48 protein-coding genes and 1 pseudogene (2 of these 49 running past the window's edge) are annotated in these 57,671 nt (G+C 48.1%); 17 read left to right on the forward strand and 32 right to left on the reverse strand.

Translation table 11 applies throughout. The features are described from left to right. The 6 genes and pseudogenes from GZ78_RS12550 to GZ78_RS12575 form a co-directional block, all read right to left on the reverse strand. On the reverse strand, nt 1-1,432 hold the 5' portion of the coding sequence (locus GZ78_RS12550) for an efflux RND transporter periplasmic adaptor subunit (protein ID WP_051786113.1). Its footprint begins 164 nt before the window's first position; the window shows 1,432 of its 1,596 coding nt (coding positions 1-1,432); its start codon is at nt 1,430-1,432; its stop codon lies beyond the left edge, outside the window. Further along, nucleotides 1,429-2,682 (reverse strand): TolC family protein, encoded by a 1,254-nt coding sequence (locus GZ78_RS12555; RefSeq protein ID WP_161787369.1) that lies wholly within the window; start codon nt 2,680-2,682, stop codon nt 1,429-1,431. The genes GZ78_RS12550 and GZ78_RS12555 overlap by 4 nt, the downstream gene beginning before the upstream one ends. A 102-nt stretch (nt 2,683-2,784) precedes the next feature. Continuing rightward, entirely contained in the window at nt 2,785-3,225 is a 441-nt protein-coding gene (locus GZ78_RS12560) for a hypothetical protein (RefSeq protein ID WP_034835940.1), read from the reverse strand. Nucleotides 3,226-3,307: 82 nt separating this feature from the next. Continuing rightward, on the reverse strand, nt 3,308-3,943 hold the full coding sequence (locus GZ78_RS12565) for an acyltransferase (protein WP_051786114.1): 636 nt from the start codon (nt 3,941-3,943) through the stop codon (nt 3,308-3,310). A gap of 119 nt (nt 3,944-4,062) precedes the next feature. Beyond that, nucleotides 4,063-5,274 (reverse strand): annotated as a pseudogene (locus tag GZ78_RS12570) (glycosyl transferase). A 63-nt stretch (nt 5,275-5,337) separates the two neighbouring features. Next, nucleotides 5,338-6,090, reverse strand: a complete 753-nt coding sequence (locus tag GZ78_RS12575) for an HAD-IIB family hydrolase (protein ID WP_152558686.1) — start codon at nt 6,088-6,090, stop codon at nt 5,338-5,340. A gap of 1,124 nt (nt 6,091-7,214) precedes the next feature. On the opposite strand from GZ78_RS12575, the gene GZ78_RS12580 reads away from it, so the two are divergent. Both GZ78_RS12580 and GZ78_RS12585 read left to right on the forward strand, forming a co-directional pair. Further along, nucleotides 7,215-9,005, forward strand: a complete 1,791-nt coding sequence (locus tag GZ78_RS12580) for an autotransporter domain-containing protein (protein WP_456236228.1) — start codon at nt 7,215-7,217, stop codon at nt 9,003-9,005. A gap of 379 nt (nt 9,006-9,384) precedes the next feature. Then, entirely contained in the window at nt 9,385-13,077 is a 3,693-nt protein-coding gene (locus GZ78_RS12585) for an autotransporter domain-containing protein (protein ID WP_034835944.1), read from the forward strand. Between the two features lie 234 nt (nt 13,078-13,311). Here GZ78_RS12585 and ggt read toward each other — a convergent pair whose 3' ends face one another. Beyond that, the gene (gene ggt / locus GZ78_RS12590; protein ID WP_034835946.1) at nt 13,312-15,081 is read right to left on the reverse strand and encodes a gamma-glutamyltransferase; all 1,770 of its coding nucleotides are present in this window, start codon (nt 15,079-15,081) and stop codon (nt 13,312-13,314) included. Nucleotides 15,082-15,253: 172 nt separating this feature from the next. On the opposite strand from ggt, the gene GZ78_RS12595 reads away from it, so the two are divergent. Together GZ78_RS12595 and GZ78_RS27450 are read left to right on the forward strand one after the other, a co-directional pair. After that, on the forward strand, nt 15,254-15,511 hold the full coding sequence (locus GZ78_RS12595; RefSeq protein ID WP_034835948.1) for a type II toxin-antitoxin system Phd/YefM family antitoxin: 258 nt from the start codon (nt 15,254-15,256) through the stop codon (nt 15,509-15,511). After that, complete coding sequence (locus GZ78_RS27450) at nt 15,508-15,858, forward strand: type II toxin-antitoxin system RelE/ParE family toxin (RefSeq protein ID WP_051786116.1); 351 nt, start codon at nt 15,508-15,510, stop codon at nt 15,856-15,858. The genes GZ78_RS12595 and GZ78_RS27450 overlap by 4 nt, the downstream gene beginning before the upstream one ends. A gap of 15 nt (nt 15,859-15,873) precedes the next feature. Here the strand turns inward: GZ78_RS27450 and GZ78_RS12605 are convergent, their stop codons facing one another. From GZ78_RS12605 to glmU, 16 genes are all read right to left on the reverse strand, one after another. Next, complete coding sequence (locus GZ78_RS12605) at nt 15,874-16,560, reverse strand: class I SAM-dependent DNA methyltransferase (RefSeq protein ID WP_236631540.1); 687 nt, start codon at nt 16,558-16,560, stop codon at nt 15,874-15,876. 331 nt (nt 16,561-16,891) lie between these two features. Then, nucleotides 16,892-17,368: a sigma factor gene (locus GZ78_RS12610; protein WP_051786117.1), complete on the reverse strand. Its 477-nt coding sequence runs from the start codon at nt 17,366-17,368 to the stop codon at nt 16,892-16,894. Nucleotides 17,369-17,391: 23 nt separating this feature from the next. Then, nucleotides 17,392-17,805, reverse strand: coding sequence for a type II toxin-antitoxin system tRNA(fMet)-specific endonuclease VapC (gene vapC, locus GZ78_RS12615; RefSeq protein ID WP_034835951.1), 414 nt, complete (start codon nt 17,803-17,805; stop codon nt 17,392-17,394). Continuing rightward, the gene (vapB, locus tag GZ78_RS12620; RefSeq protein WP_034835953.1) at nt 17,805-18,044 is read right to left on the reverse strand and encodes a type II toxin-antitoxin system VapB family antitoxin; all 240 of its coding nucleotides are present in this window, start codon (nt 18,042-18,044) and stop codon (nt 17,805-17,807) included. The genes vapC and vapB overlap by 1 nt, the downstream gene beginning before the upstream one ends. 140 nt (nt 18,045-18,184) lie before the next feature. Continuing rightward, entirely contained in the window at nt 18,185-18,715 is a 531-nt protein-coding gene (locus GZ78_RS30285; RefSeq protein ID WP_236631541.1) for an FGGY-family carbohydrate kinase, read from the reverse strand. After that, entirely contained in the window at nt 18,712-19,521 is an 810-nt protein-coding gene (yegD, locus tag GZ78_RS30290; RefSeq protein WP_236631542.1) for a molecular chaperone, read from the reverse strand. Before yegD ends, GZ78_RS30285 begins: the two co-directional genes overlap by 4 nt. A gap of 240 nt (nt 19,522-19,761) precedes the next feature. Further along, nucleotides 19,762-19,941, reverse strand: coding sequence for a hypothetical protein (locus GZ78_RS12630; protein WP_034835955.1), 180 nt, complete (start codon nt 19,939-19,941; stop codon nt 19,762-19,764). Between the two features lie 12 nt (nt 19,942-19,953). Continuing rightward, entirely contained in the window at nt 19,954-20,583 is a 630-nt protein-coding gene (locus GZ78_RS12635; protein ID WP_034835956.1) for an HNH endonuclease, read from the reverse strand. Next, nucleotides 20,580-21,902 (reverse strand): AAA family ATPase, encoded by a 1,323-nt coding sequence (locus tag GZ78_RS12640; RefSeq protein WP_034835958.1) that lies wholly within the window; start codon nt 21,900-21,902, stop codon nt 20,580-20,582. Before GZ78_RS12640 ends, GZ78_RS12635 begins: the two co-directional genes overlap by 4 nt. After that, nucleotides 21,899-23,107 (reverse strand): restriction endonuclease subunit S, encoded by a 1,209-nt coding sequence (locus tag GZ78_RS12645; RefSeq protein ID WP_161787370.1) that lies wholly within the window; start codon nt 23,105-23,107, stop codon nt 21,899-21,901. Before GZ78_RS12645 ends, GZ78_RS12640 begins: the two co-directional genes overlap by 4 nt. 233 nt (nt 23,108-23,340) lie before the next feature. After that, nucleotides 23,341-24,987, reverse strand: coding sequence for a class I SAM-dependent DNA methyltransferase (locus GZ78_RS12650; RefSeq protein ID WP_034835961.1), 1,647 nt, complete (start codon nt 24,985-24,987; stop codon nt 23,341-23,343). Nucleotides 24,988-25,074: 87 nt separating this feature from the next. Further along, a complete protein-coding gene (locus tag GZ78_RS12655) occupies nt 25,075-25,539 on the reverse strand; it encodes a type II toxin-antitoxin system death-on-curing family toxin (RefSeq protein ID WP_034835964.1) in 465 nt (154 codons plus the stop codon). Between the two features lie 13 nt (nt 25,540-25,552). After that, nucleotides 25,553-26,563, reverse strand: coding sequence for a hypothetical protein (locus tag GZ78_RS12660; RefSeq protein WP_034835966.1), 1,011 nt, complete (start codon nt 26,561-26,563; stop codon nt 25,553-25,555). A 126-nt stretch (nt 26,564-26,689) separates the two neighbouring features. Then, complete coding sequence (gene hsdR / locus GZ78_RS12665; protein ID WP_034836682.1) at nt 26,690-30,226, reverse strand: type I restriction-modification system endonuclease; 3,537 nt, start codon at nt 30,224-30,226, stop codon at nt 26,690-26,692. A gap of 453 nt (nt 30,227-30,679) precedes the next feature. Next, entirely contained in the window at nt 30,680-32,512 is a 1,833-nt protein-coding gene (gene glmS / locus GZ78_RS12670) for a glutamine--fructose-6-phosphate transaminase (isomerizing) (protein WP_034835969.1), read from the reverse strand. Between the two features lie 72 nt (nt 32,513-32,584). After that, nucleotides 32,585-33,961 (reverse strand): bifunctional UDP-N-acetylglucosamine diphosphorylase/glucosamine-1-phosphate N-acetyltransferase GlmU, encoded by a 1,377-nt coding sequence (gene glmU, locus GZ78_RS12675; protein WP_034835972.1) that lies wholly within the window; start codon nt 33,959-33,961, stop codon nt 32,585-32,587. A gap of 316 nt (nt 33,962-34,277) precedes the next feature. On the opposite strand from glmU, the gene GZ78_RS12680 reads away from it, so the two are divergent. The 7 genes from GZ78_RS12680 (at nt 34,278) to ushA (ending at nt 42,117) form a co-directional block, all read left to right on the forward strand. Further along, nucleotides 34,278-35,018: a TrmB family transcriptional regulator gene (locus GZ78_RS12680; protein WP_034835974.1), complete on the forward strand. Its 741-nt coding sequence runs from the start codon at nt 34,278-34,280 to the stop codon at nt 35,016-35,018. A gap of 229 nt (nt 35,019-35,247) precedes the next feature. After that, nucleotides 35,248-35,994, forward strand: a complete 747-nt coding sequence (locus tag GZ78_RS12685; RefSeq protein ID WP_051786119.1) for an outer membrane protein OmpK — start codon at nt 35,248-35,250, stop codon at nt 35,992-35,994. Nucleotides 35,995-36,573: 579 nt separating this feature from the next. Continuing rightward, nucleotides 36,574-37,308, forward strand: coding sequence for a spondin domain-containing protein (locus GZ78_RS12690; RefSeq protein WP_201772707.1), 735 nt, complete (start codon nt 36,574-36,576; stop codon nt 37,306-37,308). 11 nt (nt 37,309-37,319) lie between these two features. Beyond that, on the forward strand, nt 37,320-38,057 hold the full coding sequence (locus GZ78_RS12695) for a spondin domain-containing protein (protein WP_051786120.1): 738 nt from the start codon (nt 37,320-37,322) through the stop codon (nt 38,055-38,057). An 84-nt stretch (nt 38,058-38,141) separates the two neighbouring features. Beyond that, nucleotides 38,142-38,441, forward strand: coding sequence for a hypothetical protein (locus tag GZ78_RS12700; protein WP_236631543.1), 300 nt, complete (start codon nt 38,142-38,144; stop codon nt 38,439-38,441). Between the two features lie 155 nt (nt 38,442-38,596). After that, complete coding sequence (locus GZ78_RS12705; protein WP_034835982.1) at nt 38,597-39,598, forward strand: DsbA family protein; 1,002 nt, start codon at nt 38,597-38,599, stop codon at nt 39,596-39,598. A gap of 860 nt (nt 39,599-40,458) precedes the next feature. Beyond that, the gene (gene ushA, locus GZ78_RS12715; protein WP_081869820.1) at nt 40,459-42,117 is read left to right on the forward strand and encodes a bifunctional UDP-sugar hydrolase/5'-nucleotidase UshA; all 1,659 of its coding nucleotides are present in this window, start codon (nt 40,459-40,461) and stop codon (nt 42,115-42,117) included. 10 nt (nt 42,118-42,127) lie between these two features. On the opposite strand, the gene deoD is transcribed toward ushA, so the two are convergent. Together deoD and GZ78_RS12725 are read right to left on the reverse strand one after the other, a co-directional pair. Further along, a complete protein-coding gene (gene deoD / locus GZ78_RS12720) occupies nt 42,128-42,835 on the reverse strand; it encodes a purine-nucleoside phosphorylase (protein WP_034835987.1) in 708 nt (235 codons plus the stop codon). Nucleotides 42,836-42,914: 79 nt separating this feature from the next. Beyond that, nucleotides 42,915-44,132 (reverse strand): phosphopentomutase, encoded by a 1,218-nt coding sequence (locus GZ78_RS12725; protein WP_034835989.1) that lies wholly within the window; start codon nt 44,130-44,132, stop codon nt 42,915-42,917. Between the two features lie 286 nt (nt 44,133-44,418). On the opposite strand from GZ78_RS12725, the gene GZ78_RS27455 reads away from it, so the two are divergent. Continuing rightward, complete coding sequence (locus GZ78_RS27455; protein WP_051786122.1) at nt 44,419-46,224, forward strand: hypothetical protein; 1,806 nt, start codon at nt 44,419-44,421, stop codon at nt 46,222-46,224. A 223-nt stretch (nt 46,225-46,447) separates the two neighbouring features. Here the strand turns inward: GZ78_RS27455 and deoC are convergent, their stop codons facing one another. Both deoC and GZ78_RS12750 read right to left on the reverse strand, forming a co-directional pair. Continuing rightward, the gene (gene deoC, locus GZ78_RS12740) at nt 46,448-47,224 is read right to left on the reverse strand and encodes a deoxyribose-phosphate aldolase (protein WP_034835993.1); all 777 of its coding nucleotides are present in this window, start codon (nt 47,222-47,224) and stop codon (nt 46,448-46,450) included. Between the two features lie 579 nt (nt 47,225-47,803). Further along, entirely contained in the window at nt 47,804-48,712 is a 909-nt protein-coding gene (locus tag GZ78_RS12750; RefSeq protein ID WP_034835995.1) for a LysR family transcriptional regulator, read from the reverse strand. A gap of 118 nt (nt 48,713-48,830) precedes the next feature. Between GZ78_RS12750 and GZ78_RS12755 the strand changes: the two genes are divergently transcribed. The 3 genes from GZ78_RS12755 (at nt 48,831) to GZ78_RS12765 (ending at nt 52,334) form a co-directional block, all read left to right on the forward strand. Next, entirely contained in the window at nt 48,831-50,039 is a 1,209-nt protein-coding gene (locus tag GZ78_RS12755; RefSeq protein WP_034836690.1) for a multidrug effflux MFS transporter, read from the forward strand. An 87-nt stretch (nt 50,040-50,126) separates the two neighbouring features. Beyond that, nucleotides 50,127-51,077 (forward strand): LysR substrate-binding domain-containing protein, encoded by a 951-nt coding sequence (locus tag GZ78_RS12760; RefSeq protein WP_051786124.1) that lies wholly within the window; start codon nt 50,127-50,129, stop codon nt 51,075-51,077. A gap of 93 nt (nt 51,078-51,170) precedes the next feature. Then, a complete protein-coding gene (locus GZ78_RS12765; RefSeq protein WP_152558688.1) occupies nt 51,171-52,334 on the forward strand; it encodes a hypothetical protein in 1,164 nt (387 codons plus the stop codon). A 70-nt stretch (nt 52,335-52,404) separates the two neighbouring features. On the opposite strand, the gene GZ78_RS12770 is transcribed toward GZ78_RS12765, so the two are convergent. The 5 genes from GZ78_RS12770 to GZ78_RS12790 all read right to left on the reverse strand — a co-directional run bounded on the left by GZ78_RS12770 (nt 52,405) and on the right by GZ78_RS12790 (nt 56,835). Further along, entirely contained in the window at nt 52,405-53,976 is a 1,572-nt protein-coding gene (locus GZ78_RS12770) for an AbgT family transporter (RefSeq protein ID WP_034836000.1), read from the reverse strand. Nucleotides 53,977-54,253: 277 nt separating this feature from the next. Then, a complete protein-coding gene (locus GZ78_RS12775) occupies nt 54,254-54,715 on the reverse strand; it encodes a nucleoside deaminase (RefSeq protein WP_034836003.1) in 462 nt (153 codons plus the stop codon). A gap of 212 nt (nt 54,716-54,927) precedes the next feature. Beyond that, nucleotides 54,928-55,104: a hypothetical protein gene (locus GZ78_RS29465; RefSeq protein ID WP_161787371.1), complete on the reverse strand. Its 177-nt coding sequence runs from the start codon at nt 55,102-55,104 to the stop codon at nt 54,928-54,930. A 237-nt stretch (nt 55,105-55,341) separates the two neighbouring features. Then, on the reverse strand, nt 55,342-56,259 hold the full coding sequence (locus GZ78_RS12785; protein WP_051786125.1) for a DMT family transporter: 918 nt from the start codon (nt 56,257-56,259) through the stop codon (nt 55,342-55,344). 99 nt (nt 56,260-56,358) lie between these two features. Beyond that, nucleotides 56,359-56,835, reverse strand: a complete 477-nt coding sequence (locus tag GZ78_RS12790; RefSeq protein WP_152558689.1) for a YbjN domain-containing protein — start codon at nt 56,833-56,835, stop codon at nt 56,359-56,361. A gap of 208 nt (nt 56,836-57,043) precedes the next feature. Between GZ78_RS12790 and GZ78_RS12795 the strand changes: the two genes are divergently transcribed. Both GZ78_RS12795 and GZ78_RS12800 read left to right on the forward strand, forming a co-directional pair. Continuing rightward, entirely contained in the window at nt 57,044-57,403 is a 360-nt protein-coding gene (locus GZ78_RS12795; protein ID WP_034836008.1) for a hypothetical protein, read from the forward strand. Between the two features lie 32 nt (nt 57,404-57,435). Further along, nucleotides 57,436-57,671, forward strand: the 5' end (the start) of a protein-coding gene (locus GZ78_RS12800; protein WP_034836010.1) for a hypothetical protein. The gene runs 523 nt beyond the window's last position; 236 of the gene's 759 nt are visible here — the first part of the coding sequence; its start codon is at nt 57,436-57,438; its stop codon lies off the right edge, out of view.

Genomic DNA, 57,671 nt, shown 5'->3' on the forward strand with positions numbered 1-57,671 from the left:
AATCGAGTAGCTCTATCTGATGAACCCGATATCCACCCTCTTTCAGTTTTTCTACTTCAAACCGGATGGCCTGCCCCTGGGACAATTCAGGCAGCTGAAGATCAGGACTAAGATTGAAGTCCATAATCATGTCAGGCCAACCCCACTCCTTGACTGGACCATGGGCAACATTAATAACCTCTGGACTTTTCTGAGCCTGGAATGTGCCTTCAAACCAGACACTGTCTGAAGGTGCACCTTCTATCCGGCTCAGGTCAGCATTAATGCTGGACTCAGAGTCCAGCAGGAACTGGGCAGAAGTCACGACACGATCGGCAGATGTCAGCCCTTTCAGAACTTCCACACGGTCTCCGATTTCACGCCCCAGCTCGACTCTGGCGGAGCGAAATCGCCCTTCTCCCAGGTCTTTCACCACTCGATCTTGAGATTCCAGTCTGATCACTGCGGTCAGAGGAATACTCAACGCTTTGAATCCTTTCGGGAAGATCGTTACTTTGGAGAACATGTTGGGCTTGAGTTCACCCCCGGGATTATCAAACCGAAGTCGTACACGTAGACTGCGGGTCTGGGGATCCAGTTCCGGATAGATATAGTCAACGGTTCCCTGCCACTCCCTGCCAGGCAGATAATCCACTGACATCACCGCCTTTTGACCCGCCTTTACCAACGGTGACTGTCTTTCAAAGACATCAGCCACGACCCAGACAGAGTCCAGAGAGGCCAGTTCAAGGATGACTTTGGATGGGTTGATGTAGCCACCTTCACGAGTATTCAGCTGTGAAATATAACCATTCTCAGGGGCATAAAAAGAGAGCGTTTGCTCAACTTTTCTGTTCCTGATGATGCGATCAATCACCTGCTCAGATACACCCAGTGACAGGAGACGATCTTTCGAAGCCCCGACAACCCCCTGATTACCAGAACGCACGGCAGATAACAGTTCTTCCTGGGCACTGACCAGTACCGGAGAATAGAGATCGAATAACTTACTGCCTTTGGCAACAGACTCACCCTGAGAAGAAACCTGTAGATTCTTGATCCAGCCTTCCACCCGACTGTTGACCTGACGAAGACTGTCCTCGTTATAGCCAACAAAACCTACGGTACTGACTCGTGTTTGAAGCGTTTGTTCAATGACCGGTTCAGAACGAACACCCAGACTGTTTACCACCGCCGAAGAGACTGAAATCGTACCGGGTTCGTCTTCTATTTGTTCTTCTTTATAAACGGGAACAAGATCCATCCCCATAGGTGACTTACCTGGCCTGTCTCGTTTGTAGTTCGAGTCCATGGGGGCAACCCAGTACAGTGGGCTTTTTTCGCTCGAGTCCACTCCTCCTTCATGACTACTGTCCATAAACAAGTTTTTCGCCCCAATCCCTGCAACGAACGCAATAGCGGAAACTGACGCCATCAAGATCCAGTTTTTCATTGTGCTCTCTCCTTTGGCATCAAGTAGTCGAGCTTTGCTTTGCTCTGCAGGGTGTCGGTCTGAAGTCTCAGGTAGTCAATCTGAAGGTCCAGCTCTTCGATGTAGGACTGCATGACAGAGTCAAAGTCACTGTCATCACTCTGATAGGCGTCAAGTGTGGACTCAGACTGGCGGCGAGCCTGTGGTAACAACCTTTGTTGATATTGGCTCAGTCTTCTTTGAGCCCCCTGAAAGCGCGCATACTCCTGCTGAGCTTCTCCCATCATGCCTCTCAACAACTCATCTTTTCTGTCGATGGCTGCTTCTCGCTGATAGTGGCTGGCTAACAACTGACGATCCTGGCGATTACCGGTAAACAGCGGAATATCTACCATCAGCATCAGAGAATATTGATCACGACTTTCAGACCCCATGTTGGTATTCATATCAGACATAGAGCGACCGTATTTGACCTCTGCTCCCCACTGGGGCTTATACGCCTCCTTAGCCAGATCTACATCCCTCTCAGATTGCTGTACCAACCACTCCTCAGCCTCTACCAGAGGGTGTACCTGCACAGACTTCAGGACAGGTGCAGGCACATCGACCTGATCGGGAAGTTGGCTAGCCAAGCCCATATCTGACGTCTCGCCTAACCAGCGATTCAACAATGACCGACTCTCATTCAGACTGCTTTCAGACGACAGTATTCGATCATCAAGCCTGGCCAATGCCAGCTCGGCACGGATCAGATCCTGCTGGCTGTTCTTGCCCTGTCGGTACATGGATTCAGTCACACTGCGAAGGCTCTCGAACAGGTAGCGACTCTCATTCAGCTTTGCCAGAGCCTGTTGCCAGTACCAGCCGTCCAGCCAGGCTAATCTGACTTCTCTAAGCACTACCAACTTGCGATTTTGTGCTGCTGAATCGGAACCTCGTGCCATCAACTCAGTCTTGTTTCTCTCGATCTGATTGCTGTTACCACGGGGGAGCATCTGCTCTATCTTCAGTTCCAGCATTCCCTGGCGGGTTGGATCAAGGTCATCACCAGGCAGATTCATAGTCCCAACGGATACTTTGGGATCAGCCCAGCTTTCATCCGCGATAGCCTGTTCCTGATAACCTCTGGATTGCTTTTCATAGGCTTGAATCATTGGATCAGCAGCCAGAGCTTTATGCTCAGCTTCTGCAAGGGTCAGACTGTCTGCACTGACCCCCGCCGATACCAATAAAAGCCATGCACCGGATTGCATAATCCGTTTTAATTGCATGTTTCTCTCCATAGCAGTGCGAATGCCATTTGCATGCAAGAACGCACTGCGAAATCAACGTTTCACTCGATTTTTTAAACGACGATGATTCTCTGGAAAGGGCTACTCCAGAAAGGAGACATTGGCCAGATAGATGTCAGGCTGAGAGTGGTGTATCGAAGGTGGAGGTTCCGAAACCCAGTTTCGGGATGGCTCAGAGTCGAGCGATATCAATTCAGAGATGATATAAAGCAGAGTAAAAGCCGGTTTGCTGTCGGACTGTGAATACTGGATATAGTGGTCATCAGTATCACAATCCGGGCAAGACTGATCTGCTTTCTGAAGGTGCTCTACCGGGGAAGGGGTGCAGCATTCATGATTCATGCCCATATCACCACTCATTTCAGAGGTATCCAGTGACACCTTCTGCATGTGTAGCTGGGCTGAATCCATAGCCTGAGTCTGCTCCATCAAGCAAACCTGCAACAGCATAAACATCAGCAGAGCAATCAGTGCTGTGCCGAGCTTTTGTCGATGTCGCAGATTCAAAAGAGTGATAGACATAGGGCAAAAAAATAAGGGTTCAGTAACTCAGCTTAAACCTTCCAGTTAGTGGAAGGTCAATCCGAAATCTACGAAGTACTGATTAACGCTCCCATCTAACATTCTCTTTTATTTTATTTGCTGGCACTCCAGCCAAAATTATATCTTTTTCTGAAAACTCTCTAGATACAACAGATTTTGCCCCAACAACACTCCCATCGCTTATCTTAGAGCCTTTAAGAACTAAAACATCCCTCGCTAACCAAACATGATTCCCTATCGTAATGCTTTGAGGAGGGTTCAAATGCCTGTCAGAAGTTTTTTCATATATAGGATGCTTGTCACCCGTTCTTATCATTATTCCCGTTGAAAACATACAATCACTTCCAATTTTGATTGAACAGCCGTTATCCACCAGTAGATAAGCATTTTCAACTGACAAGTCGTTACCAATATCTATGTTCATATTGTCCCCGTATGTCAGATATATTTTTCCACCTCCATACCTACAATTATCACCGAGAACTAATGTATTGTTTTTACCCTTGATCCGAATTTGAGTATTAGAGATTCTGACATTCTTCCCTATTACTAACTTACAATTGTCTCCACCAATCGTTATCTTGACTTTACTTAGCCTGCTATCGTAGTCATCTGGTGCAACTATCGAACAATTAGTTCCTTTTACGGTAATTTTATTTTTTTTGATGATATTGTGTAAGGAAATCCTGTACGCCATGATCAGTTACCTTAAGTCCGCAAAAATTCATCATTACTAAAACAAAGAACTATAGCGTGCTAACCACTTGTCAAATATAAGAATTTCCACATTTTTTGATGGCTACCTTTAAGTAAAAATCAGGCATTATCCTCTTCCACCGCATCATAAAGGCGCTCCAGAATATCGGGGATAGCGGACATCACCCGATTCCAGCTGGGAATAAAGGGCCTTTCCATCGGGTTTTCGAGGAAGTGCTGCCCTGCCTCCATAATGTTTCTGGCAAACAGCTATACAGCTCGCTCTTCGGTATCACGATCGACATGAAGGCCGTTCATCACTGCATCGTCGTAATAGGACTCAATAAAATCGAGTGCTACCCGGTAATAAGTAGCCTTAATTGTCCGGAAGGTTTCAGTATTGAACTGCACACCATTGGTGGCCAGCTTTCTGAAAATGGCCTTAATAATGTCATGGCTCATCTTGGACAAACCGGCATTCCGATCTTCTTCCGAAAGCGGTTGATGCTTGTGATCGTAGACGTCTGCAATATCAACCTGACACAGTCGTTTACTGGAATAATTTCGCTTAACTTCTGACAGTACGCCTATTTCCAGCCCCCAGTCACTGGGAATCCGGATATCATTGAAGACACTGGTACGCATGGAAAACTCGTCCGCCAGTGGGTAACGGAAACTGTCTAGATATTCCAGATACTCCATAGGGCCGTGTATTTTCTTCAGAGCGCGAAGCAGTAGTGTCACCAGAAGACGACTGACCCTGCCATTCAGCTTGTTGTCAGCCACTCTCGCGTAATACCCCTTGCAAAAGTCATAGCTGAAGGCAGGGTTGGCTACGGGATAGAGCAGTCTGGCCAGGAGATCCCGCTGATAAGTGACAATATCGCAATCGTGCAAGGCTACTGCTTCCGACTTTGCCGAAGCGAGCCCATAACCATAGCAGTACCAGACGTTTCTTCCTTTTCCGGCCTCTTTCGGAGCCAGTCCCTTGCTTTCAAGAAGTCGATCAATTTCACGTAACCGGGGGCCATCCTGCCATAAAGCCCGGTGATGCTGATTCAGCTGCCCGAAAAAATCTCTGGCATAGGCATACTCATCTTCACTGGCTCTATCCAGACCAATAACAATCTCGGAAAGATAACGAACCTGACTCAGTTCCTGCACAATATTCTTCAAGGCAGGTCCCTGTAACTCGGAAAACAGAGAAGGTAAGACAAGCGACATGGGGCGTTATCTGGAAAAGGCTTGCAGCTCCTGCTCCATATCTTCTGTTGAGCGAACTCTCAAGTTATGGAAATTGGTGATAATGCCATTCTGGTAAAAATCTCCCATAAAGACGGTCCCTTCTTCTATTTATAGTTTTATTACCTGTCAGCTTCGAAGTGCAGCCAGGCGTTATACCCCATACCGTTCGCACTGAGCCTGTCGAAGTGCATGAACCACTGATTGCGTGTATTTAATATCAGACAGATGTTTTGTAGCCGGCTGTTGGCTTTTTTCTGAGCGCGCCAGAACAGGAATATCCACAACTTCCAGCATGGGCAGATCATTGAAGCTGTCACTCAGGCCAACCGATAACCATTTCCGCCCAGGGAAGTTCTCCAGATAATGTTTGAAGAGCTTCTTCGCCGCCGAACCTTTACCCCCCTTGCCCGATACGTGATAGAAACGGCCTCCCCGAGTCAGGTGCAAACTTTCTTTAGCAAGCTGTTTTTCAAACTTTTCCAGCATTTTGTCACTGTCTTCCCATATCAAGGGTTCGCTGGCCTTTCGGTCTGCAGCCTGGCTTGCTTCTTCCTGACTGAGTCCGCAGAAGTCCGCTATTTCTCGATGGCTGCAGTCGCCAAACCCCTTGAACCGGAAGTCATATTGATCACGAAACTGTTGCAAGATTCTGCGAATAGCTTTGTAGGGATGACCATGAAAGTAGTGGGTATTGAACGGATGATCCAGCCCCATGTCCAGTTGCAGAGGCAGCACCTCACTGAGGGTTTTACTGGTATTAAAAACAACTGGAATGTTAAGCGCTTTCAACCGATCCAGTGCAGGTTTTGCTGCTGTCCAGCTGTAGCTATCATGATCCAGAAGCGTGCCATCCAGATCGGAGAAAATCACCAGCTGCTTCATCGCCTTTTTACAGTGGGGCACTGTCTCAACCCCTGAAAGTAGAACAGAATGCTATGTGTCAGTATGACTAACCCATTCGTTAGTTAAAAAAACACATTTAAATCAATTAGATAGAAGTACAGGACATCTAAGACAGAAAATAGTCAAAGCCAATTGAAACAGTAGGCCAACTTATGGGTCTTACTTCAAACCCCACTAAAAGGAGTAGGAGTAGGACCATGAAAGAAACCTATTACTCAAAGGCAATGCTCAGAAAAGCCTTTCAAATTTGTGCCATTGTTGGCTGTATGACTGCTGGCAACATGACTGTTTATGGATACGACGAAAACGATATTCCTTATCCCTGGACACTTCAGGAGGCCGAACGGTACTACCGACAAAGACTTGAACAGCTTATGGAGCTGGACTTAAAAGAAGACTTTCCTACGGATAAGCAAATCAGAGAAGCATTCCGACGCATTGCTGCTCCTACTCATCCTGATAAAAATCCAGACCCCCTGACACATAAACGAATGCAGAGGGCTGGCCACGCCAAGGACTTCTTGATCAACCCTGACCTGACATACTTTAACCAAAGATTTGACCTCGTTGGCAGACCCGACCTTCAGGAGCTCAGGAAAGAAAAGCTGAAGGAAGCGGTTCAGATCGCGAAAACCAATCCAAGAATATACAACAGCTATATGGAGCTTGGTTATTGGAAGCGTCGGTTTGGTCCAACCTATAACTACTATTGGTATACTTACTTTAAACCCGCAGATAAAACCAACGCGAAAGAAGAAAGTAATAGCCCAGAGACGCATTCTGAAACAGCTGGAGAAAGCAACCCGGGTTCTGAACTGACCAGGGTTGACACCAGCATTTTTGGCAAAACATCTACCCCCGAAAACAAAGACATTCAGGAAGATAAAGAAGCCCAGCGTGCTGAATACGAGCGTCTTTCCAAAAACAATCCTCAGGGTGGCAGCTATCACGTTGGTGTCGACCATGAGTTTACGGGACAGCCTCTGGAAAACTACGAGGTTTATGGCCCCGAGCTGAATCCAAAGCGTAAAGCCGCTCTGCAGTTACTGGGACTCACAGAGAANGAAAAGCTGAAGGAAGCGGTTCAGATCGCGAAAACCAATCCAAGAATATACAACAGCTATATGGAGCTTGGTTATTGGAAGCGTCGGTTTGGTCCAACCTATAACTACTATTGGTATACTTACTTTAAACCCGCAGATAAAACCAACGCGAAAGAAGAAAGTAATAGCCCAGAGACGCATTCTGAAACAGCTGGAGAAAGCAACCCGGGTTCTGAACTGACCAGGGTTGACACCAGCATTTTTGGCAAAACATCTACCCCCGAAAACAAAGACATTCAGGAAGATAAAGAAGCCCAGCGTGCTGAATACGAGCGTCTTTCCAAAAACAATCCTCAGGGTGGCAGCTATCACGTTGGTGTCGACCATGAGTTTACGGGACAGCCTCTGGAAAACTACGAGGTTTATGGCCCCGAACTGAATCCAAAGCGTAAAGCCGCTCTGCAGTTACTGGGACTCACAGAGAATGCCTCTCCCAGCGAAGCTGAGATTAAACATGCTTTCAGTGAGTATGCCAAAACGTATCACCCGGATAAGTGTGAAGACCCGCAGGCCTGCACCGAAGCCTTCTACCTGGGCAAAGCCGCGAGAAACTTTCTGCTGGGTATTGATCAGGAAGAAGACGACACGATCTATACCGGTGAGCCCACTTATCAGATTGCTGGAAAAGATACAGCCAAAGAAGACAAAGAAGCGGCTGCCCGAGCCAAGGCAGAAGCAGAAGCTGCCGAGGCTGAGCGCCAGCGTCAGGAACAGGAAAGACTCCGTCGTCAGCTGGAAGAAGCCAGTGCCATCAATGAAACCAGCCAGGTCGGCGCTCAGGTGAAAACGCTGTACGCAGCCGGTTTGGTGCAGTCATTATCGACTCAATCTACTGCCGCTATGTCTCATCACGGCACGGCCATGAACAGTTTCCACAACACTCGAATGCTGGCCAATGTCCAGCTGGAAGATCTGAACACCGGTGAGATGCTGGCTTCTGCCGGTGAGCACACCTTTAACAAGGAGCTGATTCAAGACGGTGGTCTCTACAGTTACGGCCAGATCTACGGCTTCAAGATGAACCAGGGCAAGGTGGATAACCTGGCCGGGTTTGATGCCAACGGTTACGGTCTGGAAGTGGGTGTGTTCAAACAACTGAACAGTGAGTGGTCTGCCGGTCTCATGATTGGCATTCAAAAGATGAGCTCCAGCTTCAAGGAAGCTCAGGGCAGCATCAAGGCCAGCAACCTTCGCATGGGACCTTTTGCTTCCTGGAACAAAGATCAGTGGCACTTCAACACCGCTCTGACCTACGGTATCACCGATATGGACAGTAAGCGTCGTGACCCTGTCTTTGGTCAGGAGTACAAGGCCAGCCCCAAGGCGAATGAATGGACGGCTTACGCCTCTCTGGGTTATGACATCAATATGGATCATGTCACTACCGGCCTGATTCTGACCCCAAACATTGAAGTGCTCTACATCAACAGTTCTATTGATGGCTTCAAGGAAAAAGGTCAGGGCGACAAGGCTCTGAAAGTCGACAGCCAGAACCGTACGCACATCATTACCCGTACCGGACTGCAGGCGTCTTACCTGATTCCGGATTCAGAACTGCCAAGAGAGTTCAGATTCGGAGTGGGTTATCAGAAGAGTATGCTGGATGAGTCGCCCATCAAGGTGGGCTATGTCGACCAGGGCAGTATGCAGCAGCTGAAAACCGGCAGTTATGGCAAAGATGCTATCTACTACAACGCCGGTTACTCAGTGGTGTTGAAAGACCACCAGAATCTGCACCTCGATTACTTCGGCTCTACAGGCAAGAGCAGCCAAAGCAATGCTCTGGCACTGACCTATGAAATGAAGTTCTAACCGATTTATCGGTTGCTCCCGGGGTCATACGGTTCGCCGTATGGCCCTTTTTTCTATCAAAATGCCACTATTTTCTAGGAGGCTGACCGAGAATAGCGTCCGAGCATAAAATTCAGTGGAAAAGATGGCCGTTCTTTCTGGATTTTAGGCCGGGCTGTCTATTCTCGGTCAGCCTCCTAGTGATCGCATTACCCTGCCATGACTGTTGAATGGCTATTTTGTCAGTACACCTGACCGACCTGTCAATACAAAAAAAACCTTAATAATCATAAAGATACAAAAATTTGAAAGAAGAATTGTTTCTACAGCAGTTTCCAAAGTGAAACTTCAGCTCTGAACATCAGTCTTACTTCTCAGTATCAAAAACGGGAGCAAGGCAATGAAAGGACTCAACTCAGCTGAACAGGCATTTAATAAAACTCTCTTAGCAATAGCCATTACAGGCTGTATTACTGTGAGTGTTATCAACGCCCAAGAAGACAGCAACGACTACGAACCAGAAGGATTTACACCTGAGGAAATTCAGGAATACCACGCAGAAAGGAAAGAGGCTCTCGATCTTTTAGGTATCAAAGAAGAGTTCCCTTCACAAAAAGCCATTAAAAAAGCATTTCGTGATTTCTCATTTAAAAACCACCCGGATAAACACCTGGGAGATAAGGAAAAGTATCAGGTATTAATGCAACAGGCAGGCGATGCCAAAGAGGGCTTGCTGGAGCCTCATATTAATGAGGAGAGAAGAAAGCAGATTGAAAAAGCTGTCCGTATCATGAAGAACAACCCTCAGGGTGGAAGCTACTGGGAAGGTGTTTCTGAAGTAGAACTGGACTTCTTTTACGAAGAAGATGACTGTGGTGTACCCAAACCGCATTACGATGATAACACCACTCCCGCTACAGCAGCTGTAGTTGTAAGCGCCCCGGTTACCCCTGCTTACGCTGCCCCCACTAAGCCTGCGCCTGAAAAGCTAGAGCAAGCCCCTCTGTCTTCTGATACATCTGTTGCAGCACAGCCAACGTCACCCAACAAAAGTGACAGCACCTCTTATGCTCGCAGATTCTACAACAGTGTGTTTATCAGAACTTCTACACCAGAAGATGTTCCCACAGAGAAGACAAAAAGTGCAGCCAGCAGTGAAGCCGTTTCTGTTCCAGGCAAGGTAACAGAAACAGAGTCTGTATATTCAACCACTTCGCCACAAACTACTCCTGTCAGCACCGCTGTTTTTGGTCCCAGGACTGAAGCAAAAACCAGTGCAGCCCCAACTGGCACGCCTTCAACTGCAATAACTGCTATCCCCACTGCCAGTGTTGAAGAGGAAATTAAACCGACTGAAGCCCAGACTACCAATACAAAGAGTCAGGGTCCGTCCTTTACTACTCGTCTCTACACCAGCATTTTTGGCCAGACTTCAATGCCTGAAGACGTTGATAAGACAACTGAAACGACCACCACGACAGAGCCAACGCCTACAGTAATACCTGTCAGTAGTCCTGTTTCAAATTCCACTCAACCAACCGATGCAAACTTTACTCCAACCAGTACAGAGGCCGTTGAAATTACCTCTACATCCGCTGTGGGCAGTGAGCCGAACATAACGTCTACTGCTACCCAGACAGTCGAAGCAAAGAGCCAGGGTCCATCTTTTTCTACTCGTCTTTTCAACAGCATTTTTGGTCAGACTTCCATGCCTGAAGATGCTGATAAGACAACGGAAACGGCCACTACGACAGAGCCAACGCCTACGGTAATGCCTGTCAGTAGCCCTGTTTCAAACACCACTCAACCACCCGAGGCAAACATTGCTCCAACCATCACAGAGACGATTGAAACCACCTCTACATCAGCTGCGAGCAGTGAACCGAAAATAACACCTACTGCTACCCTGACAGCCGACGCAAAGAGCCAGGGCCCGTCTTTTTCTACTCGTCTTTTCACCCGCATTTTTGGTCAGACTTCCATGCCTGAAGATGCGGATACAACCACTGAAACGGTCACTCCGACGTCTACTGTGACTACACAAACGTCTACCACAACAGAGCCAACGCCTACCGTGATGTCGGTCAGCAGTCCTGTTTCAGACTCTCATTTCTCAACCGATACAAACGTTGCTCCAACCAGCACGGAGACCGTTGAAATCACCTCTACACCGGCTGCAGACAGTGAACCGAAAATAACGCCTACTGCCACCCGGACAGAAGGTGCTGATAAGACAACTGAAACAGTCACTCCGACGCCAACTGTGAAAACAGAAACGTCCATCCCTGCAGAACCTACTGCTTCGCCTCATCCAGTGCCAAGCAGCACTACTGTTTTTGGCCATAAAACCGAGGCAGAAACCCTGGCCGAGTCCCCGACACCACCTCCTGCGGCTGAAACCGGGAAACCGGCTGCCTCAACAGGACCTTCTTATCTCTCACGGGTTTATGCCAGCATTTTTGGCAAAACATCTACCCCCGAAGACAAAGACATTCAGGAAGATAAGGAAGCCGAGGCCAAGGCAGAGAAAGAAAATCAGCGTGCGGAATACGAGCGCCTGTCCAAAAACAATCCTCAGGGTGGCAGCTATCACGTTGGTGTCGACCATGAGTTTACGGGACAGCCTCTGGAAAACTACGAGGTTTATGGCCCCGAACTGAATCCAAAGCGTAAAGCCGCTCTGCAGTTACTGGGACTCACAGAGAATGCCTCTCCCAGCGAAGCTGAGATTAAACATGCTTTCCGTGAGTATGCCAAAACGTATCACCCGGATAAGTGTGAAGACCCGCAGGCCTGCACCGAAGCCTTCTACCTGGGCAAAGCCGCGAGAAACTTTCTGCTGGGTATTGATCAGGAAGAAGACGACACGATCTATACCGGTGAGCCCACTTATCAGATTGCTGGAAAAGATACAGCCAAAGAAGACAAAGAAGCGGCTGCCCGAGCCAAGGCAGAAGCAGAAGCTGCCGAGGCTGAGCGCCAGCGTCAGGAACAGGAAAGACTCCGTCGTCAGCTGGAAGAAGCCAGTGCCATCAATGAAACCAGCCAGGTCGGCGCTCAGGTGAAAACGCTGTACGCAGCCGGTTTGGTGCAGTCATTATCGACTCAATCTACTGCCGCTATGTCTCATCACGGCACGGCCATGAACAGTTTCCACAACACTCGAATGCTGGCCAATGTCCAGCTGGAAGATCTGAACACCGGTGAGATGCTGGCTTCTGCCGGTGAGCACACCTTTAACAAGGAGCTGATTCAAGACGGTGGTCTCTACAGTTACGGCCAGATCTACGGCTTCAAGATGAACCAGGGCAAGGTGGATAACCTGGCCGGGTTTGATGCCAACGGTTACGGTCTGGAAGTGGGTGTGTTCAAACAACTGAACAGTGAGTGGTCTGCCGGTCTCATGATTGGCATTCAAAAGATGAGCTCCAGCTTCAAGGACTCTCAGGGCAGCATCAAGGCCAGCAACCTTCGCATGGGACCTTTTGCTTCCTGGAACAAAGATCAGTGGCACTTCAACACCGCTCTGACCTACGGTATCACCGATATGGACAGTAAGCGTCGTGACCCTGTCTTTGGTCAGGAGTACAAGGCCAGCCCCAAGGCGAATGAATGGACGGCTTACGCCTCTCTGGGTTATGACATCAATATGGATCATGTCACTACCGGCCTGATTCTGACCCCAAACATTGAAGTGCTCTACATCAACAGTTCTATTGATGGCTTCAAGGAAAAAGGTCAGGGCGACAAGGCTCTGAAAGTCGACAGCCAGAACCGTACGCACATCATTACCCGTACCGGACTGCAGGCGTCTTACCTGATTCCGGATTCAGAACTGCCAAGAGAGTTCAGATTCGGAGTGGGTTATCAGAAGAGTATGCTGGATGAGTCGCCCATCAAGGTGGGCTATGTCGACCAGGGCAGTATGCAGCAGCTGAAAACCGGCAGTTATGGCAAAGATGCTATCTACTACAACGCCGGTTACTCGGTGGTGTTGAAAGACCACCAGAATCTGCACCTCGATTACTTCGGCTCTACAGGCAAGAGCAGCCAAAGCCATGCTCTGGCACTGACCTATGAAATGAAGTTCTAACCGATTTATCGGTTGCTCCCGGGGTCATACGGTTCGCCGTATGGCCCTTTTTACTGCCTACCGACTCTGCACTATGAGAATGTTGCTCTATCAGACCTCGTAGCTATTTTCATGGTTCGGGGTGAGCCGCATTTCCCGCTCATGGCTGTTTAACCCTGAAGAAGCCATGACTCCTGGAAGCCTGTCACTGAACAAAAGCAACCCCGCTACGTTTGATCAACGGGCAGAAAAAGCTTAAATACCTATTGCCACACCTTCCCGACGTGGATCAGCACCTCCTTCAAGACCCTCTTCAGTAATCACAATTCCATGCAGACCACTGTTCAGTTCTCTTACTTTCACAGGATACCCCAGCTTTTCCAGCTCAGGTTTCAGCCGCTCTGCTTCGGTATCCTGTTCCAGCTCATAAACGCCAAAAGGATTCAGCTTATGTGGTAGGGCAATGGCTTCCTGGATATCCATCCCCCAGTCGATATGAGCAACCAGTGTTTTGGCAACATAACTGATTATACGACTGCCACCGGGCGACCCGATCACCATATATGGCTGGCCTTCTTTATTCATGACAATGGTGGGCGCCATAGATGACCTTGGTCTTTTACCAGGCTCAACCCGATTGGCAATGGGAGTACCATTATTATGGCTGGCAAAGGAAAAGTCAGTCATTTCATTGTTCAACAGGAAGCCGCCTACCATCAGCCGTGAACCAAAACCATTCTCAATGGTCGTGGTCATGGAGAGTGCATTACCTTGTGCGTCGACAATAGAAATATGGCTGGTAGAAGGCAGTTCAATGGACTGATCATCCGCCTGAATAGATGCATGCTGCCAGACAGGCGTGCCTGCTGAGACCGTCTTCAAAGCCTGATCAGACGACTGGAGCAGTTGAGCTCTGTCTGCCAGATATTGATTATCCAGGAGCCCCTGAACAGGTACAGGGACAAAGTCACTGTCAGCCAGATAACGCGCGCGGTCTGCGAATGCCAGCCTGGAAGCACCGGCAAACAGACGCCAGGATTCTGGGTTCACCGGCCCAAGACTGGCCAGATCATAAGACTGCAAAATGCCCAGAATCTGTCCTACCGTGGTAGCACCCGAGCTGGGAGGCCCCATGCCACAGACAGAGTATTGTCGATAACCTGAACATACAGGTGTCCGTTCTTTTATCTGATAGTTTCTCAGATCTTTTTTCGACAGAAGGCCAGGGTTGCCTTTGGCTTCTCTAACTGTTTTGACAATCCTGTCAGCCAGTTGACCTTCATAAAAGGCCTTAGAGCCTCTACTGGCAATCAGCCTCAGAGTTTTGGCAAACTCGGGATTTTTAAGGACGGCTCCGGCCTGAAGCGGCTGGCCTTTTTCATCAAAGAAATACTGGCGAGTATTCGGATAGCGGCTGAGTCTTTTCTGATCTTTAGCAATCAGACTGGCCAGCCTGGGAGAAACAGTAAATCCCTCTTCAGCCAGTTTAATAGCAGGCTGAAAAAGTTCAGACCATGGACGTTTACCATAACGCTGGTGCAGGTCTTCCAGCAGCTTGACAGTACCAGGTGTACCCACAGAGCGTCCGCCAACCACAGCATCGTAGAATTTTAATGGCTTGCCATTATCGTCCTGGAATAACGTGGGAGTAGCCTCTGAAGGTGCTGTTTCCCGACCATCCAGAGTTGTCAGTGTGTTCTTCTGAGCATCGAAGTAGAGCGTAAAAGCGCCCCCACCAATACCTGACGATTGAGGCTCCACCAGATTTAGAACCAACTGAACAGCAATGGCAGCATCTGCAGCGGAACCGCCTTTTCTAAGCACTTCATCGCCTGCTTTTACTGCCAGTGGATGGGCAGCAACCACCATATGCTTACTGGCTTTTACCAGACTTTTTTCTTCAAACCCTGTCGCTGCTTCCGGTGCCAGATCATCACTGACATTCACCTCTTTTGCCTGCAAGGTGATGCAAGCAGCCAATAAACTGGCGGTGATAGCACACCGTCTGAAAATTCCCCCAGACATGGACAGACCTCCTTTTGATTGTTTTTTTATCAGGTCTGTCCATGGTTTCAGTGTTGGCCCTAATGTGCAATGGCTTTCGAAATTGAACCTAACCTGATCAGTAATGTTGACAACAAACCAAACAAGTCTATAAATAGACTAAATATAAACCAACGAGATCAGGAGAGATCCGATGAAGACAATAACTGTCAGTGGCTTGAAGGCCAATGCAGCAAATCTTGATGCTGAGGGAGGTCTTATCATCACTCAGAATGGCGCACCAAAATATGTTGTAGAAACCTACGAGGATTACGAGAAGCGGGAACAGGCTATTGCACTTCTTAAACTGATGACAATGGCTGAGTCAGATATCCAACAGAGTCGTACCCTGACCAGTGAAGAACTAAAGTCTCAATTGCTAAAAAAACAAAGTGACACCTTCGAGGAATGAAATCAGAAGTGGACATAGTTTATACCCAGACTTTTCTAGCAACTGCTGAGCGGGTTGTTGACTTCTTAACGCCGGAGCTAGGCAATCATAAATCTGTCAGCGTGATCAATCATGTAGTTGAGAGGCTTGAAAAGAGAGTTCTGGAGCACCCTGTATCTTGCCAGGTTTCTCCTGCACTGATCGAGTTAGGAGTTACGGCCTACCGAGAATACAATATCGAAACCTTCAGAGTCCTTTATCGCTCCTCTAATGATCAGCAGAAAATATTTGTCCTGGCGCTACTTCATCAAAAGCAGGATATAAAAAAGCTTTTCCATGATATAGCGCTACTTAGAAATCTCCATTAAGCCATAAAAAGACCCCTATCTGACCTCACACTTAAAGAAAATGAAGTTAGGCGTTGTGGATAACCTTTTGTAGCTATCAGCACAGAGAGACTTCATGCGTTCAGAGGGTTTTCCTTCTGACAGATTAGTTACACACAGACCGGCTGAAGCCAGACTTTCAAACCATTCCGTCAACGAACGACGATAGAAGCTTACTTCGACAGGATGACCCACTGTATCCCACTCTTCCGTGATCAGTTCTCTCTGAAAGTAATTGCCGGAAGGTGACACTTCAAAATCCACAACGGGATGATGGGTAGAGAAGATGAACACGCCTCCCTGCTTGAGAAGACGCTTTACATCACCGAAAAATACGCTGACGTCTTCAATGTAATGCACGGTCAGAGGGCAAATAATGACGTCATAGCTGGCATCTTTTTCTTCTGGCAACCCGAGGGAAAGGTCCTGCGCATAAGTTTTGACCGCTTCACCAAACTTCTCTCTGACAATCTCAACCATTTCCTGAGAAGCATCTACTGCAGTCACTGTCGCTCCATGGCTGATCAGGTACTCTGCATAAACTCCCGGTCCACATCCCAGATCAAGAACACTTTTCTCTGCAAGTTCAGGCAGCATGGCGATTAGTGATGGACGCTCCAGATTGCCATTGTAGATATTATCGGTAATGGCCTTTTCATAGTCTCTGGCGAACTGCTCGTACATTTTGCTCATTCTGACACTCTCCGATGCTTATTTTCTGTGCGCAAGAGAGTATCAGGAAAACAAAATCCAACCATTCGAAAAAGTGCTAATGAATGCCTTCTGAACGATCGATCTGCGCCACTCAATCAAAAAACGACACATCCCGGAAGCCTGTCGGAACTATAGACAGCATGAAGATGACGGTTTTTGTTTAGGATTTGTCTTGAAATAACTTCCCGATTAAAACATGAACTCCGTTCACCCTGAGCCTGTCGAAGGGTGGTGGCTCTGGGCTTCGACAGGCTCAGCCCGAACGGGGAGAGGGTGGTCAAATAAGGACGTTATTTACGGACTATTCCTTAGCTGCTGGTGCACAACATGAATGATCTATGTTGGATTGCTCATGTTCAGCCTCACAACAGTCGGCTTCAATGCAACATTCCTCAAGATTAAAAGCATTACATTCTCCTCCTTGCTCACAACGCCCAAGCAAGGTTTCGTTGGACAGATAAAAGCTTGTGAACGCTTCAACAAAATCATCGGAGACTGTTTTTTCAGCCAGTCCTGTTGCCAGCAGGCTTTTTTGCCATGCTTTGGTTTTGGGATAAAAAGCCAGAAAATCGTAGCCCGTGTTCTCGTGAATGATATGGGCACGATGTAATACGGGTAGCCAGGCACCCAGACTGCTTTCATCTTTCAGAGTATGTGCCTGGATATGAGCCTTGATATAAACATCCTGAAGGATATCTTCTGCCGTTGCAGAATCGCCCACTTTTTTACGGATAAAGCCCAACAACTGAGCTTTGTGTTCTTGCCAGTGGTTTAACATGACTTTGTGCTCTTGAAAACCTGTTAGAGCTCTATCTGGTCAAGCCAATTCTCGACACGAAGTCCTTCTACACGATCAAATTCTTTACGGTTATTCGTCACAAGAACAAGGCCTTCACTTCTGGAATGACCTGCAATATGTAAATCATTGACTCCTATTGGAGTACCTTTACGCTCCAGATCTGCTCTTATGTCTCCATAATGAGCTGAAGCTTTCCGCCCATAATCAAGCACTACAAGACGAGTGATAAAACGCTCAACCTTGCTTCTATTTCTCTTCGAATCAGCGCTCTTCTCAACACCATGCAGTAGCTCTGACAAAGTGATGGTGCTTATAGCCATCTGATCATCATGACGATTGAAAACATCCAAAAGCTCTAATGGCCGGCGCTTGATGGTATAGATCACCATGTTCGTATCCAGCATATACTTCAGCATCAGAATGACTCCCGGTCGGCCTGTTCTTGTGATGCCCTCTCTTCCATAAAATCATCCGTAACGCCTTCCTCAGCTTCTGCTAAAAAAAAGGCATCCCATGTATGTCCAACGGGTGAAAGAATACGATCCTGACCCCTTACTCTGACCTTTACTTTCTTGATGTCATCCGGGAAGCGGGTTTCAGCAGGTAATCGAACAGCCTGGGTTCTATTGTTAACAAAAACAGTGCCTTGAGCCATGATAATTCCTCGAACTATTGCCATATACAAAGTATATATAGCACTAGCTATATATCAAGGCTATATACAAAAAGATATTCAACCATACCAGTAAGAAAACCAATCAGACTAAAGGTTTTTTAGTCACCACCTGTGAAATATTATTTGAAACACAACTCCGCATAACGAGCCAACCCGGAAGTCACAGAGCCATCAAAGTCACCATTAACAATGGGCGTATCGGGCAATACTTCCGCAAGAGCTTTTCGAATAATGGGAGAGCGAGCGGAGCCACCAGTAATGTAAATAGAATCGGGACGAACACCCGCCTGTTTAATCGACTCCGTCACCAGGCTGGTAATGCCTCGCAAAGGAGTGACAATAGCCTCTTCCATTTCATCCACATCAACGGGAATGCTGAGTTGCTCAGTCTTTAAATCAATGAGTGCTGTATGAAGACCACTCTCCCCCAGTGCGATTTTGGTATTTTCAGCTTCCTGAATAATTCCATAACCCAATGTGTCCTGATAGACACGAAGCAACCTGCCTACTTTTTCGGGGTGCTCTGCCTTGGCCACTGTCTGCTTCAAGACTCCCAGGTTGTCATAGGCATAAAATCTTCTTTGAGCCTCAACATCCTTGATCGCTATGGGGTCCCAAAAATTAGCCGTAGGAATCGGCCGACCTTTCACACAAACTCTGTCATAAAGCGCTTAAAGGCGATGGCTATATCCAGATCGTTGCCGCCAATAAACTTACCCGAGTGTGCAATCATAGAGTCGGCCCGGTCTTCTTTCTCAAACCAGCTCGGCCCCATTTTTAACATGGAGCAGTCTGTTGTGCCCCCGCCTATATCAACGACCAGAACCGTCTTGTCTTCGGTCAGCGTTGACTCATATTCCAGTCCCGCTGCCACGGGCTCATATTGAAACTCAATGTCTTTGAATCCAGCTCTGCTGGCCGCACGACGTAAAATGGCCAGGGCTTGCAGATTAGATTTTTCCCCACCCCTGTTGTGAAAGTTAACAGGACGGCCTATCACCACCTGTGGACAATCTTTTTGAAGGGATTGTTCGGCCAAGCATTTCACGTTGGCCATCATGGCACAGACCAGATCTTCAAAAATGGACAGCTGAATGTCACGCAACCCAAGGAGTCCCAGAAAGGATTTAGGGGACTTAACGTAGTAAGTCTCTGTTGGGTCTTCCAGATACAAAGCTGTAGCCTGTTGACCAAACCGAACATCATCGGCGAGCAGGTGAATCCCTTCTTCTTTATTCGTTCGCATCGAGCGGCTCAATAACGCTTCACCTACCTTACCTTCCGGCAAGATATTCATAAAACGATACAAATACTCTGACACCGCCTCTCTGTTTGGCGCACTTAATGTAGAAGGGATATAACGTTCTTCTGCCATCAGGGGAATAGGCTGGATCTCACCATCCACCCTGTGTGCGACAGAACAATTAGCCGTGCCGTAGTCAAAACCTAAAGCCATGTAGCCTCTCAATAAATCAATGCGAGCAGGAGCGAAAGAACAGTTTTTTCAGATGATAAACAAAGTGCTAAGTGAGCAGACGAGTGTTCGATGGCTATTTTATCGGACAAATATCCACCGAAAACGTAATGTTAAACGCTTTACCTATGGACAGGTCAACAGAAGGAAGAAAAGTTTTTCAGGATCACCACAGGAAGTGTGAACTCAATATTATTCTGTTTATTTGACTGGCGTTATTGATCAGCCGTTTGGGTTTCTCATCACCGTAAGCTCCCCCAGATGAACAGTAAGTTCGCTGCGCTCACTCCAACTATCCAGCGGGTTATTAAGATCATCCCATGTCAGATAGATACTGTTTTCCTGCAAGAACTTCTGTTCGTACTGGCTTTGTGCGCCAGCCCTTACTAACCAAACTGCCATGAGTCGTCAGGCTTATCCCTCTTCCTTAAAATAATGCGTAGCTGTATTCGGAAAACAATCACTGTCTAATAAACACGCCTTTACCTCTGGAACATCAGCAAACACAGTCATCCACACAGACCAATAGGACACTCTATCGAGCATGATCATTATCCCTTCAATATCTATATATCCATTGGCAAACTGGTCTTTTATTAGGTTCGCCCTCCTAAACTCAGCTCTTCGGCCCAGATTCAACGTCTTTTGAACTTCAAGGCCATCATCCAGCTTAACCAGCACTTTGAGGTTTTCTGCTGCCTGCCGGGCTGCATTATCCAATTCAGGGTTGGCAAAAACCCGCCCCGTTTCTTCGTAAGTAAAGGCGTGGAAGGTGTTATCGGTATCGGGCCAAAGATAACCTTCACGGCGGTCATTTTTGTCTTTTTTGAAATCCCGGTTGCAACGTGAGCAGCCTAACAACAAGTTAGTCCACTCAACTTCAAGGCCAGCCTCCTTGGATTTTGGTACTACGTGCTCAACATCCATTTTGTCAGGGCGTTCACAATATGAGCAAAATTGCCCAAAACTCTCTATCAGAGATTTAAGGTAGCTCTTGTAGGTTGAATAACTGTTTTCAATATCGAGTCGATCAACCGGCCTCATCCATCCAGCCCCTGTTTTTTCCTCTGCGCTTTTAACAGTGCGACATAGGCCGGATGCTCTGAAAATTCCAGCTCGTATTGATCCAGCTCATTACTCAACTTTTTTACCTCTGCATCGGTGGCGGGTTTGCCAGCCTCAAGCAGCTGGTAATACTTCTGGGCGGTTTCCATCATTTCTTGATACAGGGCACTTCGTGGTGTATCTACTCCCATTACGTCAGTCACAATATCCTCCACTCCACGATTCCACTGATCTGCATCCTGTTCAGGATTGTTCATATGATCAAGGTTGATAATTTTTCCATGATCCAGGGACTGTAGAATAAAAGGAGAATGACTGGTCACCACAAACTGGATATTTTCGAAATATTCCAGCAGCCTGGGTAACAGTAGTTTCTGCCAGCCAGGATGAATATTGGCATCAACCTCATCCACCAGAACAATACCGGGCGTTTTTCGAGCGGCGTCTTTCCCCAGGTGCTGATTGAGCTGAGCACAACGCATGGCCAGGTCACCTGCCAGGGTGATCATATTGCGCTGTCCATCGCTGAGATCAGAGTAGGGGAATGCTTTATCCTTGAATTCCACAACCAGCTCAGAGTGCTCCGGCGAATAATAACTATGGGTTGCGTTGGGAATCATAGCCGTAATAGCATCCAGAACGGCTACCAGTGCTGGCATATCAGGTATTCGTTTCTTGTAGGCGATGCGATCAATCCACTCCAGCCACGGCATCAATGTTTTATTCTGAGCATCAGATTTTAACGCATAGTAATAGCCAAGAGCCGTATTCGCTGCGGTGAACTTGTTGACATTCTGTGTTTTCTGCCCGGCCCACAAACGTCCAGTTCCGTAATAAACCAGCACAGGCAGGTTTTCAGCAACAGCTCCTTCTGTTTTTTGTGTCTCATAAAGCCGGGCTGCTTCTGCACTGATTTTTTTGCACCCTTCGTTTGTTGTTCTTCCGCCGGCCTTTTTGAGTAACCTGTGCCAACTCAATGAGCGGTGTTGACCAACAGGACCACAAGCAGCCACCTTGCAGTTTTCCTTAAGCTCGGTTGTCGCTACTTGATTTGAGGTGAGAATATAACGCTGGACATCACGGGCATGCAGATTTCTGACAAATGCCTGCTTTGTTACCCCAACATAACTGTGAGGCACGCCCAGCAGAAAGCCCCCCATAGCCACAGAAAGCCCTTCAAGTATGGTGGTTTTACCCTTGGCGTTATCGCCGACGATCAGAGTGATACGTTCATCAAGATCGAACTTCGCCTGCTCAAAGCAGCGAAAATTCTCCAGACTCAATGTGTTAATTTTCATGCAGCGCTTCCCGTCCTGGTGCCGGTGCGTTTTCTGGGTTTGGTTTTTTTACCTGCCATTATGGCACGCTCCGCCTTGATTTTCTCCAGCAGAGCCTCGGCAGAGTTTTCGCCACTGATCAGCTCGGGGTTGTCCTTGCGCCACTGCTCGGTCAGCTCGCCCCGGAAGGCTTTGGCGAGGATGGACTGGGTGAGGTTGCTGACTTTTGTCAGGGCGGCTTCGGTTTGTTTTTCGATGGTGTCGGCGTGGGCGAAGAGTTGTTCTACCCGGCGTACTATTTCGGTTTGTTCTTCAAGAGACGGCAAAAGGAGAGGCGTACATGAAACTACTGTTTGGTTTATCTTCGGCATATTGCCTGATGTGCCTGTTGCATTATCTTTAAAGTATTTTCTGACATTCCCAGACAGCAACGAGTAATGAAGAAACTCACCAAGTACTTTTTCATTAGGTGTACACTTCATCATCAAATCTGGATAAACATAAGCATCATCCTCTCCGCGATAAATTGCACTGACACCAACATAATCAATGGTATTTGCTCGCTGAATCAGAATGTCGCCGTTCTTTATCCAAAGGTGCGATTTTTCATCAATATCAAGCTCTACATACTTGAATTTATCACCAAGAAAAATACCCGACGTGGTTGCTGAAAGGGTTAGGTTTTTATATGAGGTTATATAATCCACGCCTTTTGGTGACTTACCATTTCGAGGCTTCGCTCTTACCACATCCAGCAATTTCACTAGCTGCCAGTCAGCTGACTTATTCCCACACCACTCCGCCGTCAACTTCCCACTCACAGCAGCAGCCAGTACCGACTGGCGGAAACGCTTCATGGTTTCGCGGGTGCGTTCAAGGCGGGCTTTGGTGCTTTCTGCCTGGGCCAGCAAGGTGTCGAGTTTGCGCGCAATAACTTTTTGCTCTTCAACCGGTGCAAGCACTACAGGTAAAGTAAGAAAGCGGGCCTGAGTCATATTCAGTCCACTTTCATTAATGCCTGTTTTTCTATCATTAAGCTCTTTTTGGGCAAACGATGTACGGAGCCAAGACTCTATGTATTCGGTATGAACATGACTTTTGGGAAAACGTAATCGATACATTTTCCCTGAAATCATTAATTTGGAACGTGTTTTTTTAACGTGACATATAACCCCACAACGTGAACGTGGCCCCGCATTAGTGATCAAAAGATCACCATCATGCACTTCTATTCTTGGCTTAGGTTCTTTACTGCTGGGCAAACGTTTGTTTTCACCCTCAAGATAATATCCATCCTGAATAGCGGTCGTTTTTAAAACACCCCATTCATCAATATCAGCTGGGGACTTTTCGCACTGAGGGCTCCAGCCTTGATGTATTATTTTTCCATCACTCTGCGCTTCCAGTAGCTTTTCAATATCGGTAATGCACCAGCTCTCAGGTAGTGTAAGAGTCTCCATTACTCAGCCCCACCCATAACTTCAGCCATTAGAGCCTTCTGCCCATCCGCCGCTTCACTTTCCCCCAGCTCTCGCAACAGGTTATCCAGCTCACCCAGAGCCTGAACCAGATCGGTCATGGCTTCACCAGCCAGCACACCCGGTTCTGGTAAGTCGGCAGCGTCCACACTGTCGGCATCTTTCAGCCAGCTGATATCCAGTGAGTCGGATTTATGTTCGGCAATCCACTGGCGGGAGAAACAGCGCCAGCGGCTGTGGGCAAGCTTATTGTCTACCTCTTTATTTTCATCGGTGCTGTTCAGTTCAATCTCTTCAGCATTAAAGCTCCACTCGCCTTCGGTACGCTTGCTGGTGCCATCAGGCTTCTTCCCAAACACTTTCTCGAAGGGCTTCAGTTGCGCTTGACCAAAGGGCGTACGCTTGCCGAAATTGGGCATATTCGTTCGCAGGTCGTAGACCCAGACGTTTTTAGTGCAGTTATCTTCCTGTGACTTTTTCTCTGGTGATCCTTTCGTGAAAAACAGCACATTGGTTTTCACGCCAGCAGCATAAAAAATACCAGTAGGCAGTCGTAAGACAGTGTGCAGGTTGCACTTGTTCATTAAATCCTGGCGGATATCGGTGCCGACGCCGCTTTCAAACAGTACGTTGTCTGGCAGCACCACCGCCGCCCGGCCACCGGGTTTCAGGTTGCGGTAAATGTGTTGTAAAAAGGCCAGCTGTTTGTTGCTGGTTGGGAAGGTGAGGTCTTTGCGGGTAATGGAGGCTTCGCCGCCTTTACTGGTACCAAAAGGCGGATTAGCCAGAATCACATCGGCTTTTGGCAGGTTTACACCCACCTGCCCGAGGGCATTACCCAAGTGCACAACACCGTCGGCATCCCCTTCCATCCCATGCAGAAGGCAGTTCATTAACGCTAAACGACGGGTAGAAGGCACCAGCTCAACACCCACAAAAGCATCGTTTTTCTGGAAACGTTGCTCCTTGGCCGTCAGGTCAAACAGATCATCAGTTTGTTTTTTGATGTAGCTGTCTGCGGCAATCAAAAAGCCTGCGGTGCCTGCTGCCGGGTCTTGTACCACTTCCCCGGCTTTTGGTTGGGTACAGCGCACCATAGAATCAATCAACGCTCTTGGGGTGAAGTACTGGCCTGCGCCGGACTTGGTTTCGTTGGCGTTTTTTTCCAACAGGCCTTCATAGAGGTTACCCAGGCCGTCTTTTTTAGCATCGAACCAGTTGATCTTGTCCAGCTGTTTGATCAGCTGTTCCAGGTGGCGGGGCTCACGCAGGCGAGTCTGGGCATCGGCATAAATGGCGGTAATCAGCGGGTCAGTATGAATCTGTTTTTCAATGGTTTTGCCGGGCTCGTCCGGGTCGGCTTCTGTGCGCTTGCCGGTGGACAGCGCCAGCAGCATCTGCCGGTAGTCGTTCAGCAGGATAATGCCAGACTTGTCGTTCAGGTCGGTCCAGCGGCAGCCTTCCGGCAGTGGGTGTTTTTGCAGGGTGCCTGCTTCGGTATTTTCGTGCACCATTTTGATAAACAGCAGCAGTACCAGCTCGGTCACGTAATCGGAATAGTTAATGCCGTCGTCTCTGAGTACGTCACAGAGGTTCCAGAGTTTTTGAACAATGTTGTCGCTGGTCATCGGTTCTCTTCGGGCAGAGCCCGCCTTAATGCAAAAATGGGTGGTAATGAGTGACGGTAATGAATGACGATAGAATAGGTGGTTAGCCTATCGGCTAATGCTCTGGCTAGCGGCTCTGGCTATTCTCAACTTCAACGCCTCAGGGAAGTCGTCATCTTCAATCAGCGAGGTGATGATGTCACCCAACAGCTCTTTATCAATGAGATCTTCGGCCAGCCAGACCGCATAGTTTTCCATCGTATGGATAAATTTATGCACGCAAAAACCGAGCCCATTCATTTCCAGAAAATAGGCTCCAAGGGCGATACTGGAACGTTTGTTGCCATCGACAAAGGCATGAAACTTGTTCACACCAAATACCAGATGAGTCAGCTTGGCTTCCAATGTAGGGTAATACTGATCATTTTGAATGTGCTCTAACACGCTCTCCAGAATACCCTGGTCTTTTATACCGGCCCGGCCACCGGAGTGCTCAATGATCCAGTCATGTTCTTTAACAGCATGGGCAACATCGAAGTAGAATAGCGGCAGATCGTCGTTGTTTTCATACATATCAACTATCCTTTCAACGATCCTTCAGTCGTTTGAACACCGCCAGTGTTTCCGGGTCAGACAATCGTTCTTCCAGCGCCTTGCTGGTTTCCCCCATAAATCGTTCAAAGTCAGTAGCCGGAACGGCTTGAACATAGGCCTGTAACTTCTCATGGAGAGCGTCTCGAAAGCAGAGGTCACGGCTGGCCATACGGGTGCGCGCCTGTTCCATGGTTGGCTTGAGGTAAGGGTTGTGTTCTATCTGGTCGATAATCTCATCCAGCTCTTTCGGCCTGAGCTTGCGGCCCAGTTCCTCGCTGCGAGTTTTCATCTCATGGGCCAGGCCATTTTCAATACTGGCAATCGCCTGAAGGACTTCTGCATACATGCTATCTCTGGGATTTTCTTTCTCTGCCAGTTTGAGAATCTGCCTGTACTCTTTAGCATCCTCATGAAACACAGCCTTGTACACCTTATTGGTGTACACACCGTATTTAAAATTGCCCATATCCAGATAGTCCCGCAGTGCAGTAGTGAACACCTGCCGGTAACTGAACTCCTGATAGGCTGCAGGCAAAAAAGCTTCGTCACGCTGATTGATAAACTGAGTATGACCACCGGAACGTTCAGCTATAACGTCAATGACAATATCAAGAATACGACTGCGAATAGCTCTGGCTTTCTCACTCTCGGTCAGCAGCATAGCCAGGTTCAGAAAAGCACGAAATGAGAATACCCCTAACACCGTTGTTTTGGTACCGACATCAATGTCGGTACCAAAACTATTCTTCAACTCTTTCAATGACTTACCACGAAGAACACGATAGCCATTCGTGGCCAGTTCCTGCTCATGGTTCGTCAGATAGCGCTCCACTGTGCGCTCATCAACCCCGAGTAGCCGAACAACCTGAACCTTCGTGAGAAGAATTTCCCCTTGCCATGTAATCCCACCGATCCCCAAGTGTTCCTGTATTTTCTCCAGTGCGTAGGGATTATTCAGTACATTCTGCCGATCAATAGTGGACGTGGTCAGGTCATTAGACATAGGGGTTCCTGGATAACATTAAGCCTCACGGCTCCCATACAAGTCTGAAGGCCGTTTCTCTCTGAGGTGATCGGGTACTTATAACTCATATTCTCATCCAGATTGGTATCTGCAACAAGTCAGAGCTTATCCGTTCGCCGCTTTTGATGGCTCCCAAAGTTCGTCATTCAACTGTTCAAGGACGTGATTGAGACTGTCTTTCAGAATGTTATTAAGCTGCTTCGCACCCCCGTGATCGGCAAAGCGTTCATTGACAAACTGCCGGTCGATAATCACTTCATGCTTGAGCTGTTTGGCCAGACGATCCAGCCATTTTCGCTGGGCCGGTGTCCATAAATGGCTGGCATAAATCGCTTCCATGGCCTGACTCACTCTCTGCTCGAAAGGAATCAGGGGCTCACCCAGTGCGGCCCGGCGGATATGCCCGATAATGCTGGCGGCAATGTCCTGATTAGTCTGGTTGCGTACTGCCGTTTGCAGTTTAGCCTCTGAGTAACCAGCCTGATCCAACAGCAGCTTGATTTCTTTTAGCTGCTCCCGGGTCAGGTCTCCTGGCTTGTTCACTACCACGGATAAGGCTGCAGATTCATTCAGTTGCTGCTGGATAAAGTCGTTAAAGCTTTCCAGGTAGTCTTCCGGGCGCTGGTGCTCACCATAGTTCTGGATGCGATCTCTGATTTCATCCGGATCGTGGGCGATCACCGGTTTGTATTCAGAACCAATCATGCTGGAAACTTCGCTAATCTGGTTCAATAGCCCGGTATGTTTCGTTATAAACTCTGACGCTTTACGTGGCCCCAGAGTACGTAAATGGCTGTGCAGATTTTTGGGTTCCACGCCCCACAGCTCCTGCAGCTCGTCCAGTTTGCTCTTTAACGCCGGGTTGCTTTCAGCTTTTTTCTCAGCCTTACGCAGCACTCGCATCAGCTTCTGGCCTAGCTGACTTAACACTGCATCGGCCTGGTTTCCCCCTGCCTGCTCACCAGGGCTGTTGAGGGCAGTTTCCAGCTTGTTCTGATCAGTGAGCTCTTCAACCAGTTGTTCCAGGGTGATATTGGGATTTTTCACCAGTGGCTTCATGGTGCTGACTTCACTCAGCGCCTTGTAAATATCCACCGGGTCATAAATGCGGAATACGGTTTTGCCAATTTCGTCACAACGGCGGGTAGCACGCCCTACCATCTGCTCGTACAGAATTCGCGATTTCACCCGGCGCAAAAACACCAAGTTACAGATTTTCGGGACATCAATCCCCGTGGTGAGCAGATCAACGGTAATAGCAATATTGGGGTAGGTTTCGTTTTTGTAACGACGAATCAGCTTGTCTACTTCATCACTCTGACCCGTGATTTTGGCCACTGCGGCCTGTTTGTATTCGTCACCATAAAGGGCTTTAAAGGCAGTATCCAACTGCTCCTTTACCCTATCTGCATGGCGATCAGTGACACAGAAGATCATGGTTTTTTCCTGACTGAACGGGTCCAGCTCCTGGACCAACTGTTCACAAATAACTCTGTTGAAATCAGGAGTGATGACTTTGCGGTTAAAGGCATCCACATCAAAGTTGAGCTCATCTTCCAGCTCTTCTGTTACCACTTCACCTGTCTGGGTATCAATGGCTGTGACGGTTTCGCCCTTTTCAAACTGAATACCCTGCTCTGTCAGTTTGGTGATATAGCGGATGGGAGGCTCATGGTCTATCAACCAGTCATCAGCAACCGCTTCGCGGTAGGAGTAGGTGTACACTGGGCGACCAAAAATATCGCTGGTGTGTTTAGCCGGTGTAGCTGTCAGGCCAATTTTCACAGCATCAAAATAGTCCAGCACACGACGGTAACTGGACAGGTACTGGCTGGCATCTCGTGTAGAGATTTCTCCCTCTGTCATTTCCTGATCAAGGGTGTATCCCCGGTGGGCTTCATCCACAATAATGCAGTCAAAGTCATCTACTGGAGGTGGCGTATCCGATGCGAAGATGCGTTTCACCATCGCTTGCACTGTGGCTACCTGAATACGAGTTTCAGCTTCAGCCGCCATATCACCCAACTCGGCGATGTTGTAAATTTTTGACAGGCTCTGATTCTGCTCCAGTGGTGCTTCTTTAAAGTTATCTAGCGCCTGATCACCCAGGGCTGTTCTATCTACCAGAAACAGAATGCGCTTGAATCTCTCCGCCTTAAGAAAGCGGTACATTAACCCGATGATGGTTCGGGTTTTACCTGTACCTGTCGCCATAGCCAGAAGAGCATTACTAATACCTTGAGCCAGGGTGCTTTCTACAGCCTTAATGGCTTTTTCCTGATATGTACGAAGGCGCAGGTAATCAAAACCTTCCTGTTGGAGCTTTTGCTCTGCAGCTTCTTTGCTTCGCTTTAGAAGATCATAGAGGCCATCAGGGGTATGAAAGCCCTGTAAAGCCTTAGCCAGATTACTATGCTGACGTACATCCCGGAACCAGGTACCGGACTGAGTCTCCAGCTGTTTGATGTAAGGACGACCATTGCAGGAATACACGAAAGGAATCTGGTAATGGCTATCCTGCTCATCAGGCCATGCAATGGTTCGCCCGGCTAACTCCCATGCACCTCTAACCGGATCTTCAATCTTAAACCCTTTACTATAACGCTCGGCTTGGGGGATTTTACCAGCAACATCCGTGTTCTCTTTCTTGGCTTCAACAATCGCTATGGGAGTGAGCCCCCGGAACAGAACATAATCGGCTCGTCCTCTTTTGCCCTGAAAACGAGTCGGCCATTCTGCAATGGCTTTATTCTTATCTTTTTCTGGCCTTGCTCCCTTTTTCCAGGTCAACTCCTGGGTGTCCGTTTCCCAGCCTGCTTCTACCAATTGCTGGTCAATCAGAATACGGGTTAACTCTTCACTCAGGCTAATGTTCTGACTGGCACTCTGGGTTTTTTTCGCGACCTGCTTGCGTTGTGTTGAGCGGGCTTTGTCGGTCTGATCCTTGATTTGCTTCTGCAGCTCGGCCAGCCTGGTTTCATATTGCTGCTGTTGTTTCGCCAGTGCCTGCTCATGGGCTTTGGCCTGTTCCGCCAGCTGTTGTGACTCTTCATCCATCGCATGAGCCAGAGCTTCGTACTCATCTTTCTCTTGCTGGATCAGATCGTTCAGTTGCTGGCTGGATACAAGCTGCCCACTGGTATCAGTCAAATCACCTTTTAGCTTTTCAATCTCTTCCTGAAGTTGCTGCAACTGCTTGCTTGGGTCACTGGGGATTTTGAACGGGCCGGGTTTAAATCGGGTTCCCTGTTTGCCAAAAGACTGGTGATACCAGACGGCCAGTTCTCTGGCCATTTTCAGACCTTCCAGAGCCTCTTTATGTTGGGTGCGGAACTGGTGGGTGGCGATATTGCCTTCACGGCGCAGAGTGTGAAAGAGCTGACGGACTTCCGGGCTGAAACGGATTTCCTGGTGAAGTAGGTAAAGTAAGTCTGCCTGTGTTGTTTTTTCTTCCTGTTCCAGCCCTACTTTCGCTGCGATATTCTGGGCCAGAGCTTCACCCAGTTGGCGGAGCTTGATCAGAGTAATATTGGGGTCACTGGAAAAAGAGCGCTCAGCCGCAGTGGCCAGCTCAACAAAAAGAGAGTCGTGTTCAGCAAGAAAATGAAAATTTGATAGCTGAGCTTTATGATCTGCCGCCATGTCGCTGTCTCCCTGATAATACTCACAGTCCATTGGGACTGGATGTACATTCCTTCGCTGTCAAAAGATAAAAGATGTGCTGGTTAAAGCATTTTACGGCATTAGCCGTGTGTATTACATCAAACCAGGAGAATGACCTTTGATAACTTCCTCGAAATAATGACCTCAAAGAATCAGGCTCTAAAAGAACGGACCATCACACTGCACAACTGCAATTGCCCAACTACAAGGAGTGTATACCCATTGGATTTCAAGATGCTACCAGGCGTCAAGTGAGCGAAGCTCCGTTATCTCCATGGATGGAGTGAACGCTGACAACAACGTAGCATCTTGAAAGACGATGGGCATATTCAGATTTCATCAGATGCTTGCTGCACCTATCAAGCACAACAAGCTACCTGATTTCAGGCTTTATTACTCATTCACAAGTAAAAGACATTCACCGCAAAAACATCATTCCACCGTCACAGACTTGGCCAGGTTACGAGGCTGGTCGACGTCAGTTCCCTTGATGATGGCTACGTAATAAGACAGCAGCTGCAGTGGCACCGTGTAGAGAATTGGCGCGACCACTTCTGGCGCGGTTTCTACGGGCAATACCTTAATTCCATCACCTGCTACCAGTCGGGCATAGCGGTCTGCAAAGACAAACAGCTGGCCACCCCGGGCGCGAACTTCTTCCATGTTGGATTTCAGTTTTTCCAGCAGGTCGTTGTTGGGAGCCACCACAATAACCGGCATATCATTATCAATCAGAGCCAATGGACCGTGCTTCAATTCACCAGCGGCGTAAGCTTCTGCGTGAATGTAAGAGATTTCCTTCAGCTTCAGTGCGCCTTCCATGGCAATCGGGTACTGAGTACCACGACCGAGGAAGAGACTGTGATGTTTGTCGGCAAAATCTTCGGCGACCGCTTCAATCTCATTACTCATTTCCAGCGTACTGCTGATAGTATGAGGCAGTTCTCTCAGGGCTTTTACGATTTCAGCTTCCTGCTCTTCGCTCATGCCTGTATGACGGCCAATCGCGGTAACCAGCATCAACAGGGCTGCCAGCTGAGTAGTGAAGGCTTTGGTGGAAGCAACACCGATTTCGGCTCCGGCACGGGTCATCAGCGCAATGTCTGACTCACGCACCATGGATGAGCCCGGCACGTTACAGATACTCAAAGAAGCCATGTAACCCAGCTCTTTCGCTTTTTGCAGTGCAGCCAGAGTATCGGCCGTTTCACCGGACTGAGAAAGGGTCACAAAAAGGCAGTCGTCTGGCACAAAGAATTTGCGGTAGCGAAACTCTGAAGCGATTTCTACACGACAGGGTATGCCTGCCAGCTCTTCAAACCAGTATCGAGCGACCATACCCGCATGGTAACTGGTACCACAGGCTACAATCTGAACAGCTTTGGTTTTATTGAGAATCTCGATACCGTTTTTACCCAAAATATCCAGATTCAGCTTTGTCTCACCCAGGCGCCCTTCCAAAGTGTTTGCAATGGCATCAGGCTGCTCATGAATTTCCTTGAGCATGTAGTGACGGTATTGACCCTTGTCACCGGCATCGTGCTCAATATCGCTTTCCTTGGCTGCACGGGTAACACTCTTGCCGTCTACATCGAAGACAGACACCGAAGTACGGGTGACTTCCGCTACATCACCTTCTTCCAGAAACATAAAGCGACGGGTTACCGGAAAGAGTGCCAGCTGATCGGATGCAATGAAGTTTTCACCCAGACCCAGTCCAATGACTAATGGACTGCCAGAACGAGCAACCACCAGACGTTCAGGATCTTTTCGATCCATCACCACCATGCCATAGGCACCTTCCAGTTGATGCACTGCTGATTGAACCGCAGCTATCAGGTTGTCTGTTTTTTTCAGTTCATGGCTGACCAGATGAGCAATCACTTCTGTATCGGTATCAGAAGCAAAGATATACCCTTCCTGTTCCAGGAAACTTCTTAGTAGCTCATGGTTCTCAATGATGCCGTTATGAACCACAGCAATATCTTCACCGGAGACATGAGGATGAGCATTGCGCTCATTAGGCTCGCCATGTGTAGCCCAACGGGTGTGAGCTATACCGGTCCCACCGGGCACGGGAGACTGATCAATAGCTTCGCTCAGTTCGGACACTTTTCCGGTTCTTCGCAGTCGCTGAAGATCGCCATTTGCACCGACAATGGCTACACCTGCGGAGTCATAGCCGCGATACTCCAGACGACGCAAACCTTCTAACAGAATGGGCGCCACATCCCTTTGCGCTACAGCACCTACAATGCCACACATAATTTTCTACCTTTGATCTGTGTTCTGCATGAGCGGCAGGGGTTCAGGTACACAACCTCCCCTGCCTGACCATCAATTCTTTTTGGTGGGACGCTGCCAACCATCGATATTTCTCTGACGACTCCGGGCCACACCCAGCTGACCTTCTTCCAGGTTCTGGGTAATGACTGAACCGGCCGCAGTAGTTGCACCTTTACCCACTGTCACCGGAGCCACCAGCGAACTGTTGGTGCCGATGAAGACATTATCTTCAATCACCGTTTTGTGTTTGTTGACTCCATCATAGTTGCAGGTCACGGTACCAGCTCCCACGTTGACACCGGCACCAATGTCAGCGTCACCTACATAGGTCAGGTGATTGACCTTACTGCCTTCACCAATGGTCGCTTTTTTGATTTCTACAAAGTTACCCACTTTGGCGCTTTCCGCCAATTGAGTACCTGGACGCAGTCGTGCGAAAGGCCCCACTTCACAGTGGGCGGAAACGTCTGCATCTTCCAGGATCGAGTGCGCCTTGATAATAGCGCCTTCCCCAATCTTTGAATTGCGAATGACACAGCCAGCCTCAATCACCACGTTATCCGCAATCTCGACATCGCCTTCCAGAATCACGTTGATATCCAGCAGGATATCTCTGCCGGTTTTGATATCACCACGAATATCAAGACGGGATGGATCAATAATGGTGACACCACTGGTCATCATGGCAGTAGCCAGCTGCTGCTGAAATGCCCGCTCCAGTTCTGTCAGCTGAACCCGGCTGTTAACACCTTCTACTTCCGTTGCCTTTTGAGGCTGAACGTGAACAACAGGGGTCTCTTCAGAAACCGCTTTGGACACTACATCCGTCAGGTAATATTCCTGCTGGGCATTCTTGTTATCCAACCCCATGACCCAGTCTCCCAGCTTGTTGCCGGGGATTGCCATGATGCCGGTATTGACTTCATTAATAGCCAACTGCTCTGGTGTCGCATCCTTGTCTTCAACAATGGCCTGCACACTGCCAAAGTCATCTCGAACAATTCGGCCATAACCGGAAGGATTGGCCAGATTAATAGTCAGCAGACCCAGTCTTTCGCCATTGCTGGCGGCCAGCAGGGACTGAAGGGTAGAAGCATGAATCAGTGGCACATCACCGTAGAGAACCAAAACCACATCGGCATCTTTACAACCGGGTACCGCTTGCTGAACAGCATGACCTGTTCCCAGCTGCTCGGTCTGCTCAACCCAGTTCAGGTCGTAATGTCCCAGGGCACTTTTCACTTTTTCTGCACCGTGACCAATCACCACATGAATCCCGCCCTTGCCAATCACTTTTTGTGTTTGCAGAGCGCTGAGAATCACGTGTTCCAGCATAGGCTTGCCAGCAATGGGATGCAGAACCTTGGGCAAGTTAGATTTCATACGGCTGCCCTGACCAGCAGCAAGAATGACAATATCAGCTCTCATGATGCTCTCTTAACAATTCAGGTTTCTTCCTATTTTGCCTGCCTGGGGAAAAACCAAAGTAAAAACCATGGCCAATCAACCATGATTTACCTCCCTGGAAAAACCGTTGAACCTCTCGCTATGGACCCATTAGCATGCAATGAATTCATGAAGACAGTACAGACAGGACAAATATCAGCAGGAAACATCAGATATAAGTGCCTCTTTTCTTACAATCAATGTCATAAGAAGTGCTGACACTTTTCTACAGTATTGAATTTAGCTTATCCTATAACATCTGAAACACAACTGTGTTTGTCATTGGAAAATTGACAATATGAACTTGGGAACACTGGAACAGCTGGGACTCGACCAGAAGGAAATCAAGCTTTATCTGGCGCTTTTGAAGCTTGGAACTGCCTCTATCCGTGATATAGCGGCTGAAGCCGACATCAATCGCGGTACTACCTATGAGACCCTGAAAGGACTGGCCGGTAAAGGTATTGTCAGCTACTTCCCAAAAGGTAAAAGGCGGGTTTTCTGTGCCGAACCCCCCGAAAAGCTACTGGATCTGGCAGAAGAAAAAAAACAGTCTCTGGAACAAAGCATTGAAGAGATGAAACAAAAGCTGATCCCTCAGCTGAATCAGCTCAAACCTGACTTCAATGCTGGCAATGTGCGCTTTTATGAGGGCGACAGCGGCATCGAATTTGTTTTAAAAGACATACTGAATACTGTCGCCAAACAGGATGATAAAAACTATTCCATTTTTTCATCCAAACCGATCCGGCAGCATCTCTATCGTCCTTTCCCGAATTATACCCAGCAACGTATCCGCAAAGGCATTAACGTTCGGGTCATTGCTATAGGAGAAGGCGGGGAAGATGCTGAACTCTCTGAACGAAAATGGATCAAGGCCACGGGTAACATTGATGCCAGCTACATTGCCATTTACCCTCCAAAAGTAGCCATGATCTCACTGGCATCCACGGACTATCCCGTTGCGGTTGTGATCGATTCTCAAGAGATTGCCAGCACTCAACAAATCATTTTTGATACGCTCTGGGGCTCTCTATAAAAACATTCAAACCATAGAAACAAGCATACAAAATCTTTGCACAAGCCACTCGGATAACATGACAGGCAATACCTTATTACACCTATAACAGATACAAGAAGAACAGGAATTAATACAACTGTACGTACGTGGACGTTAGTATTAATCGGAAACTGACCATCCCCGAATACTGACAAAGTCTATAAATTTCGCGGCCTGAATTATTTCTTTGACCGGAATCGGGCTATCCATGAAACTCCTGCGTAATGCCACCCTGGCACTGGCTGCTTTATCTGCTGCTTACACTACTACTGCAAGTGCTGAATACCAGTACGGCTTTGGTAACATCAGCATCAACCGTCTGGATTGGTCCAACGGCACTGAAGAACGCACAGCAGGCGGCAAAAAAGACTTTACTTACCTGGAGCTGGAAGGCGGAGCTGGTTTCGACTGGGGTGAACTCTATGGTTTTATGGATCTGGAAAACCCACACAAAAGTAACGAGGAAGATGATGGTGACGGTCGTCGTATAGCCATGAAAGGCACCATCCGCGTCAACCTCGGTGACAGCGGTCTCAACTTGTACGGGCAGGTTTATGACCTGAGCACTGATGGCTTTAATGAGCAAAACCGTGTTGTCGGCTTTGGCTACAACATCGCCCAGGGTTCTTTCTTCTTCAAACCTTTTATTGGTCTGCACAATGCCCAAACCACTTACTTTAGCGGTAACAATGGCTACATGCTGGGTTGGGTTCTGGGTTACGGTTTCAAAGCCTTTGGCGAAGACTTCATGGTCACTAACTGGCATGAAACTGAATTCAACCGTGACAAGGACTATGCAGACGGCAAGGAAACCGGTCAGAACGGTGCTGTTTCCCTGTGGTGGAACGCTACCGATAAAATGACTGCTGGCCTGCAATACCGCTACGCAGACGACAAGCTGGGTGCCAACACCTACCAGAACGGAATGATCTACTCTCTGAAGTACAACTTCTAAAAAAAAAATCAATGCGTCCTTGCCCTGTTCACTCTGGAACAGGGCATCAAATCAAGCTGTCGATTAATATTCTTTCCTCTCATCCCTACTCCATATCATTGTCCAGAGTTCGATAAATCATTAAACACCTGAACTTTTTCGGATCAAATACTTTTAACGATTAAATTCAGAGTAGGCTCAAAAATCTGCTCCTTCTTCGGAATAGCGTTTCTTAAATTCTCAAAGCACTTTCATTTACCTCAACCCTTGTTCTGAGTTATCCAAAACATGGCTTTACCTGTCTATATCCATCGCCTTTCAAGATGCTACGTTGTTGCCAGCGTTCGCTCACCCTGATCACCTACTACTTGTAGGCTCACAGGGCTTCGCTCACTTGTCGCCTGGTAGCATCTTGAAATCCAATGGGTATACAAAGTAAACCAAGTGACAAACCAACACATTTTTGGGTTGTTTCATGAGCAGTGCATCGAATTATTTAGAGTATGAGTTTTTAAAACCTTTCAATAACAAAACTTAAAAAACGGTTTTCAAGCCTCATAGCCGATCGTTTCCAATTTCTAATCCCAAACGGTAAAAGAAATGACTTTAAATAAAATGCTTTGTTCTCTGGTGACCGCAGGAGCCCTTTCTCTGGGTTCAAGCTCTGCCTTTTCCGCTGAATACGACATTACTGTAGTGAATCTGACCCGCGGTATTCACTTCACTCCTCTGCTGGTAGCCGCTCACGATGAATCCACCAGCCTTTTCTCTGCGGGCTCGACTGCCTCAGCCAACCTTCAGGCTATGGCAGAAGGTGGTGATATCAGTGGACTGGCCACCGATTTAAACGGTGTCAGTGCAACTGTGATTGAAAACCCAGCGTCAGGTTTGCTGGCTCCCGGTGCCAATACTTCATTCACGCTGAATACCGGACAAAGCACTACTAATACCAGACTCTCAGTCGTCAGCATGATGCTGCCTACCAACGACGGGTTTATCGGACTGAGTTCAGCTTCTTTGCCTACCACTGTTGGGCAAAGAATGGTGTTTAACGTCAACGCTTACGATGCCGGTACAGAAGCCAACAATGAACTCCGTGGCTCAGGTACAGCCGGACAGGCTGGCTTCCCGACACCAGGGCCGATAGATTCTGGCACCTATGCAGCGGGGACGGGCGGCACAGGTATCAGTGCTTCAGCAGAAGGTTATGTCCATATCCACAGGAATGTTTTGGGTGACTCCAATGACACAGGAGGAAACAGTGACATATTCCCGACCATACATCGCTGGCTGAACCCGGTTGCCAGAGTCACCGTTACCCTGAGAGCAAACTAAGGGATCAGATTATGAATACAGCTGAAATTTCTACCGGGTTGGGTAGAGCTATGGCATTGGTCCTGACACTGGCACTTGCTGGCTGCGGTGGCAGTGGTGGTAGTGGTAGCAGTAACCGTACAAGCACCCAGACAGCCGAATTCCAGGTTCGCCTGATCAATCTGACTGCAGGTCAGCCACTGTCGCCTCCGGTGGTTTTCATTCACACCAGCACTTTGAGAACGTTCACCATTGGTACGACAGCTACTGTCGGTCTTGAACAGCTGGCAGAGGGCGGTGATACCAGCCAGCTGGTGACAGAGGCTCTGTTCTCTCAGGCTGTTCTGGCACATTCTGCTGACACTGCTGCTGTACCTCCCGGAGGGAATCAGACTTATACCCTCACCATCCCTGAAAGCAGCAGAAGCGGTGCAGAGCTGTCTCTGCTGACCATGCTGGTGAACACCAACGATGCCTTTGCGGGCGTCAATGCTGTGAATATCGCATCACTGGCCGTCAATGGCAGCCTCACGGTGAATGGCATTGCTTATGATTCCGGTACTGAAGCCAATACCGAGTCCGCTGGCACCATGCCAGGCGCGGCGGATAATGGCGAGGGTTTTAACAGTGCCAGGGATGATCTCGCTGACGAGGTTCGAATGCACAGTGGTGTAGTGACATCCAATGACGGACTCACTGGCTCTGTTCTGACCCAAGAGCATCGGTGGGATAACCCAACAGTTCGAGTAATCATAACGAGACTGAAATAGTTCAGACTGTTGTCAATCTGACCGCTAAAAACATCCATGCTCTTCAAATGAAGAGCATTTTATGCACAGGAATTTTGTTTTCAGGTGTCAACCAGGTTCCAGACAGATAATTGTTTATCACAAGCTATGAATCTCACGGATGAAGACCACCGTATAGCCGCCAGAGAGCTGCTGAAAAATTTGCTCTCTCAAGAGTTGAATCCTTTTCACACAAAAAGGCAGAATAATGAAATCTATCAAAAGTCACGAAACCAGCAACAAACGACTCGAGTCAGGCTGATTGAAAGCAGTGACGGCATATCCATTGAGGCAGTGGTTGAACAGGAAGGCCTGATGGCACTCATACCGTCCTCCCTGCACATTTTTAGCAAGCAGAAGCGGTGAGTACTCTTTCCTTGTCAGACTCCGCAGTGATCTTCTGGCTGTATTTAACCGGATTGACTCACATCACACATAAATATATTTTTATATGATAATTTTCTGACCCTTGGAACCGGCTCAAACAGAGACCGTAATTTTCAACACAAAGCGAATATAAGATGTTCAAAAAAAACGTTGCCGTACTCTTGCTCGCCTCAGCTACTCTGCAACCTGCACTTGCAGAAGAGAGTAATACCCTGTTCACCTACAAGGGCAAGGATTACGCCCTGAAAGATCTGCAGCCACAGCTTCAGCAGGCTTTTTATACGGCCCAGGTCAAGGCACAGGAAAGCCTGAATCCCGTGCTTGAACAAGCCATGGTAGAAAAATACATCGAAGACTTGGCCACCCGCTCTGATCGTGCGATCAATGATGTCAGAGAAGAGCTGTTAACAGCAGAGTCTGTGAGTAAAGAAGACGTAGTAGCGGTTTACGAACAGTACAAAGAACAGATTGGTCGCCCGTTAGAAGAGGTTGAAGCAGCCTTAACTCAACAGCTTCAACAACAGAAACAGCAGGAAAAAGTGCTATCTCTGATTGAGAAAGTCAAAAAGGAAACAGGCTTTGTCAACCAACTGAAAAAGCCTGAGCCACCGACGTTTTCAATGGATCTGTCACCTTACCCTTTCAAGGGCCCAGAAGATGCCAAAGTCACTGTCGTAGAATTTGCTGATTATAATTGCGGTTATTGCCGTAACAGCAAGCCGGAAATCGACAAGCTGCTAAAACAGTATGGTGATCAGGTTAAATTCTATTACATCGACTACCCGGTCACTGAAAAAGGGGTAGCAGGAAGCACTACTCAGACAGCCAGAGGCGCATACTGTGCTGGAAAACAAGACAAGTTCTGGGAGTTCTATAACCTGGCTTATGAAAAGCCCGTGACCATGGAGAGCGCCTCCGAGCTGGCGACAGCCTTGAAACTTGACGAAAAGTCATTCAATGCCTGCCTGACCTCCGATGAATCGGCAGACTTCGTCAAAAACTCCGAAAAAATGGCTCTGGATCTTGGTGTGACAGGTACGCCAACCCTCTTCGTGAATGGTCGACTCCTGCATACCCATGATGCCGGAAAGGACCTCAAGGCAGAGCTTGACAAGAGTCTGAAGCCCAAGTCCTGATAGAACCATCAGGGTGCCTACAGGCTCCTGGTGCAGCCAAGCGTTAATATTCATACATACCCCGTTCATCCTGAGCTTGTCGAAGAATGCTAATCATGCACATCGACAAGCTCAGTGCGAACGGTATAGGGTTTAGCGCTTAGCTGCACCAGGCACATAAAGTCATCGAACAATGTCTCCCTTGCGCGGCTGATAATCACTGGCCTTTAAGGGTGAGTGCTTTCTGACATAGTCCCTTAATACGACAGAATCTGTATAGCCTGTATTCACAAAGGTAGGATTGGTATCAATGATTGGCCATTTGTCCCCACCTCCCGCTGAAAAATGATTAATAGCCAGACGGTAGATTTTATCTTTCCGAACTGGCTTTCCACCTATTTAAAGACGAACCAGTCTGTCGCCCTTCATAGTCAGTTTGACATTGGCAAACTGTGCAAACCCAAAGCCTTAATTGACATCCTCCAACGACTGTAGTCGTGAGAGAATGTCAACCGATGCATGGATGAAGTATGTGACTGAAATTAGATCCAAAACAAAGAGATTCCTTAACAAAGAGATTCCTTATTGTGCCGAAATTAATGGTGCCGAAATTAATGGTGCCGAAATTAATGGTGCCGAAATTATCCCAGGTCGCTAATGGTATTGTTGTTGCCGTTCAAATGGTCTCTGAAGGTTATTTTTTCAGCAAATGACTTAACTCTTTACACTTAATTTTCATCTTGCGCCTTATTTCTCGACAGACCCCATTGAGATCCAGTGATATATTGCGATTTATCAGAAGATCGCCTCTTACTGGGAGCTGTTCATGCCCAAACTGCCTAGCCATTCTCATAAAAAACATTTTGCTAAGCCGGTTTATTATGTTTAAAGGAAATGCAAAATATTTTTCTTCGCTCATGGCGGTTTCAACAACCCCCATCATTATTGCCTTGTCGTTGATGGTGGCGGCCTGCTCCTCTTCGAACGAAACCCTGAAGAGCGACTCAGGACGCAGTTACAAACTCACTGTTCTTCACACCAATGATAACAATGGTCAGTTCTGGAGAAATCAACAGAACGAATGGGGTATGGCTGCCCGCAAGACTCTAATAGACCAGATCCGCACAGAAGTCACTGCAGAGGGCGGAAAGGTCTTACTGCTGTCGGGTGGCGATATTAACAGTGGCGTGCCTGAGTCTGACTTGCAGAATGCCATTCCAGACATCGAGGGCATGAACCTGATGGGCTATGACGCCATGGTGGTCGGTAACCACGAGTTCGACAACCCGATGAAAGTACTCCATCAACAAGAAAATCTGGCTAACTTTCCCTTCCTGTCTGCGAATACATACGACGCCAGTACAGGTCGGCCGCTCTTTGACGCTTTTCGTTTGCTGGATGTTGGCAACATGACCATTGCAATAGTGGGCCTGACCACTCAGGACACTCGCAAGATTGGCAATCCGGATAATGTTTCCCGGGTAGACTTCAAGAACCCCCTGCGAATCGCCCGCCGACTGATCCCCAAAATTCAGGAACAGGTTGATGTTGTCATCGCTCTGACTCATCTGGGTTACTTTCCTGAGCAGCAAAGAGCCAATGCCCCTCCTGGCGATATAGAGCTGGCAAAAGAGGTCAGTGGGATTGATATGATTATTGGTGCCCACTCAAGAACCGCCCTGCATCAGCCAGAAGTCGTCAATAACACCTGGATTATGCAGGCTGGAGAGAATGGAAAATACCTGGGCAGGGCTGACTTTACGCTAAAGAATGGTCAGCTGACTCTGGATAATTATGAGCTGATTCCTATCAACCATAAAAACCAGTCACCCCGAATACAAGAAGACCCGAAAATGCTCAACTTGCTGGGGCCCTATCAACAGAGAGGGCAAGAGCTGACGATGAAAGCTTCAGGAGTAATGGACCAGCGATTTGAAGGAGAGCGAGCAAAAATTCGTAACCAGCCCACCAATCTGGGTGTACTCGTAGCCTCTTCCATGATGAAGAAAACCTATGCTGACTTCGCTGTCATCAACTCCGGTAGCATTCGAGCCAGCCTTCCTTCTGGCCCCGTATCCTATCGTGACATCCTCAAGGTTAAGCCCTATAACAACTTTCTGGCCTACGCTAACCTGACCGGCAGAGAGGTGCGTAAATATCTGGAGAAAGTCGTTAACCTGCCCGCCAATACCGGTGCATTTGCTCAGTTTGCAGGACTGGAAATGACCATTGAAGATCAGAAGGTTTCAAACATCAGGATTCAAGGTCGCCCACTGCGCAATAACAGAAAATATCGCATGGCTTTCAATGATTTCCTGGCAGCAGGGGGGGATGGCTACCCAGTGCTTGAAAAGCATCCGGGTTATGTTGTGACAGGGTATGGTACTGCAGACGTACTACGGTGGTTCATTAAAACTCAGTCACCGATCAAGGCCAGAAACTTTATTCCCAAAGGGGTTCATCGCACTTCAAAAACAATCAACAGGGAAATACCAGTGAGTCCTGTTCAGGACGTTAACATTTCCCTGTCTGGAGCCTGACCTCTATAGATCAACCCATCAACACAGAATCCAGTGCCAGTACAATCATTTCATTAAAGGATGTCTGTCTATCTTCAGGAGACAGAGCTTCTCCTTTACGAATGTGGTCACTGACGGTACAAATAGCCAAACCTTTGGCTCCGTATTCTGCACAAACGCCATAAAGGCCTGCTGCCTCCATTTCAACACCCAGAATGCCGTGCTTTTCCATAATGTCGAACATGTTTGTTTCTGGACTGTAGAAAAGATCAGCAGAATAGATGTTACCCACCTTCACTGGCATTTTCTTGTCACGGGCACTTTTAACTGCATTTTCAAGCAACTCATAATCGGCAATGGCTGCAAAGTCATGATCATTAAAGCGGATACGGTTCACTTTGGAGTCCGTGCTGGCCCCCATGCCGATCACTACGTCACGCAGTTTCACATCGGAAGAGATAGCGCCACAGGAACCAATACGAATCAGCTTGCTCACGCCGTACTCTGTAATCAGCTCTTTATAATAAATGGAGGCTGAAGGAATCCCCATGCCTGAGCCCATCACAGATACACGACGACCTTTATATGTTCCGGTATAACCAAACATATTGCGAACGTCGTTTACCAGCTCAGCGCCTTCAAGAAAGGTCTCAGCAATATACTTGGCACGCAGTGGATCGCCTGGCATCAGGCAGACATCAGCAAAAGCACCAGGTTTTGCATGAATATGAGGGGTCATTTTTTTTCCTCTATACAGCTTTCAAAAAGCTGGCCATTGGCAGGGTATATCAATGGCCATAAATTCAGTTCTGTCGCGTTTATGACAGAAAACTGGTTCCGTAATCCATAGGTTCCAGATCAAAGAAACTGGCCAGGCTCTGGCCTATATCAGCAAAGGTTTCTCGCCCTCCCAGTGAAACGGGAGGCACTTTTTTGCCGTAGACCAATACCGGTATGTGTTCACGGGTATGATCCGTTCCTGGCCAGGTTGGATCACAACCATGGTCTGCACTGATAATCAGTACATCATCTTCCTGCATGGCGTTGAGCAGTCTTGGCATCATGGCATCCAGCTCTTCCAGAGCCTTGGCATAACCTGCCACATCACGACGATGACCAAAAGAAGAGTCAAAATCGACAAAGTTGGTAAAAATCAGAGAGCGATCTCCGGCTGACTCTAACGCTTGCATGGTGGTTTCAAATAATGCCGGAATACCGGTTGCCTTCAGCTTTCCGGTAATACCCTGATGCGCGAAGATGTCTGCGATTTTACCCACGCTCACTACTTCACCTCCACTGTCGGCCAGTTTATCCAACAGTGTGGGTGCTGGAGGCAGAACAGAATAATCACGTCGATTCCCTGTTCTCTGGAAGTCACCGGCATCATCACCAATGAAAGGTCGGGCAATAACACGGCCAATATTATAGGGCTCGAGCAGTTCGCGGGCTATTTCACAGACTTCATATAATCTTTCCAGACCAAACGTCTCTTCATGGCAGGCAATCTGGAAAACACTGTCCGCCGATGTATAAACAATGGGCTTGCCAGTGCGCATGTGCTCTTCACCCAGATTTTCCAGGATCGTTGTACCCGAGGCGTGGCAATTACCCACGACACCCGGCAGCTTTGCCTTCTCGACCAGCTGATCCAGCAACTCCTGAGGAAAACTGTTGTTTTCATCCTTGAAATAACCCCAGTCAAACAGTACCGGGACTCCCATCATTTCCCAGTGACCGCTGGGGGTGTCTTTACCACTGGAAATTTCTTTGGCATATCCATGGGCACCCATCAGTTTTACGTCATGATGCATACCAGCAGGAAAAACACCCGAAGAGTCTTTGGCAGCGTGCAGCAAACCAAGACTGGCCAGCACTGGTAATTCCAGCACACCACTGCGTCCAATATCGGCTTTGCCTTCAGCACAGGCCTTGGCAATATGGCCAATGGTATTTGACCCTGCATCACCAAACTGATCGGCATCAGCGCTGGCGCCAATCCCGAACGAATCCATTACCAGAACAATTGCTCGTTTCATGTGAAATACCTTACTCCTGAGAGTTCCCATTATCCGGAAACACGCTGACACTTTTCGCTATGACGATACAACTTTCTCAGGTTTTTCAACCATTCTCATACTCTGGTGGAAAGCTGTATTGCAGTTCAAGACTGATGAATCACAAAGCTCAATGCTCTCAGCAACTCCCTTCCAGAGTCCCCTAATTATTACCCAGAACAATACACAACAAGACAGTTATTAATACTTAATCCAGTAAACGTCCGGAAATTTACTAGAATGAATTCACTTTCCAGGAGTACTTTCCATGTTCAACTACAGACTCTTACTTATTCTTCTGTTATCGCTGAAACCATTTTTATCCTCAGCAGACACTGAAACGACTCAAGCACCCGAGACACTTGATTTTGATAGTATGCAAAGCTGCTACAAGCAATTCACTTCTGAGCGAAGTACGATCATTGGCAACTATTACAGGCGCAGACTCCGCTCGATCAATTCAGTTACAAAACTGCCAGCGCATCCTATCAGTGTGCCACCCCTCAGCCCAGAAACCAGCGAGACCTGCGCCGATATATTCAAAACCCTTCACAGCAGTGCTCTTGCCGCTTTCGATACTCCCGGAAGGCCCAACCTCTTCCCTAGAGAGTACTATGAATTCTTGATGGACCAAGAGACCATCAAGATCGTTAGAAATCTCCTTGAAGGCAGCGAACCTACCGTTGCTCCCAGCACTTCAATAACACCTGATTCTTCGTCTACCCAGGAATACACCTCAACGCTACAACCTTTAGATACAACTGCATTGGTGACCGCTACGCCCACTCTGGAGACAGAAACCCAAAGTGTTGTGCCAACTGCTACACCGACAATACCGACAACTACATCGACAATACCGACAACTACATCGACAATACCGACAACTACACCGACAACTACACCGACAACACCCGTTGTCTTTAGCGACGACCAGATCAAAGGCTTTATCTTCAACCTTTCCCACTATCTGGTCTCTTACCTGTCCGGGGGAGACACCCCCACCTTCTGCGGTTCTTACCACAATCCTTTTGTGGAAGAAGATGCCGAAGGTTATGGTTGCCGGGCTATTGCTGCCAAATTTTTTATCCAAAACCTGAAGAGCAGCCAAGGCCAACTAAGTGTTTACACCTGGTATCAATCTCCTGGTTCAATATCCCACCTGAACCAATGGCTGGATGAGAATGCTTCCATCGATGACATGCTTCCTCCCATCGTGGCTGTCTTCCAGAATGTTGAACTGAATACCACTCTGGACACCCAGTTTCTGGGCGGCCTTGTCGGTATACCGGACCTGAGAAAAGGCACTTTTGATCCGACTACTCCCTTTGCAAACGAGTATGTTCCAACCATCAAAGGTTCAGGCCAATTCCAGTCTGCCTGCGAAACATTCCAGCCAGAGACCTTACCAGATGTCAACTGCAGCGGTGTCGGTTCCAAAAACAACGATGCAAAATCAGGCAATGCTCTGATCAGCCTCGGAAAAGCCCGGGTCTCAGGAGTCAACTTCGAAGCAGCTCTTGCACCGGTCACTCTGGAGTACACCTATCATGACAGTGCAAATGGCCAGGCTGATGCGCGGGAAACCTTTCCTGCCGTTATGGTCATGGCAGGGCTCAACTCTGGTAATAGTGCTTCTTCATTGCTGATCAACAGTAAAATGAAAATTCATTATCGTCCTGAGGTGGTTCGTAAACTGAAAAAAAGCTTTTTGCTCGAGTCTCAATTTAAAGACAATTCAGCACCTGAACATAAATATGACGTCTATGCCTTCAGCCTTTACAACTGGGTAGACCAGTACATCATTACCCAGAACACGCTTTCTGTAGAAACCTGTGATACCATGACACTGCTCTATGACTCACCAGTGCAAAAAGCATCGCTGCACATAAACAAAAACAATATTGTTCAGGACTTTAACGGTAACCCCTGTCACCAGACGGCTTCATCGACTATAGCTACGCCTACGCCTTCCCAGACTCCAGATGCTCCTTCAGGCGCTTCTGAAACAATGCTCTACGTGATTATTATTGCTATCTCGACGACGGTGGCCACAGTGTTTACCAGCCTATTCTAGAGCAGGAAAGCCCTGCCCCTTATGCCGTCGCACTGAGCTTGTCGAAGTGCATGACCCATACCGTTCACACTGAGCCTGTCGAAGTGCTTGATCTGTGACCTTCGACAAGTTCAGGATAAACGGAGTATGTATGAGCGTTAACGCTTCGCTATACCAAGGGCGTTGCTTTTCTTCATTCATTGTGGAGCCTTGGCTCCACAATGTTCAGCAAATAAGAGAAAACTCAGTACCCGCCTTTATCGTCTTCCTGCTCTTTCAGACCAAGAGACACCAAAAGGCTACCCAGTAAACTGCTGGCACCAAAGCGGTAATGGTTACGATCGACCCACCCTTGCCCCATAACATCGTCAGCAATAGCCAGATGTTCTGCAGCGTCTTCTGCGGTACGAATGCCACCAGCGGGTTTAAAGCCGACATTCTTTTTGCCACTGTCACGGATCGCTTCCAGCATGATACGGGCTGACTCAGCCGTTGCGTTCACATGAACTTTACCTGTGGAGGTCTTGATAAAGTCAGCGCCCGCTTCAATGCAGATATCGCTGACTTGACGGATCAGGGCTGGATCTTTCAGTTCACCAGACTCAATGATCACCTTAAGCATCACCTGATCGCCACATACGGCTTTGCAGCGGCGAACCAGTTCAGAACCCACTTCCTGATCGCCTGCCATGAACGCGCGATAAGGGAATACAACATCCACTTCATCTGCCCCATAAACGACAGCTGCACGAGTTTCTGTGACAGCGAGCTCTATATCATCACCGCCTTGTGGAAAGTTGGTAACAGTGGCCACAGTGACATCGTTCAGACCCAACTCTTTCAGGGTCTTTTTAGCGATAGGAACAAATCTTGGATAAATACAGACTGCGGCAGTATTGCCTGCCGGTGTTTTGACTTTGTGGCAGAGATCAATAATTACTTCCGGCGTATCATTATCATTCAGGGAAGTGAGGTCCATCAGTTGCAAGGCCTGACGGCTACTGGCAGTGAGATCGGTCATGAGTCTGTCCTCTGGCTCAAAAGAGCTTTGACGGCGACAGAAGAGAAGAAAAGTATCTCCAATACTCGTAACCTGTCCGGGTCACTGAAACTGACCATTGCACAGGTTCAAATACTGGTATGTCGCCAGTCGTAGTTTATAAACAAAAAAACCCCTGCACCAAAGACGCAGAGGTATTTTTTGCCAGCTCAAGGCTGCTTTGCTGATCATCCACCTGAGTCTGCAGCGTGGGCTGCAAACTCAACACTTCGTGCAAGAGTCTTTGTACTGCGGGAACAGGCAACAGTGCAGTACATTTCTCCCCCCATGAGCTTGGGGTCGCTCGAAGTGAGGGCATATCCTAGAGAATCCCTGACACCAATTACAGCAAGTATTTTTGGATGTGCATTCAGCTTTTTTGAATACCGACGGGCTTCCAGGAGGCTGACCGAGAATAGCGTCCGTGCATAAAATTCAGTAGAACGAGTCAGCTTTTTCACTGAATTTGTGCGAATAGTTGACCTATTTAAGCAAACTCAGTGGAAAAGATGGCCGTTCTTTCTCGATTTTAGGCCGGGCTGTCTATTCTCGGTCAGCCTCCTAGACCTTAAAATAAGACCTTAACCATTGATGCGCCAGATCCTGATGATTCATCTCATGCCAGTAAAGATCATAGGCAATGGGCTCAACCGTTATTGGCATCGGTAATGTTGTAACAGCGTAGAGTTCTTCGGCATAGTCCGCCCAATTGCCTGAAGAGACAAACATCAAATCGGTGCCTTCGCACACCTGGGTAGCACTGTGAAAGTCTCCGACAGCTACAACAATGTCACGATCAAGCCCCAGTTTCGCCAATGTCTGATCGGTAATCGATACCCTGTCGGTAACAGCCCCAATTCCGATATGCCCAAGCGCTAAACAAGCCTCAAGGGTCCAGGGCTGTTCAAGACAAGGATGGTTGTTTCGCACTACACAAACCAGTTTGTCTTTATACAGTCTCTTTCTGTGGATACCTGAAATTCTGTGCTGTCCACAATCCAGATCATCAGGCAAAGCCACCAGATCCACTTTGCCAGCCGCCAACTCTTCCAGACTTTTCAGATTCAGATGCATCAATTTTATTTTGATATGCGGGGCACTCTTGAGAATGTCCGCCAGAGAATTCTGAAACTTCAAATGATTAGCTGTCTCTGGTAAAGCAATAGTGAAATGGCGGTCGCAATACAGAGGATCAAATACTTGAGGCTGCACCACTTTCCAAAGCTCATCGAGAACAGGTTTTAGCTGCTCCTGAATCGACAATGCCCGGGAAGTGGGAATCAAACCATGCGCAGCTCGGGTGAACAGAGGGTCTCCGATCAGTTCGCGGAGTCTGGCAAGGCTTTTACTCACAGCAGATTGACTGAGATTCAATCGCTCAGACGCTCGAGTCACACTTCTTTCTTCCAGTAATGCCTGAAGGCACACCAAAAGATTCAGATTAATTCGGGATAATTCTTGGATAGGCATGATAGATCAGAGGTATTCCATATAGGAAATTCGTAATTGAAAATATATCACTTCTGATCATATCTTGATCTTTTTACACTGTACTTATTCTGACTTCCTCTGGATGAGCTCTCTGTTAATGCCCCAACTCCAACGTTCCGCACTGCCTGTTATCTTTGCCCTGGTCATATTAAGCCCTCTGGCCATTGATATTTATCTGCCTTCATTGCCGGAAATGACTCGTTTTTTCTCAGCCACGGACTCCGAAGTTCAGCTGACTATCTCCCTGTTTATGATCTGCATGGGCGTAGGGCAACTGTTTGCCGGACCTTTTTCTGATCACTACGGACGAAAAGCTTCTGCGCTGTTGGGTGTAGGCCTCTACCTGATGGGTAGCGTGGTGGGAGCCCTTTCATCCAGTATTGAATTACTTTATCTGGCCCGGATATTACAAGGGCTCGGAGCAGCCAGCTGCAGTGTAACGGCTTTTGCCTGGGTGCGAGATCATTTCAGTCCGATAGAGTCCGGTAAGTGGATCAGCTATATGGGCGGTATGATTGGCACCATTCCTACTCTGGCTCCCACACTGGGTGGAGCACTGGCCATTTATTGGGGATGGGAAGCCAACTTTGTTTTCATGGCACTACTCAGTGGGTTCATATTGCTGATGGCTTGCAGAAATATGCAGCCAGAAGTTCGCTCAACAGCACAGGGGTCCAATACATCCGGGCATATCCTGCAGAATTTGACCAGTATTCTGGGCAACAAGCAGTTTCTGAACTATTCGCTCAGTGGGATGCTGGCCATGGGCGCTATTCTGACGTACGCCACTCACGCTCCTTATGTTGCCATCAACCTGGCGGGTCTGGATGAGTTTGGGTTTTCGCTCTTTTTCGGTCTTCTGGGCATTATGCAATTATCTGCCAGCTTGCTGACCCCCAGACTGATTGACTGGCTGGGCCAGCGTCAAACCATCATGGTCGGGTCTCTATTCTCCATTATCGGAGCCACTGGTCTTCTGCTGGTGCCAAACGATCAGCCACTCTGGTTCTTTGCGCCTGCAGCGATAGGAGCCATTGGCTTTAACTTTATTTTCGGTACTGCCTCCAGCCTGACGCTAGAGCACTTTAAACATTGTGCCGGGCTGGCTGCTGCAATAGACGGCTGCGCTCGCATGACTGGCGGTGGCCTGATTGCCTTTGCTGTCAAGCTGGCAGGACTGGATGCTTTTACAACCGTGGCATTTTCTTATGCTTTACTCGCTGCATCGCTGATTTTAGCTGGTCTCGACTTACTGCAAAGATCAAAAAGAAGTGCCCCTGTGTTGTCTTTGAAAGCCTGTCGATAAAAAACTCTCATTTTCGATTCCCTTTCTGCCAACCTAAGAGATACTCTATAGACACTTAAAAACCAGCAAAAAAGTAGTACTCTCCTCATGATCCCGACGGAATCCCTCGAAATTGTCAGGGCCGTGGCCCACTTCAAAAACTTTACTGCGGCGGCTAAACACCTGCATAAAGTACCTTCAGCCATCAGCTACACCGTCCGGAAGCTGGAAGAGCGGCTGGACGTACAGTTGTTTTTGAGGGACAGCAAACGCGTCGAGCTGACTCCGGCGGGCGAACACTTTATCAAGCAGACAGGAAAACTGCTGGCAGAACTGGAAGAGCTTGAGAAAACCACTCGGCAAATGGCTACCGGCTGGGAACATGAAATCAAGATCGCCCTGGACAACGTGGTTAACCAGGGCATGATCTACGACCTGATTCGCGATCTTCAGGCAGTACGGCCTGAAACCAGCCTGGTGATCAATACCGAAGTTCACAATGGCTCATGGGATGCCTTGTTCCATAACCGCTGCCAGCTGGTCATTGGTGCCCCCAAAACCATTCCTGACAACATTGCCAGTAACGACCGTTTTGAATGGAAGTCTATGGGGTCACTGGAATGGGATCTGGTGATGTCACCAGAGCATCCACTGGCTCGAATTTCAGGTCCGGTCAGTCAGGACATGCTTAAAAGCTATAGCTCAATCTGCATTCAGGATACCTCAAGGGTCTTCCACCAAGGTTACAACCTGCTGCTGGATGACCAGCAAATACTGTTGGTTCCCAGTTTCCGAATGGCCATCGAGTGCCTGCTCAAAGGCTTGGGAATCACCATCATGCCAAGCCATTTTGTTCAGCCCTACATCGAGCAGGAACTGCTGGTTCGCAAAGATGTTATGGACATTCCGATGAATGACAGCTGCTACCTGGCATGGAACAAGGAAGTCATGGGCAATGGTATTCGCTGGGTACTGGACTGGCTGGGTGAAGAGAGCTGGCTGAACAAAGTCTGGCTGCAATACGATGCCATGAAACCCGTGGGTTACCACGTTCCCTGAGCCAGAAACTCGCAGCATCTCTGCACTTGTACAACAACGCCTCTTTCTATCTACACTGAGGAAAGATAGCTAAATTACAAGTGCAAGGATGCCATGTTCAAGCCAGCCTGCCTTCTGATCTTTTCCACGCTGTTTTTTCTCTGTTCTGGCAAAGCCTGCAGTACCCCTTTTTATGATGATTCTCAACCGATCTTCATGCATTACTTCTGCTGGCCACCAGAAGCACCTAACTGGAGTCAGATCGACAAAAACGTCCCTCTCGATGATGCTCACTGCGTCGTAGAAGACCTGTTCATTCAGGCTTATCACAAGCAATTGATTCGCCTTAAATCCCGGGAAGATGCAGTGAAACTGGTCAATGCGCCCATTTCCGGAAAAACAGAAAAGCGGGGGCGTCATCTGCTTAGCTTTTCTGTCTTCAATGGTTTCAGAAGGCTGGCTCACTGGGGGTTGAACAATGCTGCTGACATCAATGCGGGAGATAAAGACAATGCCACAGCACTGAGAATGTCAATAGGCAACAGTCTGGATTACATGGCTACCTTTGCTCTGAAAAACAAAGCTAATCCCAATCGTGTTTTTGGACAACCCGGTCATCAAGACACCGCTCTTAGCGCTCTTTTGAAATGGAAAAGTCCGCTTTCCCTTTTCAGACTGATCATTACAGCCGGGGGCAAAGCCAACGATCCGCTGCATCTCAATGAAATTGCTGCACACCTGAGACTCATGGCAGCTAACAACGCCTCCCTTCAGGCCGAAGCCGACAGCCTTATCGCCCAGCTTACAGCCAATGGTTTTATCGAAGAGCCAATAGTGACGGCACCTGCAGAGTTAATCGAGCCGGACATGGGGGACCAGCTGGATAATGCCTTATACCGGGCGATGATGGCAGGCGTATTAACTCCCGATCATATGGACAGCTTTAAGGTTCACGGAAAATGGTATGAACACTTTTTAGCCTTTAACGGCTTTTCTTCCAGCCTCAGCTACCGCCTGAGAACACTACCCCAAGATGAAGCAAAGATTATTGTTGAAGCCAGAGACGACACGGGTAATGACTTGTTACTCGCGGCAATCAAAAGTCTGAATATTGATACAGTAAGAGTGGTATTGAAGGTTTCCAGCGCTAATATCAACGCTCCTGTTCCCCAGCACCCAGACTATTACAGCTCAGGTGATACCCCTATGACCATTGCCAGAAAGTGGCAAGTACCCAAAAGTATCATTGAGCTTCTAAAAGCTTACGGTGCAAAGTAGCCACTGTATCCGCAATAAAGAAAACCCCTGACGTATGCAGGGGTTTTCTTTTAAAGCCGGGTAATGTCAATTACATGACAGGGTATGTGTAAGGTGCAGCAATACCCAGAGGCAGACCCAGAGCCCAGTAAAGCAGAAGGAATGCAGTCCAACCCACCAGGAAGACAATGGAGTAAGGCATCATCAGGGAAGCAATGGTACCGATGCCGGAGTTCTTCACATAACGCTGGCAGAACACGATGATCACAGGGTAGTAAGCCATCATCGGAGTAATGATGTTGGAGGAGGAATCACCAATACGGTAAGCTGCCTGAGACAGTTCCGGAGAGATACCCACCGCCATCAGCATTGGGACAAAAATAGGGCCAATCAGAGCCCACTTGGCAGAAGCAGAACCTACCGTCAGGTTAACGACAGCAGTCAGTAGAATGATACCGATAATGGTCATCTGGCCCGGCAGGTCCATAGCCTGCAATACTTCCGCACCAGACAGCGCCAGCAGAGTACCCAGGTTAGAGTCACCAAAAGCTTTCAGGAACTGGGCACAGAAAAATGCCATAACAATGTAGCTGCTCATGGTGGTCATGGACTGACTCATGCCAGCCATCACATCACGATGATTCTTGAAAGTCCCAGTCATCCGGCCGTAAATCACACCAGGAATCAGGAAGAACAACAGAATCAGAGGCACAATAGATTTCATCAGAGGCGCTGTATGAGCGGTCAGGGAACCATTCTCGGCACGCAGTGGAGACGTTTCAGGCAGACAGGCCAGAACCAGCAAACCTGCCATAGCCAGCAGAACGGCACTGCTGATCTTGAAAGCACGGTCTTCGGCCTGGGTGTAGCTGCTCATGTCTTCAGCTTCTTCCAGATCCTTGTTCAGCTCAACGCTCTTCAGACGCGGCTCAACAATTTTTTCTGTCACAAACCAGCCAAGCAGTGTAACGACAAAGGTGGAGACAAAAGTGAAGTAGAAGTTTGCCAGTGGGTTAACCAGATAGTCCTTGTCGTAAATCTGGGCAGCAGACTGGGTAAAGCTTTGCAGCAGAGGGTCCAGACTGGAAGGCAAAAAGCCTGCAGAGAAACCACCGGACACACCGGCAAAAGCAGCGGCCAGACCCGCCAGAGGGTGACGACCGGCCGCGTGGAAGATAACCGCGCCAATAGGAATAACCAGAACGTAACCAGCGTCAGCAGCAACAGAGCTGATGGCACCAATCATTACCACCGCAGGAGCCAACAGCTTCTGAGGTGTCATACGAATCATCTTCTTCAGGGCAATGTTGATGTAGCCTGAAGATTCAGCAATACCCACACCCAGCAGAGCGGCCAGAACCATACCCAGAGGCGCAAAACTGGTAAATGTAGTCACGCTGGAAGCCATAAAGTCCGTCAGGTACTTGGCATCCAGCAGGTTTTTAACCTGAATAGCTTCACCAGTAGCCGGGCTAACCAGGTCAAAGCTGACAGAAGAGAATACGGCAGACAGCGCTACCACAATCAGAAGACAGTAGACAAACAACATTGCCGGATCAGGCAGCTTGTTACCTGCCACTTCAATGGCATTCAGAAAGCGATCAATAAACGGTGGCTTCTCGCTGGACGTAGCGAGCCTCCCCCCGGTACCGGCATGGCTCATGCTAACCCCTGGTCAATATCAGTAAAATAAGTGTAAAAATTCAGATTCTTATAAGGGCGGGGACTTTAGCAAAAAGGGAGGTAGTAACAGGAATGATTCAGATCAAGAAACATACAGATTTATCCGGCATAAACCAACAAAACAGATATTTTCTCTGAATTGAACCAGTTTGCAGTTTTTTTATTGGTTTGAATAGTTTGAAAGGAGCTGCAGAAAGTCCCCCTCCACGAGCAAACCGCTGAGAATTATTTACTTTGGATTTCACAGAACCTTTTTTTCAAGACGGATGCGGCCAGCACTTCATATGGGGCTCGCAGGCCAGTTCTTCTTCTACGGGACCAATGACTTCTATATTGCCGTAGCAGCAATCAAACACTTTTCGGCACCCCATCCGGGTAGAGTGTCCGGCGATCTGGCCGAGTGCCTCCATACTGCACCCATACACTACTTTTGGAATTCCAGCCCAATAGATAGCGCCTGCACACATAGGGCAGGGCTCGGTACTGGTATATAACGTACATTCCGACAACTGTTGCCAGGGCATTTGCCGGCAAGCGTGACTGACCAGATTTAACTCTGCATGTCGGGTCTGATCGTTCTCTGCTTCAACAGTGCATTCCGACTCCAGGACAATCTTTCCGTTATGGACCAGCAAAGCACCAAAGGGGGCTTCACCCTTGTCTAAAGCCTGGCTGGACAACTCTATAGCCCGGAAAATAAAAGGTTTGTGCTCATTCATGGGAAATCCCATATACATCAGAGAAGGGAGTTATTATGAGAGCCACTCAAGAGAGAGAGGCTCGCAAAGATTTTAGCAGCTCACTTTCAGTCTGCGCTGCTCAAAGCAATGACCTAATGCCAGAAAATTCCCTAACAGGATGACAAAAACACCGGACATAGCCAGAAGTGTCCACTGATAGCCCTCAAGGAGAGTTGCCACCAGAAGCGCAATTACAGGGTAAATAATATCGACATACGCCGTTCTGTCTGCCCCGATTCTCTGAATAAGCTGTAGGATGTCATGGTAATGACTGAGCCAAAAATCACTAAATAGGCCAGAGAAATCAGATAGCCCGGGCTGAAGTCAAAAGCAGGAGGAATGCCTCTCAAGAATGCGATCCCCCCCATTTCAAGTCCCCCATATATACCTATTGGATTTCAAGATGCTACCAGGCGACAAGTGAGCGAAGCCCTGTGAGCCTACAAGTAGTAGGTGATCAGGGTGAGCGAACGCTGGCAACAACGTAGCATCTTGAAAGGCGATGGGTATAGAAGGATGCTGATAGTGCACTTCGATAGGCTCATGGAGCATAACGCTTGTCTGCACTAGGAGGCTGACCGAGAATAGACAGGTCAGCCTCCTACCTAGTAGATAGTCTCCGCTTTAGGCCGATCAAAATGATTACTCATAGCCAGTAAATTCCCAAATAAAATCACCACTACGCCCAGAACAGAAACCATTGTCCATTCGTAACCCTCCATAATGGTGGAAATCAATAAGGCAATAATCGGATAAATAATGTCGACATAAGCGGTTCGATCAGACCCCATGCGCTGGATCAAGGCAAGGTAGGATGTCAAAGCCACCACAGAGCCAAATATCACCAGATACACGAGGGAAAACAGGTAGCCCGGACTGAAATCAAAGGTCGGAGGGATACCACGAAGCATGGCCACCAGCCCCATTTCTACGCCACCATAGAACATGGCAAACACTGTCACAGGTACCACTGAGAGACCGTCTTTCTCGTTGATTTCGCAAGACACACTGCCCAGAGAAAACGTCAACACTGCCCCCAACGCCAGTGCTAACCCTTTCAGTTCTTGCGGATCTGAATCAATGAGGGTGAGCTGGGGAAGAAACACCATAAATACACCAACACTGCCGCATATAGCGCCAATGAGAACAGAGCGTTTAACTGTGTGCCCCAACCAGAACCGGGCAATTACTACATTCGAATAAAGAATGCCGGTACAGATCAGTGCTGAGAGCCCACTACTGATAAAGTGTTCACTTTCATAAACCAGCCAGTAGGAAAGTCCGCAAAGGAAAGTGCCCTGAAAAAAGAAGCGAAAATGCTGTTGACGGGTGTAGCTGGGAAAGCCACCCCTGAGCAAGCAGAAAATCCATAACAAAAAAGCACCCAACAAAAACCGGTAGGCGACAGACCACATGACATCGACCGATCCCAGCTGCCAGCTGATCGCATACCAGGTTGAGCCCCAAACCAGAGAACAGATACAGAAAAGAGTGGCATTGGACACGTTCTGTACTTCCCGCATCAGAATGATCACTGTATGACATTAGGTTAATTAGCCAGTTTCGCCAGCAATTGTTATCGCTTTATTTCGCACGGTTAAAAGGTGAAAGCACAAGTACTTTTAGTGAAATGAAAACTTTCCTTCAACCGGAGGCACAAAATACTCCTGTTCAGTAAGAATGTACTGCAGGCTCTGACATTCTCTGTATAACCAGCTCTTGGCTTCCAGGGTCATTGTCAGAAATTCGCAGAACTGTCTGTAGCAAATACCTTCTGTAGTCATCATGACATCTGAAGCCACCAGCAAAAGATGACCAGAGTCCAACATATCAAGGAACAACTTCAGCATGGGCAGGCCAAGATTGAGGCGGGTCATATCGGCCTGCACTGAAAATGCAGAGCCTGCTTTCAAGTCCAGTTCAGTAGAAAAAAGTATGCCAAACGGTTCAATAAAAAGCCGACTATCGACTATGCCGTCCAGAGACTGAAGCGACGCAACATGCAATCCCTCACAGTGATCACACATCCAGGATTCATGACCAGCCTGATTCAGCCAGATTTCTACCTGCTGCAGATCGGGTACAACTAACTTCTGCATCAACTCTCTCCTGCCTGACTCAAAGAACCAGGCTGGCACTTGCCAAATCAAATGGGATTACTGACCAGAAAAAGCGGCCTGAACACTCTATATCTGCATAATCCGTCTATTTTATGGCCTCCTTGAACACGACGAAATGGTTAGTTTGACCAACCATACCCAGACCCGACTAACCGTTTTGTCGGTCATTTCTAAAGGAGTACAGGTTATGCAAGGAGCAGAAGGAATCAGTACTGGCATTCAAACCGCACTCTATGCGCCGCAGCGCCGCACCGTAAAAGTCCTTGAGACAGCAGATGCCATCCTTGGTGCTCCGCTGATCGCAGTAAAAGTGGCTGCAAGTCCGATATTTTCGACGTTTGCAGCGCTCCAGTTCTCAGTAACCTCTGTTATGGATACAGCGAAGAATCTGAGGGCCTGCAAGACCATATACCAGGAACTGAGAAGATATGGCACAGTCTGGCTGGCTTTTTCGGTGATTTTGCAGAGCTGGACATGTCAGAAGCAAGTAATACTGACAGCTCTGTCAGTCACTTCACACTCCTCTCTTGGCATACTCGGACCATAACTATTCGATAAGACATTCAAGGAGTACAGATTATGCATGGAGCAGGGAGAATCAGTGCAGGTATTCAAACAGCCCTCTATGTCGCAGCCAGCCCACTCAGGGGCATTGCTGACGGAATAGGATCACTCACCACTACGGTTGGTATACCCGGAGCGGGCGCTGGCTATCTGGCCGGAAAACTGGTCAGCAAAGTCGTTGCAGCGGGTTGTAACAGACTCAATAAAAATCGGGCTATGAAGAATCAGATTGATACTCAGAAGCACGTTCG

Origin of the sequence: Endozoicomonas numazuensis (genome assembly GCF_000722635.1) — a bacterium.
Lineage (GTDB): Bacteria > Pseudomonadota > Gammaproteobacteria > Pseudomonadales > Endozoicomonadaceae > Endozoicomonas_A > Endozoicomonas_A numazuensis.

What these genes read in the sequence shown, in the direction of transcription:
- GZ78_RS12555 (WP_161787369.1), bottom strand. Translation starts at nt 2,682, where the DNA reads ATGCAATTAAAACGGATTATGCAATCCGGTGCATGGCTTTTATTGGTA.
- GZ78_RS12560 (WP_034835940.1), bottom strand. Translation starts at nt 3,225, where the DNA reads ATGTCTATCACTCTTTTGAATCTGCGACATCGACAAAAGCTCGGCACA.
- GZ78_RS12565 (WP_051786114.1), bottom strand. Translation starts at nt 3,943, where the DNA reads ATGGCGTACAGGATTTCCTTACACAATATCATCAAAAAAAATAAAATT.
- GZ78_RS12580 (WP_456236228.1), top strand. Translation starts at nt 7,215, where the DNA reads ATGGAGCTTGGTTATTGGAAGCGTCGGTTTGGTCCAACCTATAACTAC.
- GZ78_RS12585 (WP_034835944.1), top strand. Translation starts at nt 9,385, where the DNA reads ATGAAAGGACTCAACTCAGCTGAACAGGCATTTAATAAAACTCTCTTA.
- ggt (WP_034835946.1), bottom strand. Translation starts at nt 15,081, where the DNA reads ATGTCTGGGGGAATTTTCAGACGGTGTGCTATCACCGCCAGTTTATTG.
- GZ78_RS12595 (WP_034835948.1), top strand. Translation starts at nt 15,254, where the DNA reads ATGAAGACAATAACTGTCAGTGGCTTGAAGGCCAATGCAGCAAATCTT.
- GZ78_RS27450 (WP_051786116.1), top strand. Translation starts at nt 15,508, where the DNA reads ATGAAATCAGAAGTGGACATAGTTTATACCCAGACTTTTCTAGCAACT.
- GZ78_RS12605 (WP_236631540.1), bottom strand. Translation starts at nt 16,560, where the DNA reads ATGTACGAGCAGTTCGCCAGAGACTATGAAAAGGCCATTACCGATAAT.
- GZ78_RS12610 (WP_051786117.1), bottom strand. Translation starts at nt 17,368, where the DNA reads ATGTTAAACCACTGGCAAGAACACAAAGCTCAGTTGTTGGGCTTTATC.
- vapC (WP_034835951.1), bottom strand. Translation starts at nt 17,805, where the DNA reads ATGCTGAAGTATATGCTGGATACGAACATGGTGATCTATACCATCAAG.
- vapB (WP_034835953.1), bottom strand. Translation starts at nt 18,044, where the DNA reads ATGGCTCAAGGCACTGTTTTTGTTAACAATAGAACCCAGGCTGTTCGA.
- yegD (WP_236631542.1), bottom strand. Translation starts at nt 19,521, where the DNA reads ATGGCTTTAGGTTTTGACTACGGCACGGCTAATTGTTCTGTCGCACAC.
- GZ78_RS12630 (WP_034835955.1), bottom strand. Translation starts at nt 19,941, where the DNA reads ATGGCAGTTTGGTTAGTAAGGGCTGGCGCACAAAGCCAGTACGAACAG.
- GZ78_RS12635 (WP_034835956.1), bottom strand. Translation starts at nt 20,583, where the DNA reads ATGAGGCCGGTTGATCGACTCGATATTGAAAACAGTTATTCAACCTAC.
- GZ78_RS12640 (WP_034835958.1), bottom strand. Translation starts at nt 21,902, where the DNA reads ATGAAAATTAACACATTGAGTCTGGAGAATTTTCGCTGCTTTGAGCAG.
- GZ78_RS12650 (WP_034835961.1), bottom strand. Translation starts at nt 24,987, where the DNA reads ATGACCAGCGACAACATTGTTCAAAAACTCTGGAACCTCTGTGACGTA.
- GZ78_RS12655 (WP_034835964.1), bottom strand. Translation starts at nt 25,539, where the DNA reads ATGTATGAAAACAACGACGATCTGCCGCTATTCTACTTCGATGTTGCC.
- GZ78_RS12660 (WP_034835966.1), bottom strand. Translation starts at nt 26,563, where the DNA reads ATGTCTAATGACCTGACCACGTCCACTATTGATCGGCAGAATGTACTG.
- hsdR (WP_034836682.1), bottom strand. Translation starts at nt 30,226, where the DNA reads ATGGCGGCAGATCATAAAGCTCAGCTATCAAATTTTCATTTTCTTGCT.
- glmS (WP_034835969.1), bottom strand. Translation starts at nt 32,512, where the DNA reads ATGTGTGGCATTGTAGGTGCTGTAGCGCAAAGGGATGTGGCGCCCATT.
- glmU (WP_034835972.1), bottom strand. Translation starts at nt 33,961, where the DNA reads ATGAGAGCTGATATTGTCATTCTTGCTGCTGGTCAGGGCAGCCGTATG.
- GZ78_RS12680 (WP_034835974.1), top strand. Translation starts at nt 34,278, where the DNA reads ATGAACTTGGGAACACTGGAACAGCTGGGACTCGACCAGAAGGAAATC.
- GZ78_RS12685 (WP_051786119.1), top strand. Translation starts at nt 35,248, where the DNA reads ATGAAACTCCTGCGTAATGCCACCCTGGCACTGGCTGCTTTATCTGCT.
- GZ78_RS12690 (WP_201772707.1), top strand. Translation starts at nt 36,574, where the DNA reads ATGACTTTAAATAAAATGCTTTGTTCTCTGGTGACCGCAGGAGCCCTT.
- GZ78_RS12695 (WP_051786120.1), top strand. Translation starts at nt 37,320, where the DNA reads ATGAATACAGCTGAAATTTCTACCGGGTTGGGTAGAGCTATGGCATTG.
- GZ78_RS12705 (WP_034835982.1), top strand. Translation starts at nt 38,597, where the DNA reads ATGTTCAAAAAAAACGTTGCCGTACTCTTGCTCGCCTCAGCTACTCTG.
- ushA (WP_081869820.1), top strand. Translation starts at nt 40,459, where the DNA reads ATGTTTAAAGGAAATGCAAAATATTTTTCTTCGCTCATGGCGGTTTCA.
- deoD (WP_034835987.1), bottom strand. Translation starts at nt 42,835, where the DNA reads ATGACCCCTCATATTCATGCAAAACCTGGTGCTTTTGCTGATGTCTGC.
- GZ78_RS12725 (WP_034835989.1), bottom strand. Translation starts at nt 44,132, where the DNA reads ATGAAACGAGCAATTGTTCTGGTAATGGATTCGTTCGGGATTGGCGCC.
- GZ78_RS27455 (WP_051786122.1), top strand. Translation starts at nt 44,419, where the DNA reads ATGTTCAACTACAGACTCTTACTTATTCTTCTGTTATCGCTGAAACCA.
- deoC (WP_034835993.1), bottom strand. Translation starts at nt 47,224, where the DNA reads ATGACCGATCTCACTGCCAGTAGCCGTCAGGCCTTGCAACTGATGGAC.
- GZ78_RS12750 (WP_034835995.1), bottom strand. Translation starts at nt 48,712, where the DNA reads ATGCCTATCCAAGAATTATCCCGAATTAATCTGAATCTTTTGGTGTGC.
- GZ78_RS12755 (WP_034836690.1), top strand. Translation starts at nt 48,831, where the DNA reads ATGCCCCAACTCCAACGTTCCGCACTGCCTGTTATCTTTGCCCTGGTC.
- GZ78_RS12760 (WP_051786124.1), top strand. Translation starts at nt 50,127, where the DNA reads ATGATCCCGACGGAATCCCTCGAAATTGTCAGGGCCGTGGCCCACTTC.
- GZ78_RS12765 (WP_152558688.1), top strand. Translation starts at nt 51,171, where the DNA reads ATGTTCAAGCCAGCCTGCCTTCTGATCTTTTCCACGCTGTTTTTTCTC.
- GZ78_RS12770 (WP_034836000.1), bottom strand. Translation starts at nt 53,976, where the DNA reads ATGAGCCATGCCGGTACCGGGGGGAGGCTCGCTACGTCCAGCGAGAAG.
- GZ78_RS12775 (WP_034836003.1), bottom strand. Translation starts at nt 54,715, where the DNA reads ATGAATGAGCACAAACCTTTTATTTTCCGGGCTATAGAGTTGTCCAGC.
- GZ78_RS29465 (WP_161787371.1), bottom strand. Translation starts at nt 55,104, where the DNA reads ATGGGGGGGATCGCATTCTTGAGAGGCATTCCTCCTGCTTTTGACTTC.
- GZ78_RS12785 (WP_051786125.1), bottom strand. Translation starts at nt 56,259, where the DNA reads ATGCGGGAAGTACAGAACGTGTCCAATGCCACTCTTTTCTGTATCTGT.
- GZ78_RS12790 (WP_152558689.1), bottom strand. Translation starts at nt 56,835, where the DNA reads ATGCAGAAGTTAGTTGTACCCGATCTGCAGCAGGTAGAAATCTGGCTG.
- GZ78_RS12795 (WP_034836008.1), top strand. Translation starts at nt 57,044, where the DNA reads ATGCAAGGAGCAGAAGGAATCAGTACTGGCATTCAAACCGCACTCTAT.